This is a genomic window from Patescibacteria group bacterium (assembly GCA_004297735.1).
In the GTDB taxonomy this organism is placed as follows: Bacteria; Patescibacteriota; Saccharimonadia; order UBA4664; family SCTI01; genus SCTI01.
The window spans coordinates 168,526-223,009 of sequence record SCTI01000001.1; the positions used below are offsets into that span (position 1 = coordinate 168,526).

Annotated in this window: 69 protein-coding genes, 2 tRNA genes and 1 pseudogene (2 of these 72 running past the window's edge); 51 read left to right on the top strand and 21 right to left on the bottom strand. The window is 50.6% G+C overall.

What is annotated here, in order from left to right:
- From EPO04_01040 to EPO04_01130, 19 genes and pseudogenes are all read left to right on the top strand, one after another.
- Positions 1-353: the 3' portion of a hypothetical protein gene (locus tag EPO04_01040; protein ID TAK89676.1), read on the top strand. It extends 961 nt beyond the left edge of the window; only the last 353 of its 1,314 coding nucleotides appear in the window; its start codon lies off the left edge, out of view; it ends in the stop codon at positions 351-353.
- 105 nt (positions 354-458) lie between these two features.
- Positions 459-647, top strand: coding sequence for a preprotein translocase subunit SecE (gene secE, locus EPO04_01045; GenBank protein ID TAK89677.1), 189 nt, complete (start codon positions 459-461; stop codon positions 645-647).
- 3 nt (positions 648-650) lie between these two features.
- Entirely contained in the window at positions 651-1,190 is a 540-nt protein-coding gene (gene nusG / locus EPO04_01050; protein ID TAK89678.1) for a transcription termination/antitermination protein NusG, read from the top strand.
- 49 nt (positions 1,191-1,239) lie between these two features.
- Positions 1,240-1,671: a 50S ribosomal protein L11 gene (gene rplK / locus EPO04_01055; GenBank protein TAK89679.1), complete on the top strand. Its 432-nt coding sequence runs from the start codon at positions 1,240-1,242 to the stop codon at positions 1,669-1,671.
- A gap of 48 nt (positions 1,672-1,719) precedes the next feature.
- Positions 1,720-2,724: a 50S ribosomal protein L1 gene (locus EPO04_01060; protein ID TAK89789.1), complete on the top strand. Its 1,005-nt coding sequence runs from the start codon at positions 1,720-1,722 to the stop codon at positions 2,722-2,724.
- Positions 2,725-2,985: 261 nt separating this feature from the next.
- Positions 2,986-3,033: pseudogene (locus EPO04_01065) on the top strand (hypothetical protein).
- Positions 3,009-4,199, top strand: a complete 1,191-nt coding sequence (locus EPO04_01070) for a hypothetical protein (protein TAK89680.1) — start codon at positions 3,009-3,011, stop codon at positions 4,197-4,199. The pseudogene EPO04_01065 and the gene EPO04_01070 overlap by 25 nt, the downstream one beginning before the upstream one ends.
- A 163-nt stretch (positions 4,200-4,362) precedes the next feature.
- Positions 4,363-4,566 carry a hypothetical protein gene (locus tag EPO04_01075; protein ID TAK89681.1) on the top strand — a complete coding sequence of 68 codons (204 nt, stop codon included), beginning with the start codon at positions 4,363-4,365 and terminating at the stop codon, positions 4,564-4,566.
- Positions 4,567-4,569: 3 nt separating this feature from the next.
- Entirely contained in the window at positions 4,570-4,896 is a 327-nt protein-coding gene (locus EPO04_01080; protein ID TAK89682.1) for a hypothetical protein, read from the top strand.
- A 162-nt stretch (positions 4,897-5,058) separates the two neighbouring features.
- The gene (locus EPO04_01085; GenBank protein ID TAK89683.1) at positions 5,059-5,589 is read left to right on the top strand and encodes a 50S ribosomal protein L10; all 531 of its coding nucleotides are present in this window, start codon (positions 5,059-5,061) and stop codon (positions 5,587-5,589) included.
- 10 nt (positions 5,590-5,599) lie between these two features.
- Positions 5,600-6,040, top strand: a complete 441-nt coding sequence (locus EPO04_01090) for a 50S ribosomal protein L7/L12 (GenBank protein ID TAK89684.1) — start codon at positions 5,600-5,602, stop codon at positions 6,038-6,040.
- Positions 6,041-6,165: 125 nt separating this feature from the next.
- Entirely contained in the window at positions 6,166-6,678 is a 513-nt protein-coding gene (locus EPO04_01095; protein ID TAK89685.1) for a hypothetical protein, read from the top strand.
- Between the two features lie 88 nt (positions 6,679-6,766).
- Complete coding sequence (dnaX, locus tag EPO04_01100; protein TAK89686.1) at positions 6,767-8,275, top strand: DNA polymerase III subunit gamma/tau; 1,509 nt, start codon at positions 6,767-6,769, stop codon at positions 8,273-8,275.
- Positions 8,276-8,322: 47 nt separating this feature from the next.
- Entirely contained in the window at positions 8,323-9,672 is a 1,350-nt protein-coding gene (dnaB, locus tag EPO04_01105; GenBank protein ID TAK89790.1) for a replicative DNA helicase, read from the top strand.
- Between the two features lie 24 nt (positions 9,673-9,696).
- On the top strand, positions 9,697-10,227 hold the full coding sequence (locus tag EPO04_01110; GenBank protein TAK89687.1) for a GtrA family protein: 531 nt from the start codon (positions 9,697-9,699) through the stop codon (positions 10,225-10,227).
- Between the two features lie 10 nt (positions 10,228-10,237).
- Complete coding sequence (locus EPO04_01115; protein TAK89688.1) at positions 10,238-11,782, top strand: glycosyltransferase family 39 protein; 1,545 nt, start codon at positions 10,238-10,240, stop codon at positions 11,780-11,782.
- Entirely contained in the window at positions 11,779-12,543 is a 765-nt protein-coding gene (locus EPO04_01120; GenBank protein ID TAK89689.1) for a glycosyltransferase, read from the top strand. The genes EPO04_01115 and EPO04_01120 overlap by 4 nt, the downstream gene beginning before the upstream one ends.
- Positions 12,540-14,018, top strand: coding sequence for a phospholipid carrier-dependent glycosyltransferase (locus tag EPO04_01125; GenBank protein ID TAK89690.1), 1,479 nt, complete (start codon positions 12,540-12,542; stop codon positions 14,016-14,018). The genes EPO04_01120 and EPO04_01125 overlap by 4 nt, the downstream gene beginning before the upstream one ends.
- Positions 14,019-14,021: 3 nt before the next feature.
- Positions 14,022-14,582 carry a hypothetical protein gene (locus tag EPO04_01130; protein TAK89691.1) on the top strand — a complete coding sequence of 187 codons (561 nt, stop codon included), beginning with the start codon at positions 14,022-14,024 and terminating at the stop codon, positions 14,580-14,582.
- 3 nt (positions 14,583-14,585) lie between these two features.
- Here the strand turns inward: EPO04_01130 and EPO04_01135 are convergent, their stop codons facing one another.
- From EPO04_01135 to EPO04_01180, 10 genes are all read right to left on the bottom strand, one after another.
- A complete protein-coding gene (locus EPO04_01135; protein TAK89692.1) occupies positions 14,586-15,479 on the bottom strand; it encodes a hypothetical protein in 894 nt (297 codons plus the stop codon).
- A 7-nt stretch (positions 15,480-15,486) separates the two neighbouring features.
- Entirely contained in the window at positions 15,487-16,104 is a 618-nt protein-coding gene (locus EPO04_01140) for a hypothetical protein (protein TAK89693.1), read from the bottom strand.
- Positions 16,105-16,113: 9 nt separating this feature from the next.
- Positions 16,114-16,839, bottom strand: a complete 726-nt coding sequence (locus EPO04_01145) for a hypothetical protein (protein TAK89694.1) — start codon at positions 16,837-16,839, stop codon at positions 16,114-16,116.
- Between the two features lie 35 nt (positions 16,840-16,874).
- Positions 16,875-18,506, bottom strand: a complete 1,632-nt coding sequence (locus EPO04_01150; GenBank protein ID TAK89695.1) for a hypothetical protein — start codon at positions 18,504-18,506, stop codon at positions 16,875-16,877.
- A gap of 4 nt (positions 18,507-18,510) precedes the next feature.
- On the bottom strand, positions 18,511-19,245 hold the full coding sequence (locus EPO04_01155; protein ID TAK89696.1) for a hypothetical protein: 735 nt from the start codon (positions 19,243-19,245) through the stop codon (positions 18,511-18,513).
- Positions 19,246-19,248: 3 nt separating this feature from the next.
- Complete coding sequence (locus EPO04_01160; GenBank protein TAK89697.1) at positions 19,249-19,455, bottom strand: hypothetical protein; 207 nt, start codon at positions 19,453-19,455, stop codon at positions 19,249-19,251.
- Positions 19,456-19,518: 63 nt separating this feature from the next.
- On the bottom strand, positions 19,519-20,589 hold the full coding sequence (locus EPO04_01165; protein TAK89698.1) for a hypothetical protein: 1,071 nt from the start codon (positions 20,587-20,589) through the stop codon (positions 19,519-19,521).
- 11 nt (positions 20,590-20,600) lie between these two features.
- Complete coding sequence (locus EPO04_01170) at positions 20,601-21,578, bottom strand: hypothetical protein (GenBank protein ID TAK89699.1); 978 nt, start codon at positions 21,576-21,578, stop codon at positions 20,601-20,603.
- A gap of 163 nt (positions 21,579-21,741) precedes the next feature.
- Complete coding sequence (locus EPO04_01175) at positions 21,742-22,320, bottom strand: hypothetical protein (GenBank protein ID TAK89700.1); 579 nt, start codon at positions 22,318-22,320, stop codon at positions 21,742-21,744.
- Positions 22,317-23,438 carry a hypothetical protein gene (locus tag EPO04_01180; GenBank protein ID TAK89701.1) on the bottom strand — a complete coding sequence of 374 codons (1,122 nt, stop codon included), beginning with the start codon at positions 23,436-23,438 and terminating at the stop codon, positions 22,317-22,319. Before EPO04_01180 ends, EPO04_01175 begins: the two co-directional genes overlap by 4 nt.
- A gap of 118 nt (positions 23,439-23,556) precedes the next feature.
- Here EPO04_01180 and EPO04_01185 point away from each other — a divergent pair, with 118 nt between their 5' ends.
- The 6 genes from EPO04_01185 to EPO04_01210 all read left to right on the top strand — a co-directional run bounded on the left by EPO04_01185 (position 23,557) and on the right by EPO04_01210 (position 27,985).
- Positions 23,557-23,844: a nucleoid-associated protein, YbaB/EbfC family gene (locus EPO04_01185; GenBank protein ID TAK89702.1), complete on the top strand. Its 288-nt coding sequence runs from the start codon at positions 23,557-23,559 to the stop codon at positions 23,842-23,844.
- Positions 23,845-23,862: 18 nt separating this feature from the next.
- The gene (gene recR, locus EPO04_01190; GenBank protein ID TAK89703.1) at positions 23,863-24,462 is read left to right on the top strand and encodes a recombination protein RecR; all 600 of its coding nucleotides are present in this window, start codon (positions 23,863-23,865) and stop codon (positions 24,460-24,462) included.
- The gene (locus EPO04_01195) at positions 24,459-25,487 is read left to right on the top strand and encodes a hypothetical protein (GenBank protein ID TAK89704.1); all 1,029 of its coding nucleotides are present in this window, start codon (positions 24,459-24,461) and stop codon (positions 25,485-25,487) included. Before recR ends, EPO04_01195 begins: the two co-directional genes overlap by 4 nt.
- Positions 25,474-26,862 (top strand): cysteine--tRNA ligase, encoded by a 1,389-nt coding sequence (locus EPO04_01200; GenBank protein TAK89705.1) that lies wholly within the window; start codon positions 25,474-25,476, stop codon positions 26,860-26,862. The genes EPO04_01195 and EPO04_01200 overlap by 14 nt, the downstream gene beginning before the upstream one ends.
- The gene (locus tag EPO04_01205; protein ID TAK89706.1) at positions 26,819-27,283 is read left to right on the top strand and encodes an NUDIX hydrolase; all 465 of its coding nucleotides are present in this window, start codon (positions 26,819-26,821) and stop codon (positions 27,281-27,283) included. The genes EPO04_01200 and EPO04_01205 overlap by 44 nt, the downstream gene beginning before the upstream one ends.
- Positions 27,284-27,388: 105 nt before the next feature.
- A complete protein-coding gene (locus EPO04_01210) occupies positions 27,389-27,985 on the top strand; it encodes a hypothetical protein (GenBank protein TAK89707.1) in 597 nt (198 codons plus the stop codon).
- 62 nt (positions 27,986-28,047) lie between these two features.
- On the opposite strand, the gene EPO04_01215 is transcribed toward EPO04_01210, so the two are convergent.
- Positions 28,048-29,130 (bottom strand): AI-2E family transporter, encoded by a 1,083-nt coding sequence (locus tag EPO04_01215; GenBank protein ID TAK89708.1) that lies wholly within the window; start codon positions 29,128-29,130, stop codon positions 28,048-28,050.
- Positions 29,131-29,219: 89 nt separating this feature from the next.
- Here EPO04_01215 and EPO04_01220 point away from each other — a divergent pair.
- The 5 genes from EPO04_01220 to EPO04_01240 all read left to right on the top strand — a co-directional run bounded on the left by EPO04_01220 (position 29,220) and on the right by EPO04_01240 (position 32,736).
- A tRNA-Gln gene (locus EPO04_01220) sits at positions 29,220-29,294 on the top strand.
- 19 nt (positions 29,295-29,313) lie between these two features.
- Entirely contained in the window at positions 29,314-29,856 is a 543-nt protein-coding gene (locus tag EPO04_01225) for a DUF3800 domain-containing protein (GenBank protein TAK89709.1), read from the top strand.
- 458 nt (positions 29,857-30,314) lie between these two features.
- Complete coding sequence (locus EPO04_01230) at positions 30,315-31,091, top strand: class I SAM-dependent methyltransferase (protein TAK89710.1); 777 nt, start codon at positions 30,315-30,317, stop codon at positions 31,089-31,091.
- Positions 31,092-31,266: 175 nt separating this feature from the next.
- Complete coding sequence (locus EPO04_01235) at positions 31,267-31,635, top strand: prepilin-type N-terminal cleavage/methylation domain-containing protein (protein TAK89711.1); 369 nt, start codon at positions 31,267-31,269, stop codon at positions 31,633-31,635.
- Positions 31,636-31,830: 195 nt separating this feature from the next.
- Entirely contained in the window at positions 31,831-32,736 is a 906-nt protein-coding gene (locus tag EPO04_01240; GenBank protein ID TAK89712.1) for a VOC family protein, read from the top strand.
- Positions 32,737-32,739: 3 nt separating this feature from the next.
- On the opposite strand, the gene EPO04_01245 is transcribed toward EPO04_01240, so the two are convergent.
- On the bottom strand, positions 32,740-33,099 hold the full coding sequence (locus EPO04_01245) for a DUF2200 domain-containing protein (protein TAK89713.1): 360 nt from the start codon (positions 33,097-33,099) through the stop codon (positions 32,740-32,742).
- Positions 33,100-33,220: 121 nt separating this feature from the next.
- Here EPO04_01245 and EPO04_01250 point away from each other — a divergent pair, with 121 nt between their 5' ends.
- The 7 genes from EPO04_01250 (at position 33,221) to EPO04_01280 (ending at position 39,269) form a co-directional block, all read left to right on the top strand.
- Positions 33,221-33,958, top strand: coding sequence for a hypothetical protein (locus tag EPO04_01250; GenBank protein TAK89714.1), 738 nt, complete (start codon positions 33,221-33,223; stop codon positions 33,956-33,958).
- 108 nt (positions 33,959-34,066) lie between these two features.
- Entirely contained in the window at positions 34,067-35,206 is a 1,140-nt protein-coding gene (locus EPO04_01255) for a hypothetical protein (GenBank protein TAK89715.1), read from the top strand.
- A 70-nt stretch (positions 35,207-35,276) separates the two neighbouring features.
- Complete coding sequence (locus EPO04_01260; protein ID TAK89716.1) at positions 35,277-36,113, top strand: hypothetical protein; 837 nt, start codon at positions 35,277-35,279, stop codon at positions 36,111-36,113.
- Positions 36,114-36,148: 35 nt separating this feature from the next.
- Positions 36,149-37,744, top strand: coding sequence for an MFS transporter (locus tag EPO04_01265; protein ID TAK89717.1), 1,596 nt, complete (start codon positions 36,149-36,151; stop codon positions 37,742-37,744).
- A gap of 55 nt (positions 37,745-37,799) precedes the next feature.
- Entirely contained in the window at positions 37,800-38,213 is a 414-nt protein-coding gene (locus EPO04_01270) for a hypothetical protein (protein TAK89718.1), read from the top strand.
- A 2-nt stretch (positions 38,214-38,215) separates the two neighbouring features.
- A complete protein-coding gene (locus tag EPO04_01275; protein ID TAK89719.1) occupies positions 38,216-38,467 on the top strand; it encodes an SHOCT domain-containing protein in 252 nt (83 codons plus the stop codon).
- A 40-nt stretch (positions 38,468-38,507) separates the two neighbouring features.
- A complete protein-coding gene (locus EPO04_01280; protein ID TAK89720.1) occupies positions 38,508-39,269 on the top strand; it encodes a hypothetical protein in 762 nt (253 codons plus the stop codon).
- A gap of 7 nt (positions 39,270-39,276) precedes the next feature.
- On the opposite strand, the gene EPO04_01285 is transcribed toward EPO04_01280, so the two are convergent.
- Complete coding sequence (locus tag EPO04_01285; protein TAK89721.1) at positions 39,277-39,579, bottom strand: two pore domain potassium channel family protein; 303 nt, start codon at positions 39,577-39,579, stop codon at positions 39,277-39,279.
- 67 nt (positions 39,580-39,646) lie between these two features.
- On the opposite strand from EPO04_01285, the gene EPO04_01290 reads away from it, so the two are divergent.
- A complete protein-coding gene (locus tag EPO04_01290) occupies positions 39,647-40,081 on the top strand; it encodes a VOC family protein (protein ID TAK89722.1) in 435 nt (144 codons plus the stop codon).
- Here the strand turns inward: EPO04_01290 and EPO04_01295 are convergent.
- The gene (locus tag EPO04_01295) at positions 40,074-40,721 is read right to left on the bottom strand and encodes a hypothetical protein (GenBank protein ID TAK89723.1); all 648 of its coding nucleotides are present in this window, start codon (positions 40,719-40,721) and stop codon (positions 40,074-40,076) included. The two genes, EPO04_01290 and EPO04_01295, sit on opposite strands and share 8 nt — an antisense overlap.
- Before the next feature lie 94 nt (positions 40,722-40,815).
- On the opposite strand from EPO04_01295, the gene EPO04_01300 reads away from it, so the two are divergent.
- Positions 40,816-41,280, top strand: a complete 465-nt coding sequence (locus tag EPO04_01300) for a hypothetical protein (protein ID TAK89724.1) — start codon at positions 40,816-40,818, stop codon at positions 41,278-41,280.
- A gap of 84 nt (positions 41,281-41,364) precedes the next feature.
- Positions 41,365-41,910, top strand: a complete 546-nt coding sequence (locus EPO04_01305; GenBank protein TAK89725.1) for a DUF1697 domain-containing protein — start codon at positions 41,365-41,367, stop codon at positions 41,908-41,910.
- Here EPO04_01305 and msrA read toward each other — a convergent pair.
- Complete coding sequence (gene msrA / locus EPO04_01310) at positions 41,888-42,424, bottom strand: peptide-methionine (S)-S-oxide reductase (protein ID TAK89726.1); 537 nt, start codon at positions 42,422-42,424, stop codon at positions 41,888-41,890. The genes EPO04_01305 and msrA overlap by 23 nt on opposite strands.
- Before the next feature lie 63 nt (positions 42,425-42,487).
- Positions 42,488-42,799, bottom strand: coding sequence for a hypothetical protein (locus EPO04_01315; protein TAK89727.1), 312 nt, complete (start codon positions 42,797-42,799; stop codon positions 42,488-42,490).
- 256 nt (positions 42,800-43,055) lie between these two features.
- Here EPO04_01315 and EPO04_01320 point away from each other — a divergent pair, with 256 nt between their 5' ends.
- Positions 43,056-43,523 carry an N-acetyltransferase gene (locus EPO04_01320; protein ID TAK89728.1) on the top strand — a complete coding sequence of 156 codons (468 nt, stop codon included), beginning with the start codon at positions 43,056-43,058 and terminating at the stop codon, positions 43,521-43,523.
- Positions 43,520-44,833, top strand: a complete 1,314-nt coding sequence (locus EPO04_01325; GenBank protein TAK89729.1) for a hypothetical protein — start codon at positions 43,520-43,522, stop codon at positions 44,831-44,833. Before EPO04_01320 ends, EPO04_01325 begins: the two co-directional genes overlap by 4 nt.
- Here the strand turns inward: EPO04_01325 and typA are convergent.
- On the bottom strand, positions 44,830-46,656 hold the full coding sequence (gene typA, locus EPO04_01330) for a translational GTPase TypA (GenBank protein TAK89730.1): 1,827 nt from the start codon (positions 46,654-46,656) through the stop codon (positions 44,830-44,832). The genes EPO04_01325 and typA overlap by 4 nt on opposite strands.
- Positions 46,657-46,743: 87 nt before the next feature.
- Positions 46,744-47,124, bottom strand: a complete 381-nt coding sequence (locus EPO04_01335) for a hypothetical protein (GenBank protein ID TAK89731.1) — start codon at positions 47,122-47,124, stop codon at positions 46,744-46,746.
- Positions 47,125-47,671: 547 nt separating this feature from the next.
- Here EPO04_01335 and EPO04_01340 point away from each other — a divergent pair.
- From EPO04_01340 to EPO04_01350, 3 genes are read left to right on the top strand one after another with little or no spacing between them, the layout of a single operon-like run.
- On the top strand, positions 47,672-47,941 hold the full coding sequence (locus EPO04_01340) for a hypothetical protein (GenBank protein ID TAK89732.1): 270 nt from the start codon (positions 47,672-47,674) through the stop codon (positions 47,939-47,941).
- Between the two features lie 48 nt (positions 47,942-47,989).
- Positions 47,990-48,574: a DNA-3-methyladenine glycosylase gene (locus tag EPO04_01345; protein ID TAK89733.1), complete on the top strand. Its 585-nt coding sequence runs from the start codon at positions 47,990-47,992 to the stop codon at positions 48,572-48,574.
- A complete protein-coding gene (locus EPO04_01350) occupies positions 48,574-49,140 on the top strand; it encodes a nuclease (protein ID TAK89734.1) in 567 nt (188 codons plus the stop codon). The genes EPO04_01345 and EPO04_01350 overlap by 1 nt, the downstream gene beginning before the upstream one ends.
- Here the strand turns inward: EPO04_01350 and EPO04_01355 are convergent, their stop codons facing one another.
- Positions 49,141-49,554: a hypothetical protein gene (locus EPO04_01355; protein TAK89735.1), complete on the bottom strand. Its 414-nt coding sequence runs from the start codon at positions 49,552-49,554 to the stop codon at positions 49,141-49,143. It abuts the gene before it with no gap.
- Positions 49,555-49,614: 60 nt separating this feature from the next.
- Positions 49,615-50,793 carry a hypothetical protein gene (locus EPO04_01360; protein ID TAK89736.1) on the bottom strand — a complete coding sequence of 393 codons (1,179 nt, stop codon included), beginning with the start codon at positions 50,791-50,793 and terminating at the stop codon, positions 49,615-49,617.
- Positions 50,794-50,881: 88 nt separating this feature from the next.
- Between EPO04_01360 and EPO04_01365 the strand changes: the two genes are divergently transcribed.
- From EPO04_01365 to EPO04_01385, 5 genes are read left to right on the top strand one after another with little or no spacing between them, the layout of a single operon-like run.
- Complete coding sequence (locus tag EPO04_01365) at positions 50,882-51,091, top strand: hypothetical protein (GenBank protein ID TAK89737.1); 210 nt, start codon at positions 50,882-50,884, stop codon at positions 51,089-51,091.
- Positions 51,092-51,144: 53 nt separating this feature from the next.
- Positions 51,145-51,981, top strand: coding sequence for a deoxyribonuclease IV (locus EPO04_01370; GenBank protein ID TAK89738.1), 837 nt, complete (start codon positions 51,145-51,147; stop codon positions 51,979-51,981).
- Positions 51,982-51,986: 5 nt separating this feature from the next.
- A complete protein-coding gene (locus EPO04_01375) occupies positions 51,987-52,847 on the top strand; it encodes a hypothetical protein (protein TAK89739.1) in 861 nt (286 codons plus the stop codon).
- 1 nt (position 52,848) lies between these two features.
- Positions 52,849-53,475, top strand: coding sequence for a class I SAM-dependent methyltransferase (locus tag EPO04_01380; GenBank protein TAK89740.1), 627 nt, complete (start codon positions 52,849-52,851; stop codon positions 53,473-53,475).
- A gap of 57 nt (positions 53,476-53,532) precedes the next feature.
- Positions 53,533-53,865, top strand: a complete 333-nt coding sequence (locus tag EPO04_01385) for a hypothetical protein (GenBank protein ID TAK89741.1) — start codon at positions 53,533-53,535, stop codon at positions 53,863-53,865.
- A gap of 36 nt (positions 53,866-53,901) precedes the next feature.
- Here EPO04_01385 and EPO04_01390 read toward each other — a convergent pair.
- Positions 53,902-53,988, bottom strand: a tRNA-Leu gene (locus EPO04_01390).
- A 77-nt stretch (positions 53,989-54,065) separates the two neighbouring features.
- Here EPO04_01390 and EPO04_01395 point away from each other — a divergent pair.
- Positions 54,066-54,484, top strand: the 5' portion of a protein-coding gene (locus EPO04_01395; GenBank protein ID TAK89742.1) for a class D sortase. The gene runs 619 nt beyond the window's last position; 419 of the gene's 1,038 nt are visible here — the first part of the coding sequence; its start codon is at positions 54,066-54,068; the stop codon falls past the right edge of the window.

Sequence of the window (54,484 nt, forward strand, 5' to 3'; positions counted from 1 at the left end):
GCGGAATGAGCTCCACTCAAACCTATAAGTTGGGCTGGCGAACCTTTGCCAAGGCTGGAGGCAGTCTATCGCTGGCTCTGATCAGGGCTTGGATAACCGGCATTTTGGTGGTGGTTGGGGCGGCAATTGCGGTGATTTACCTCAATCAGCATTTTTCGGAGTACAATCATCTGACCGTAACCCTGCTGGTAGCAGCAGCTACTTGGCTGTTCATCACCCTGCTGTTTGTGACTTCGTTGCAACTCGAGTCGCGGATGTGGCTGCGGCAGTATCGCTACTGGGTGGCACGGTGCTTCCCGAGCCGTCAACTTCGCCTGCTGGCCGGCCGGGTCCAGACGCTGCGGCACCGTTGACTTTTTCGATGGCTCATCTTATAATTGAGCAAAAGCCGCCGGGCTTTTTAAAATTGCCAAAAATATGAGCAAGAGCGCAACGCTGGCTTTGTCAAAAGGAGATCGATGAATCGTTTGGTCACATATGTACAGCAGTCGTGGACCGAGCTACGCAAGGTGGTTTGGCCGTCGCGGCCATCAGCGGTTCGATTAACCATTATCGTAGTGGTGTTCGCTCTAACCTTAGCCGTCTTTATTGGGGTGGTTGACTACATTTTTGGTCAGATTTTAAAGCAAATAATTCTTAAGGGATAAGTTATGACCGAGTCGACCGCAAACAAGCACTGGTACGTGATTCATACCTACTCAGGATATGAAGATCGAGTCGCCGAAAACATCAAGCAGCGTATTGTCACCATGAACATGCACGACAAGATTTTTGATGTGATTGTGCCAAAAGAAAATCAGATTGAGATTAAGAACGGTCGTCGTCGCATTGTTGAGCGCCGCATCTTCCCAGGTTACGTACTGGTGCAGATGGATGTTACCGAAGACTCGTGGTTTGTAGTTCGCAACACCCCAAACGTCACCGGCTTTGTTGGCAGCGGAGTTACTCCAACCCCAATCGATCCGGATGAGGTGCGCCACATTCAGAAGCGCATGGGTGTTGAGGAGCCTAAGTACAAGATCGACTTCCACATTAATGAGACGGTTAATATCGTTGATGGTCCATTTAAGGGCTTTGACGGCTCGGTCAATGAGATCGACGAGAGCAAGGGCAAGATTAAGGTACTAGTAAGTATGTTTGGCCGCGAGACACCGGTTGAACTCGATAGCTTGCAGGTTAAAAAGATTTAAGTTTAAGGTGGGAGGCTGATTAAGCCGTTTGCACCACGAAAGGATTAATATGGCAGAGCAAAAGAAAGTTAAGGCAAACGTAAAGTTCCGTTTAGGAGCCGGTAAGGCTAGCCCAGCGCCTCCTGTGGGCTCAATTCTGGGTGCCCAGGGCGTAAACATGATGGAGTTTGTTAACGCCTTTAACGACCAAACCAAGGAGCTAGGGGATGTTCAGCTGGCGGTTAAGGTCACCATTTATGAAGATCGCAGCTTCACTTTTACCACCAAGGGTGAGCCAACCGCCGACATCATTCGTCGCACCGCTGGCATCCAAAAGGGCGCTGGCAACTCATTAAAAGAAGAAGCCGGCACTTTAACTAAGTCGCAGGTGATGGAAATCGCCGAAAAGAAGATGCCCGATTTAAGCGCTAACGATCCGGAGGCTGCCTTTAAGGTGATCGCTGGTACCGCTCGCAGCATGGGCGTAAAAGTACAAGATTAATCAACAACGGTGGGAGGCCGAAAGCCGCTTGAACCACAGGAGAATATGATGGCAAAGAAGAAAGAAGAGATCCAGAACGAAGAAATCGTTACTGACGAGCAGGTTGAAGCTCAGGCCGAGGCTGTAACTGACGAAGCTCCAGCCGATAACGCTGCCAAAGAAAACACCGACGAAACCCCAGATGACACGGTTGATGAGGATAGCAAGCCTCGCACCACCAAGGCTGGTAAGCGCAGCGCTAAGGCTCAGCGAGAGGCCGACGAAGAAGAAGCCCGCAAAGAGGCCGCCAAAGAGGATAAAGAGGCTCCAGTAAAGCCTAAAATCGTTCACACGCCTAACCCAAAGAACCGTCACGGCAAAAACTACTTGAGCTCCCGTGAGCTGATTGAAGAGGGTAAGTTTTACGAGCTACCTGAGGCAATTGAGCTGGCAAAGAAGACCAGCAAGGTCAAGTTTGATGCTTCGGTTGAGCTGCATATGAACCTAGGAGTTGATCCTAAGCAGGCCGACCAGATGGTGCGTTCAACCGTGGTGCTTCCAGCTGGTACCGGTAAGACCATTCGCGTGGCCGTAATTGCTCCAACCGATAAGCATGCCGATGCCAAGAAGGCAGGTGCCGATATCGTCAGCGACGAAGCCCTGGTTGAGACCATTAGCAAGGGCAAGATTGAGTTTGATACCCTAATTGCCACCCCAGACATGATGGCCAAGCTCAGCAAGGCTGCTAAGGTGCTTGGGCCGCGTGGCTTAATGCCAAACCCTAAGAGTGGTACTGTGACTGCCAACGTAGCGCAGGCGGTTGAGCAGGCTAAGGCCGGTAAGGTTGAGTTCCGCATCGACAAGCAGGCCATTGTTCACCTGCCGGTCGGCAAGGTTAGCTTTGCGGATGACAAGCTGCTCGAAAACCTGACTACCGCTATTCAGGCGATCATGAAGGCCAAGCCGGCCGCCGCTAAGGGTACTTACGTCGAGGCGATCTCGTTGACCACCTCCATGGGCCCTGGCATCAAGATTGATGTCACCAAGGCAATTGCCGCCAGCAACAAACGCTAAAACTACTTTTTAGATCATCAAGCCGCCCGGTTGGGCGGTTTTTGATCGGGTAACTGTATTTGACTCGGATCTTTTTGAGTAAAACTATTTAGACTTTTTGACTCAAATTGGCTGTGTAAAACTACGTGTGCGCCCAGAGCGCACCCACACGTCGCAGCTGCTTCAAAGGTAATTAGCCCTGCTTCGTGCAGTCGGGGGCTGTAGTACCGGAATGTTCCGCCGACGTTCGGTGTAAAACGTCGGCCTGTAGGTTGAAGGTTTAACCCTGCTACCGATCCTTGCCGATGGCGAGGCGTTGTGTGCCAGTAGTGGCCTCAACACCCATGTGCTTAGACTCTTGTTCTCTTCTGACGAGCGGTCGCAGCACCCAGTATTCTTACTCCTCCGGTAGCCCCCGGCTGATTACTGGCTTCTACGATCTAGGAGCAAACATGCCCCTTCACAACACCGGCCAGCTTGAGCTTGAGCTGGAAGCGTTGATGGAGGAGCCGCTGTTTCACTCCTTCATCCATAAAGATGTAAATCGACTCTCTGGAAACGTTAAGTTTCGGCGGGTTTCAGCGCCCAATAAAGCGATGCGCAAGATTCACTTGCAGATTCGAGCGGCGTTGAGCCGGCTTGATGTTGAAATGCCATACGTCACCGCTGGGCTTCGCAAATCCAAAGTGGTCAACCACGTCAAGGCACATCGTGGCAATCAGTACCTGTGTTGCTATGATCTGAAGGCCGCGTATGATCACGTCCGGCCAGAAGCGATGGCTGACATCTTGCGCCAACATGGGTTGCCGGAGTCAGACATTGAACTTGTAGCTCGATACTGCTTCGGTAATGAAAGCGGTGGATTGGTGACGGGTGGGCTGGTTTCAGTTCAGCTGTTCAACCTGTACGCCAATGAGGTAATCGACCAGCCGCTCGCAACGTTGTTTGCCGAGCGAGGCGGCATCACCTATACCCGTTACATTGATGACCTGATTATCTCCTCGGGTGCTCCGATCGGGAGACGGTTCCGTAGGTCGATCCTGCAAATCATTCGGGCGGCTGGGTTCGAGATCAAGCCGGCTAAAACACAGCTAATTGATCTGGCGGCCGAGCATAGTCAGATGGCGGTACTCAACGGGATTGGGCTCGACCTGAACGGCGAGCTGCACGTAAGGCCGCATTATCGCGAACTGCTCTACAGGCTTATCAAGAGAGCTCAGGCAGGAGAGATTGACCCGAGTGTCGTCCACGGGTGCATGGGGGCGTTTTACGTCATCAAGCCGCGTGGGCAGCAAATGACTCCAGGCGAGCGCAAGCTGGATCGAGCCTATCGCTGGTATGTTAATCAGCAGCGGCGAGCAGATCCTGGCCGACCCGAGCGCCGGAGGCGCAAGCAGCAGCAGTATCGCGCCCGGCGACGACTCAAGCCAAGCTATAAGCGGCATGGTCGCCGTAGCGGACCGGTTGGCACGTACCGACCAAGACCGACTTTTTAACCCCGCGCGTGGTAGCCACTACGCGCGGGAGTTTCGTTTAATGAATAAATTATGTGTCTGCTACTTGGCTTTAATAACTGGTATTATTCCGCCCTCAAACCTGGTTTAATCAATATTTAATTATGTTTTGGCAGACTGTATTGTATTAAATAAGGACGCAGAAATGGGGGCAGAAAAAGTATCGTTTGAGGGGGTTCTAGAGCGGTTGCGAGATGTTGAGGTTAAGTTTGAAAACCTTAGGGCTAACACTGAGGGCATTACAAAAGACATCCTGGCAGATACCAATAATATGCCAACGTACGAAAGAAGACTCAAGAAGCTGGAGTCAGCAGTTGCGGTGCTGCAGCGGCTTAAACAAAGGAGGTAATATATGAGCCAGAAAGTTTTCACCTACAAAGGGATTACTATTGATATTGATAGCCCGAGAGATAGTTCCATTTTTCGTTTGATACCAGTAGAAAAAGTTGATAGTGAGTGGCGCAGTCTGCATTGGGGGTACCAGTGGTACCGCAGTCGCTTGGCGATTGCGTTGAGATTGTGGGGGATGAATGACGAAGCTAAGGAGACTTTCGAGAAGCTTATTGAGATTGAAAATAACGTTAAAGATGGCTATGTCCCTCCATATGACCGTGCAGCTGAAGAAAGGAAGGAGCACGAAGAGTACATAAAAGCCGTCTTTGGTTCGGTCCAGAGTTGACAAACATCGGTTCAACAGATACAATCATTGAGATTACTGAAGACCGGAGCGGCCGCAAAGCTTAATCAGCTCCCGAGGTACATTAGATTTCATGCTGCGTTCATGAATATTTAATGAGACGTCTTCGGCTAATCGCCGAATTTTTTGTTTTTGGAGACCAAGATGGCAATTACTCGACAGCGAAAAGAAGAGACCGTAGCTCAGCTCCAGGATACCCTGGGACAGCTAAAGTTAATGGTAATGACCGACTACCGTGGTTTAACGGTGCCGGAAATTACTGAGTTGCGTGGTAAGCTTCGCGATTCGGGTGTGAACTACTCGGTTACCAAAAACACCCTGTTACGGATTGCGGCGAAGAACACGCCCAACCTAGCAGACATCGACCCAGCAACCTTTACCGGCCCGATGGCTTTGGCCATTTCGACCGAGGACGAGGTTGAGCCAGCTCGCGTGGTATTCCAGTACGCCAAAGAGCACAAGGCGCTCGAAATCGTTGGTGCTATCACCGGCGACGGACAGCTACTGAGCCCAGCCGAGGTTAAGGCGCTGGCAACTCTACCGACTCGCGAGCAGCTTATTGCTCAGGTGGTTGGCACGATTGCCGCACCTTTGAGTGGTTTGGTTGGTGTAATGGGTGCCAATGTTCGCGGTATTGTTACCGTACTCAACGCAATTAAAGAAGCAAAAGAATAAGGAGGCCATCATGGCAGAGGAAGTAAAAGAGACCCCAGCAGTAGAAGCTGCAGAAGAGAAAAAAGAAGTTCCAGCTAAGTTTAAGGACTTGGTTGAGCAGATCGACAAGCTGAGCGTACTTGAGCTGAGCGAGTTGGTTAAGGTACTTGAGGATCACTACGGCGTGTCCGCAGCTGCACCAGCAGTTGCTGTAGCCGCAGCTCCAGGTGCAGGTGGCGACGAAGCCGCCGCCGAGGAGAAGAGCGCTTACACCGTGGTTCTGGCTGCTGCAGGCGACCAGAAGATTAACGTCATCAAGGCGGTTCGCGAGATTACCGGCCAGGGCCTGGCTGAAAGCAAGGCATTGGTTGATGGTGCTCCTAAGCCAATTAAGGAAAACGTTCCTAAGGCTGAGGCCGAAGAAGCTAAGGCTGCCCTTGAGGCCGCTGGTGCAACTGTAGAGCTTCAGTAAACAAGCTCCTGCTAGCGTCAAAGTAAAGCTTCTTACCAGAAGCTCAGGCGGCAAACTTTGACGTTAGCCTGTCTTCATGATTCAATAAGTATAATTTGGTATACCAAAACAAAAGGGTACAACCTGTGACCGACATTGCCGATAAACAACTCAAAACTCTCAAAAAGCTAATAGAACAGGCTGAGACCAACCTGGCCGGGGCCAAAGAGCTGCTTGCCAGCTTGGTCGGCGACGACGAGACGGTGGCGCCAAGCCGTACCGTAGCCGAGGTTACCGGAAAGGTAATGGAGGGTCGTTTTGACGGCGAGCGAATGATTGGTCCAGATGGCAAGCCATATTCGGTGCCGGCCAACTACGCCTCAAAATCAAAGCTAGTTCAAGGCGATGGCCTTAAGCTGACCATTGGTGATGATGGTTCTTTCTTGTATAAGCAGATTTCTCCAATTGCCCGTCGCAAGGTGATTGGTACGCTCAACCTTAAAGATGGCCAGTATTATGTTGAATATCAGGGTCACGACTATCGAGTTTTGTTTGCCAGCGTTACCTACTATAAGGCGCAACCTGGTGATCAGGTAACCATTGTGATCCCCGAAGAGGGTGAGGCCGACTGGGCCGCAATCGAGGCCGTCCTCGTCTAGTAGTTATCCCCAGATTGTGTACAACTGCCATCTGGAAAATATAGGTTAGCGGCGCTATACTGGTGTTAGTAGTAAGTAGGGGTTTAACGTGTCTCAGGTGGCCTGGTATCGCAAATACCGCAGCCAAAATTTTGATACCGTGTTGGGGCAGCAGCAGGTGGTAGAAACCTTACGCTCGGCAATCGCTAGCGATCATCTTAGCCATGCCTACCTGTTTACTGGCCCCAGAGGGGTTGGTAAGACGAGCGTGGCAAGGTTGCTAGCCCGGGCGGCTAACTGTACCGCCACAGATCCGGCTCAGCGCCCCTGTGGCACTTGCGACAACTGCAAGGTTGAGATTGGTAGCCACCTGGACTTGATCGAGATAGATGCCGCCAGCAATCGCGGTATTGATGATGCCAGGGCGCTACGCGAAAAAATTACCAGTGCGCCTTCGATGGGTCGCTATAAGGTGTATATTATCGACGAGGTGCACATGTTGACCACCGAAGCTTTTAATGCCCTGCTCAAGACGCTAGAGGAGCCACCAGCACATGCTATTTTTATTCTGGCCACAACCGAGGCTCACAAGCTACCCGAAACCATCGTATCGCGAACTCAAAACTTTCGTTTTAGGGCGATCGGCACCAAAGATATGCTGGCCCACCTGCGCTACATCGCCGATCAGGAAAAGGTGGCGATAGATGATGGCGCTTTAGAGCTAATTGCAACCACCAGCCAGGGCAGCTTTCGTGATGCAATCGGCATGTTGGATCAAGCAGCAAACAGCGGTTTAGCGCAGCTCGATGCGGTGGCTTTGCGGCAGCTACTAGGCCATTCTGACCCTGAGCTGGTGCAGTCAATTGTTGGGGCTATAGACGAAAGTAATGCTAAAGGCTTGCTAGCAGCCATAGATGAGGCTCAAGCTGAAGCCGCTCAACCAGCCCAGTTGGCCCAACAGCTGGTTGGAGTGTACCGGGCGCGAGTTCGTAGCGCCGCGGCGGCTAACCAAGATGACGCCGGTTTAGGCGAAGCAATTTGGGCGATTGAGCTACTGCTCCCGGTTTTAAAGTCACCTTGGCCTCAGCTGGCGCTCGAAGCGGCTTTGCTGCGGTTGATTAAAGGTCAGCCCGAGCTAGCTAGTAAGCCACGATTAACGTCGACTCGCAGTTCAAAAGCGCAGTCAATCAGCCCGACTCAAACTGAATCTAATGCTTCACCGGCGAGCTCAGAGGCCAAAAAAGATGACGCTCAACCGGCGCCATCAACCGGTTCGGCTCAATATAGCGATGAGCTATGGATGAAGGCGTTAACCCACATTAAGCAGCGCAACAACTCGCTATACGCCTTACTGCGCTCATCTTGCGCGGTGGAGTTCAGGGAAAACAACGAAGTGGTGTTGGCCTGTCGTTTTGGGTTTCACCGCGATCGGTTGAAAGAAACCAAGAATAAGCAGGTTATTGAGCAGGCTTTAGCCAAGGTGTATGGGACAAAGTTTACGGTTCTGCCTCAGCTTGAGACCCGACAGGCATCAGCGGCTCCAGCGCCAACACCGGCACCGGAAGCTGAACTGGTGGCCTCGGCTCTTGAAATTCTTGGTGGCGAGGTGGTTTCATGAGCCGCGCTACCGACACTAAAAAAGCAATTAAGGGGAATATTGGCAGAATGGTTGCCCCCGGTACGGTTCCGCCCCATAACCTGGAGGCCGAGGCAGGTCTGTTGGGAGGTATTTTAGTTGATAAAGAGGCCTTGATTAAGGTCGCCGATGTCGTAAAGGCTGAAGACTTTTATGTCGATCGCAATGGCATTATCTTTACGGCCATGATTGAGCTGTATGAGGCTCGTCAGCCAATTGATCTACTGACCCTGTCGAACCGTCTTGGCGAGCTAGAGGAGTTAGAGCGTATTGGTGGCGCAGTTTACCTTACCGAGCTAGCTGAGGGCGTCCCAACCGCTTCGCACGTCGTCCATTATGCGAACATTGTGTCGCACAAAGCCACCCTTCGCCGCTTAATCAGCGCAGCTGGCACCATTGCCGGTTTGGGTCACGACGAAACCACACCGCTGGACGACCTGCTGGATGAGGCCGAACAAACCCTGTTTACGGTTTCACAGAAGCACCTTAAGCAGAACTTTATCCCAATTAGCTCGGTATTGGCCGACTCTTTTGATCGTCTAGACGAGCTGCACAAGGATAAAAACAGCCTTAGAGGTGTGCCGACCGGCTTTAAAGCAATGGATAATCTACTGGCCGGTCTGCAAAAATCAGACTTGGTAATTTTGGCGGCCCGGCCGAGTATGGGTAAGACCACCCTAGCTTTAAACATTGCTCACCATGTAGCGACCAAAGAGGGTATACCGGTTGGTGTGTTTTCGCTGGAAATGGGCAAAGAGCAGCTGATCGATCGTTTGCTGGCGGCCGAGTCGGGGATTGATTCCTGGAAGCTGCGTAACGGGCGGCTAGAAGATAGCGATTTTCCTAAAATTAACGACGCGATGGCGGTTTTGAGTGAGGCGCCAATCTATATTGATGACTCCGCTACCACCAATATTTTGGAGATGCGTACCAAGGCGCGCCGGCTTCAGACCGAGCACGATTTAGGCCTGATTGTGATTGACTACTTGCAGCTGATTAGCGGCCGCAAGATTGGTTCGGGCGACAACCGTACGCAAGAGGTATCGGAAATTTCGCGTGGTCTCAAGGCCCTGGCACGCGAGCTCAACGTTCCGGTACTAGCATTGAGCCAGCTATCGCGTAGCGTGGAATCGCGAACTCCGCCGGTACCACAGCTGTCAGACCTACGCGAATCCGGTTCGATTGAGCAGGATGCGGACGTGGTGATGTTTATTTACCGTGAGGAATACTACAAGCGCGAAGAGTCGGAGCAGCCCGGCATGGCTCAAATCTTGATCCAGAAGCATCGTAACGGACCAACCGGCGTGGCCGATCTGTACTTCCATCCCGAACGGACCCTGTTCCGCGATCTCGATCAAGCTCACCAGTATACACCTTAGTTTACAATCTAGCCGATTACGGCTATGCTTATATTAGAAACGATCAGGATACAAACAACAGTGGCAAAAGCACGTCGGGGTTCAACCACCGGTCAGGTAGCAAGGTTCGGCATGGTGGGGATAATGAATACCATTATCGATTACGTTATTTACATTGGCTTAACCAAGATGTTTTCGATCCCGTTGGATCGAGTATGGACGGCTAAGCTGGTGTCCGGTAGTGTAGCCATCGCCAATAGCTTTTACTTTAATCGAACTTGGGTGTTCCAAAGAGGCTCCTCCAAGCACGCCAAGCAGGAGTTTGTGCGCTTTATGATTGCTACTTTTGTGGCGGTATATGTGATTCAGCTTAGCTTGGTGCAGTTCTTTAGCAGCGAGTTCCAGTGGTTTGGCACAACCGTCTATGATATTTTGCAAACTCTTGGTTTGGTTGAGCTGCTTCCACACATCTTAACCGAAAGTTTTGTGATTAAAACGGTGGCTTTTGCGCTGGCAACCTTAGCTAGCATGAGCTGGAACTTCGTACTGTACAAGGTTTGGGCGTTTAAGGACTAGGAGACTTTAAATGAAGCTATGGATTCGACAACATAGAGTAGCGCTGGCGCTAACCACCATAATGCTGATAGCAGCATTTATGCGACTGTGGCAATTGGATAACACTCCTCCAGGTCTTCATCCTGACGAAGCCGCCAACGGGCTGGACGTTTTTGATATCTTACAGGGTCATCTGCAGGTCTTTTTTGAGCGTAATGGTGGCCGTGAGGGACTCTTCTTTTACTTGCAGGCGGTAGGGGTCTCGATATTCGGTAATACCATTTTAGGCTTGCGTATAGCTCCAGCTTTGTTAGGAACTGCGGCGGTAGCGGCGGTTTACCTGTGGGCGGCCAGCTGGTTTAACCGTCGAACTGCACTGATAGCGGCTCTATTTATGGCGGTAACGCCTTGGGCGGTAATTATTTCGCGTGATGGCTTTAGAGCCAGCATGCTCATGCTGATGATACCGCTCACCCTGTGGCTGATCACTAAAGCCATACGCAGTAATCGCTGGTACTGGTTCGCGGGTGCAGGTGTTAGCTTTGGGCTAGGCTTCTACACCTATATTGCCTACCGAATGTTTCCGCTGGCACTGGTGGCAGCAGCAGCGTTTGTGCTGATCTGGCGTAGAAACTGGATTCAGCAATACTGGCGCGGGCTGGCAGTTTTTGGCTTGGCAGCGGCAATTGTTTTGATACCGCTAGGTCTTTACGCTATTGGCAACCCGAGCGCTATCGCTGGGCGCCCGGGAGGCGTCAGCTTTGCCAACCCAGACCTAAATCATGGCAACCCGATTGGGACCTTAGCCGACAGCACCATTAAGACGGTTCTGATGTTTAACGTTCATGGTGATGAAAACTATCGTCATGGTATGGGTGGTGAGTCGATGCTCAACCTGTTTGTTGGCATTATGTTCGTACTGGGAATAATAATCGCCATCAGCCGAATTAAGCGACTGAGCTACTTTGCGCTATTGATGGTGTTTGGTTCAATGCTGCTACCGGCGGCTCTGACGGCAGAGGGTCTGCCCCATGGTTTGCGCTCGGTTGGGGCGTTAGCTCCAGCAGTGGTGCTGGCGGCACTAGGTACGAACTTTTTGCTCTACCAATGGCAGCGAACTTTCCCGCTGAACCCGGTCGCACGTAACAGCGGTACCGCCGCCATTGTGATACTTTTGGCGCTAACGGTGTACCATGGCTACGCCTCGTACTTTATTGCTTGGGCCAACTCTCCCGAGGTGTATAAGTCATATTCAGAAGAAAACGTGGCGTTAAGCGAATATTACAACGCCAACCCGGTTAGCGGTAAGCGTTACGTAGTAGCTGGCGACTACACCCTTCAGACCGTGCAGTACTTAACTCACAATAAGAGCCAGTGGCAGTCGGTCGACCCACAAAAAGTAGATGGTATACCGCTTGAGCCCGGCGTTGCAAAAGAGTTTGCGATCTTTAGCTACGACAAAGACAAAGCCCTTGAGCGGCTAAGATTGAAGTTCCCCAAAGGCACAGTTAGCCCCTATTACTCCCCGGTCAGTAACGATGAGCTGTATGTGCTCTACCGAGTGCCGGCGCAATGATCTCGCAGCGGCCGCAGCGATCAATAATCGTGCCGGCCTACCAAGAGGCCGCTCGAATTGAATCAACTCTCGACCAGCTAGCCGGCTATTTAAAGCAGCACAATCAGGTTCAAACCGAGGTGGTGGTTGTGGTGGCGGACAGCCCCGATGGCACCGCCACCTTAGCGCGGGCCAAAGCTAGTTTATTTGCCAGCTTACGGGTGGTTGAGCCAGGTACCAAGGTTGGCAAGGGTCGGGATGTGCGTGTAGGCATATATGAGGCCGTTGGTGAACATAAGTTGTTTATGGACGCCGACTTGGCGACGCCTTTGCATCACTTAGAGCCGGCTTGGCGGGCCTTGGAGCAAGGTGCTGACGTTGTAATCGCGGTGCGGAACCTAACTAGCAGCCACACCGGCCTACGGCGGTTGGTGTCAGGGCTTGGTAACGCGCTGGTTCGACTTTTTTTGCTGCCGGGCTACAAAGACACCCAGTGCGGCTTTAAGGGGTTTACCGCTGCTGCCGGCGAGCAATTATTCAGCCGTCAAACCATATTGGGCTGGGGTTTTGATATGGAAATACTGACCATCGCACGCCAACTTAAGCTAAAGGTTGTGCAGCTGCCAATATCGGATTGGAGCGACAAGCCAAACGGCACCTTCGAAGATCAAGTTAGCTCGGCGGCGATTGAAACTCTGGGTGAGATGTTTACCATTTGGTGGCAGCGGCTTAGAGGTCGCTACCGCCAACCAAGCTTTACTTATAAGGCGGGGGCACGATGATACGTCGTCTGCGTGAAGCACTAATTCATTTGCCAACCTGGGTATACCTGGTAACGGCGGTAGCGGCAATTCCGCGCTTCTACAACATCACCAAGGCCAGTATTTGGCATGATGAAGGCTACACCATGATGTTGGCGCCAATGGGGGTGGTTGAGATCTTGGAGCGCACCGCCCGAGACGTTCATCCGCCGCTATACTATGTTACGCTGCACTACTGGATGTTTTTGTTTGGGACCAGCGAGCTAGCGGCACGTAGCCTGTCGGCAGTTTGCTTGCTACTGGCAATACCTCTGACCTACTTATTGATGCGCCGCTTATTCCATAGCCGGGCCGCAGCGATCGCAACGCTACTTGTGGCTTTTTCACCATTCTTAATCCGCTACAGCCAGGAGGCGAGGATGTATGGCATGGTGGCACTCCTTTTGCTATTTGCGACCTACAGCTTGGTTCGAGCGCTGCAAGATAAGCAGAAACTGTGGTGGGTACTGTATGCACTGGCGATAGCCGCCGGTTTGTACACTCATTACTACGCCGTGTTCTTGATTGCCGCTCACTGGGTTTATGTGACTAGCTTAACCAATTCCAAGCCCAACAGCGGCCTCAAGAACCGTTGGTGGTGGGGTAGTAATGTTCTTGCGGCCGGGTTGTTCGCCTTGTGGCTACCAGTGGCCTATGCGCAGTTCAGCCGGGTCCAGGGCGGATTTTGGATCCAAGAGCCGACTTTGAGCACGCTGCCTAACACGATTCTGCAGTTTTTGGTGTTTAGCCCGGTTGATTGGCTGCCGGTATGGATCAAGGTAGCGGTTGGGTTAACGCTGGTTGCGGCTACGATAGCCCTTTGGGTGACAGCAAAAAAGCATCGCTCAGCAACCGTTTTGGTGGCTGCCTATGCTCTAGTAGCACCGCTAACGGTGTTCGCACTATCATTTGGTCGCCCAATCTACATTGATAGGTACTTTGTGTTTGCCTCAATTGGTTTCTGCTGTCTGGTGGCGGCGATTGTGGTTCACGGATGGCTGTTAAGTAACCGGCCACGGGTGCAAAACGCCCTGGTTGGCGGTCTGCTAATACTCTCCGTAATTGGCATTGGCAGCGTCTACTCGCAGGCAACGCACCAAATGAGGGAGGTTGGTAAGCTGGTTAGCACCAATTATGTTCCTGGTGATGAGATTGTCTCCGGTGAGCTGTACACCTTTTTTGACTTTAGCTATTACAACACCACCACCATCCCAACCAAGCTGTATGCCCAAAATGGTGTTAACGGCTATGGTGAGAGCAGCTTAATTTACGATCGGGCCGACCAAATTGTGGTTAAGGACCTTTCAACGCTACGCCCTGCATCAGGTTACGTTTGGATGATTGGCAAAAGTGGCGATGGCAAGTCTTACTTTGAGCAAGTTCCGGCCAACTGGCAAACGGTAGGCCCAAGGTATCAGTTCCGCGATAGTGCGGTTCAGAGGTTTAAGGTAAATTAATTGATGCCTAGACTGAGCTTACGGTTGCTACCGGCGCTTGCCTTGATGGTGGTAGGACTCACTCAAATAATCCCAGAGCCAGCCTATGGATCTCCTTTTGGGCAGGGTGTTTTTGGCGCCGATGTACCGTTTGGCTCTTCAACCAGCTTGGCTATCGATTTAGGTAGCGATCCGTCGATCACGCTCGCATCCGATGGTCCCAACACCATGAGCGGTAGCGCATCACATACCGTAACGGTCACCTCAACCGATGTGGTTGGCTACAAACTGTATGCTCGTACAGTAGGAAGCTCGGACATGGTTAATGGGGCGGCCAGTATACCGGCTAGCGGCAACTCATCTCCAGCCGCCCTGTCGCTTAACACTTGGGGCTACAATACTAGCGGTTCAACCACCAACTTTAGTGGCTTAAGTACAAATCAAACCCAAATTAAAGATGCTGATGGCCCTTTTAAGAATGGCGACCCAACCACCATTACTTACGGTGTTCGAGCCGATATTACCAAGCCTGCCGGCACTTACCAGGTTGATGTGGTCTATACCGCAGTAGCCGAAAACCAATAGTTACTAATTAGAGCGGCTTAATCGCCGGCGAATACTTACAATAATTGACTTTAAGCGGTGCCTGATTTGGTATGCGAAGATTAAGATCAGCGCTAAAACTGCCCACGACCACGGCGGGGCGTATATAAAATAACTACTTTTCTGTACCACAGGGAAGGAAGTTGAGGTGTAACCGTAGTCCAAGCGGTAAATTCCGGGTATTTTGGGGCTAGCTACTTGGGTTGATAGTACGCGGTTGGTTTTAGGAAACAGCAAGTGGTTGCCGCTCTGAAAAGCTTGGTTGTACCACAGCCCTCGAACTCGACCGCTTAGTGAGGCAAAAAAGTGAACATTGCCGTCATTGCGCACATCAAGCTGGATTGGCAGCTGCTTAGTGTAGATAAACCACGGTACATGCGATGATTTAATGTAGTTTGAATAAATCAGGTTGCCCTGGACCGTAACATTTATAAGCGAGCCAGCTCGCAGCTTTTTTGAGCCGGTTGGCTCACCGGCTTGTTTGGTCGCAAAAATAGTAAAGTAGTGGCCTCCCGGTGCAGCGTCGGCGGCCGGTTGCACTGAGTAGGATAGCTGGCGAGACTGGTTTGGCTGCAGCAAAATCGTGGTCTGATCCAGCCTAACCCAGTTCTCTTGCGGCGGGGCTAAAAAACGATACTCATAGCTGTAATTGGCGACGCTAAAGCTCTCTACCGACAGTTCAATGGTGGCCGGCTTGTCGGTATAGTTGGCAACGGTTAAGATTTTGCGCTGAGCCGCTCCAGGCTGCACAGTTACCTGCTCGCGCAGGGGAGAGATGTATAGGCCCTTGTTTTTTAATTCGGCTGGGCTAGCAGCGTAGCCGGTGCTCGACAGCAATAGGCAGGAGGCAATTATGATTAAAAATCGCCACCCAGCCATTGTTCGACTAGGCTCGCTTAGTTAATTGAACCTGAATGTCGGACACGGCGTTGATGTAGTTGCGGATTGCAAACGACTGAGCCTCCTGGCTGCGACTTTGCCACTCTTGGCTTAGTACATAGCCAAAACTAAAGTCAAAATCGCATTTTACTGGGTAATGATCAAGTCTGTTATCTTCGCGCCATTTCTTATTTACGTATAAAAAGCTGGCCTCAGAAATTGCACGATGGTGAGTCGGATCTTGCCAGGCACGAATGCTTGAGTAGTAGGGGCAGGTAATGCGCATAAAGCCCCTGGTCGCCACGTTAGGGTTGTTTGGATCAAATTCAGCCGGTTTAAGAATGCGGTAAATTTCATCAAAAAACTCAAAGAAGGGATCATGGTACCCATCACCATGAGGTATGTGTTCAACAAAATGAGAACATTCAATTTCGTCAACGGAGTTATCTTTAAATTTGTTCCAGGGAAACTTTAATAAATTTTGAACCACATCAACTGAGTCGGTTTTGGCAATATCTACACCTAAAAAGCCTTCTGGCTTGTTATTGCCGCAGGCTAATGACAGCTTTAAGGGCTTGTCTTCAGTAGTTTTGGCCGATTTTTTAACTGGTTTACTCTTTGCCATGATTTCTCCTTACCACATTATCTGATTTTGAGCGTCGTAGTGGCCCACTTTAACCCGAGCGTCACAAGCAAACTTGTAGCCTAGCTCACCGGCTTTTTCAAAAAACCAGAGATCTTGCGTCTGAACATACGCGCCCTTGCCGGGGACAAACTCCTGCCTGGTTTTAAACCACTTGCCGTACTCAAACCGTTCGTCTTTAAGCATCTCCATCCGGTAAAGGGTGAAGCCCATACCCAGGCCGTTGCAAGCGGTTACGCTATCTGGCTGGGGGATTTGGGGCACAAAGTTACGTGGCATCTCGGCTGGGTTGCCGTAGCACATTGGCTGGCCGCCCTCGCCCTTGGTCCAATAAAGACCACCAACCGCATCATAATCGTCAATTGACTCATATAGTTTAAGTAGCCCATCGGGAGGCGGGGCGTTATCTTCTTCGATGGTAAGAAAAAACTTAAACTTACTTAGCTCATCGCTTCCCAGAATCATTTTAATGACCTCATTGTAGGCCTCACCAACCTCCATGTTCTCCATAAAAATTGGACCTACAACCTTTTGGTTCATCGGGCGGATTATGCTCTGCCAGCTCTGAACCACACGCGCTGGAATAGTGCCACGGGTTGGGCAGACCATAATGGTCGATAAATCGCGGTAGGTTTTTTCCTTTTCGAGGCGGCTAACATAGTCGGTGGCGTTATGCATTCCGGTGTTGTCGGGGACGAGAATCTGTGGACGGCTCATGTAACTCCTAATCGCTCCAATTATACTGCAGCTACCTAGAAGGTGCCAGAGTAGCGGTTATTTAATATAACATGTGGCATAAATATAGCGGTGGCGTTGTTGCGATTAACCTGACTAGCCGAGATAGCGGCTGGCAAAGCCGAGGTAGTAGCGGTGTACATGGCGTTCCAATAGTTACCCTGAGCCATTGACGCGTTAGTGGCCGCACTAACTCCCATACTGCCGCTGCGCTGATTAGAGTGCATATAGTTTTGGCCCATATATGATAGCGGTGGAGCGTAGTTACTGCTGCGGAAGATAACACCAAATACATAGTCACTATCCTGGACAAAGTTAGGTGCAGATGACCACTGTGATGATACGAAGCTTAGCCAACGTGGTCCATTGTACAGCGCGGTATTTGAGGTTGCGGCGCCTACCGCCCAGGTAGTAGAGGCTGAGTTAATTAGGCTGATGTGAGTGCTAAAGTTAGAGTAGATACCAATTGAAGCACTAACCGTATGCGAACTCGACAGCGAAGTGGCGGTCATGTTGGCGGTCATGTTGAGTAAAATCGTGTTAGCTGTAAGATTGGCTGCGAACAGGTCATTTTCCTGGTTAAGACGTTGCAACATAAGAGTTCCAGCCGCCGTGGCTAAGCTGGCGCTGGTACCACGATCCATATTTTGGTAATAGTTCATGGTTTGAGTACTACCGCCTCCGGCACCCGCCGAGATGGAGATGGTGTTGCCTCCCGCTCCGGTAGATTGGCTCAAGGTGACATTGTTACCACCGGCTAAGATGAGCTGATTACTGACGGTACCACTAGTACCGCTAGTGTTTCCTATATTGCTAATCCCAGCTGAAAAGGCGACGCCTCCTCCGGCCGCCCCAGAGACAGTCACTGCATTACCGTTTTGGCTGAGAGTAATGTTGTTGCCCCCTGCCAGAGTTAATGTGCCGGAGCTAACATTAGCCATCACGCCAGCGGTATTGCCGCTTAAAGTAACATTCTGTAGATTCTGCGTTTGGACTGTTTGGTTGGCAGCGCTAACCGATATGGTATTACCACCAGCGCCGGTAGACTGACTCAGTGTCACGTTATTGCCCCCGGCCAATACCATTTGGTTGCTAACTGTTCCGCTGGTTCCACTGGTATTACCGAGGTTGCTCATTCCGCCTGCAAACATATTCGGCCCAGATACACCAAGTAGGTTGCCGGTAGCGTTGGTTACCTGTGAAAGGGTTATATTATTGTTGCCAAGTAAAACAAGCTTATTGGTGGCCAGCCCAGTATCGCCACTGGTATTACCTAGGTTACTCATCCCAGCTGAAAAGGCGGCACCTCCTCCGGCCGCCCCAGAAATTGTTACGGCATTGCCGTTTTGGCTTAAAGTGATGTTGTTACCACCGGCCAGCGTCAGCGACCCAGAGCTTACCTGAGCCATCGCACCCGCCGTATTGCCGCTAAGTGTTAGGTTGAAGCGATTCTGCGTTTGGACCGTCTGGTTAGCGGCACTGATGGTAATACTATGGTAGGAGTAGTATCCCTCGACATTGGTGCGACTACCACTTAGGGTGACGTTGTTGCCACCGTAAAGGCTTAGACCAGCGTTGGCGAAGTCCATTGTCCCGGTGGTGTTGCCCCCGAACCCTATTTCTGGCAGGTTTTGGCCTAAATATGTCATGGCTTTATATTATATACCAAGAGGAGCCGTTAGATATGAGGGTTAGGCTCCACCCGATTAGGAGTGACGATATCTGGCCGGTTGCCGAAGCGCCTTCAAAGTTATCGGTACCGGTTACCGAGATGATACAGGTGTTGCCGGCAGTACCATCAATCCGCTTAATGTAAAAACGATAGCCAGAAGCGGCCGAAGAGCCGGGGAGGGTAATATTGGTGTTACCGCCGGAAGCATCAGCCAGTACCACCACGTCGGTACCTGGGACTACGGTATAGTTGCCGCTCCTAGTATTGGTGGCCATCGTTTGTCCGGCTGGATCGGCATCGGTCCAAGCTGGGTTGCCGCTGACCACGCGCAGAGTCTTGTTGTTAGACCCAACCGGCAGGCGAACCAAACTGCCCGAGCTGTTGCGATAGTACATGTCTCCGGTAGCACCAGAGGAGTCATCATACAGCGCAATTTTTTTGCGCAATGTGCCGGTGGTGATCGTAAAGTAGAGCGAGTCGCTATTAAATTCAACCGCACCGGCTTCAGGTGAGCTTAAAAGGGTGCCGGAACTAAACTTAAGCGGGGCGGTACCGGCGGTGGCGGTGCCTGGTCTAATGGTTACGGTCTTATGGCTGCCGTTTATACTGTTGTCGGTGTCGTCGTTGTAGTGCTCTTTAGCAATGTACTGGCGAATAATATCGCCCCAAACACCGTCATCACTGTTAACAATTGGTAAACGTTGTGGCGTAGGCATGGATTAGGCCCCGAACTTACTGCTACCAAAACCGCGGCGGCTGGGATTATTTGGGTCAAGATCGTGCGGACTGCTAACCGGGGTCTCACTTTTTAAATAGTGAATGAAGTTGGTGATTCCAAGCACAGTAATAATGCCCACCAGCAAGTGCTGTAGGAACTGTTTGCGCGTAACCGATTGTGTAAGCAAGCGATTGACCGGTTTGGACACAATTTCCACCAATTACTACACCTATTGTAGCATAAGCGGTATCTGAATTAAATCGAGACAGACCTATTCTTTTGTACTGGCTTTCTTGGCCTGAGACTCTTCAATTAGACGCCTGGCCTGTTTGAGGGTGCGCTGATAAACAAATGCTCGCCAAATAATTAAGCCAAGTATAACTGACAGCGCAATCAGGATCTTCCAGGGGATCACCCAAAAGCTGACTTCGGACACGATTGGTACGTCACGCAAGCCATCGTTGTAGACACCAACCAGCTTGGCGGTGTAGCGACCCAGCCGAATATCGGCTATTTTAGCGCCGCTCCAGTCCCAGTTGAGCGACTGGCTGGCACTACCATCTTCTTTAGTGGTGGTTTCGTTAACCGGAAAACCGTCTTTCCACTGAACCTTCAAGATTCGAGTCGTACCAGGAAGAATATAGGACTTATTTTCGTTAACCGACAGAGTGCTAATTGGCACCTTATCGCTGCTGTTGCGCTGGACAAAAACGTTACCATATGGCTGGACAATGGTGTTGCCGGTATTTTTTAAAGCAATTTCAAACGTAGCCGGCAAGTACTCATACACTCGCTTGGTGCTGGTAAAGTTGCCGACGTCAAGCTTGCGCACCGCGCCCGGCCGATCAACGTTGAGTAGGGTGAATACAGCTACCGAACCTTTAAGTAGCCTGCCGCCTTCGGTAGCTTTGGGTGCATCTTTACGACTAACAATCAGGGCGAAAGAGTAGCTAAAGCCGGCCTCTTTAGGTAAAGATACCTTAATTTTTTGGGTATACCACTGACCCGGTTGAACGGTAAAGGTTGGGTTTGCAAAGCTTACCCACTGGGCGATATCCGGTGAAGTGGTGTCGTCTAGAGTTAGCTGCTGGGTTTTACTATCAAAACGAAAGCTACGTGGCTCAATTTTGAGTGTCTCGGGCTGGCTACCGGCGTTGCGTATCTTTAGCTCCAGCTCGCTGGTTTGGCCAGGTTTAATACTCGAAACTAAGGGCGAGGGAGTAATTTGTAAAGAAAAATCACCTGGCGGATCGGCTGCTAGCGCCGGGGTGGATGCAACTATGGTCGCAGCTACCAGTAGAACCGCGGTAAAGATGCAGCGCTGTAGAAGGGATGACATCATGCTCTTGCGGCTTAAAACAGGCCGGCTCCAATAATGGTAATAGTGTCGGTGTAGTCGCTAGCGGCCGGGGTGGTGGCGTTAATGCTGGCATTGTTCTTAATGGTTAAAACGGCGGTGTCGGCCGTACCGGTTGAACTTACCAGCGCGCGCAAGGTGGTGTCCAGACCGCCACCTTGGCCGGCGCTGCTACCAACAAAAGGCGCTGCTACGCTAATACTGCCGCTACCGCCAACCTGGCTGGTAGTGATGCCGGTGTTGTAGCCCGAGGTGCCAGAGCTCAAAGTACTGTTGGTGCCAGGAGTGGTTGAGGCAATAGTGGAGGAAGCCGAAGCCGAAGTAAGCCCGGTGTTGGCATCTTTAGCCCAAACCATCCAGCCATTTTTAGCGTTGGTGTTAACGGTGGCGGTACGCGGGGTTGGGCTAGTGGTAACCGAGCTGCTCGAAAGCGTGCCGAGGGCATCGGTGTTAGCGCTGAGGGCAAAGGAGAAAACCGATGGCACGGTGGCCGACACAACAATTTGGTCGTCAGCAATGCTGGCGGTTGAGTATTGCTCGGTATCAATGTTGCTGGAACCAGTGGCGCGAGTGGTCACGCTACCGCTGTTTGAACTGGTGGCTGACGACTTAACCGCTACCGCAGCCGAGTTGGTCCAGTTAAAGCAGTGCAAAGTACCAACGGTTAGGTCGGTGCTAGGGAAGGTGACTACCTGCCCGGTAACGTTGGTAGCGGTACCGATGCCCGGCCAGGCGGTTCCTCCGGTAGGCCAAGCTAGGTTGGTGGTGTTAACGGTAAAGTTGGCGGCCGACCCCAGGGTGTAGCCGGTCGGGAAGGTTACCTGCACGTCGACTTCGGTAGCGGTGGTGGCTGGTTTGGCGCAAACGGTGCCGGTGGTGGCAGTGCTGATCTTCATTCGATCGAACCGAACCGATAACTGGGTTAGGGCAGCGGCGTTAGCGTTGGTGTGCAAAGCCACCAAAATGGCTGCCACGGGTAGCAGTAGCGCTAAAGTAGTCCGAGTTAGTTTTGATGCAAATGAAACGGAACGTTTTTGTGACATGAGAATTTCTGATTACGTTTTAATGTATGTCTTGAGACAATATGTCATAAGTATAAAGCATAACCGTTAATCAGAACAACCGTTTCGACCATTTTTACTGCCACTGCCAGGTCTGCAGCGTCTCATCAAGCCGTTTTTGCAGCAACGCCGGTTGATTCTGTGGACCAGAAACGGTGACCGAGGCGTAACGTGATCCATTAACCAGGTAAGCGCTCAGCTCCGATTGGTCATGGAGGGTAAAGAGGGCCCTAACATACTTATTGCCACCAGGCACCGCTATAACCTTGTACTCGGCCGGCTTGGTTTTGCGCAGATTATAGTCGGCGACGCCGCTCAGCCCCTCGGGCGGCAATAGATCGCTAACCACTCCAACCTGAACACCTCCGCTATGTGGTTCGTAACTAAAAAGCTGTATTAATGGGGTGCGCCCAGGTAGGCTATTGGTTTGAGTTTTATAGTTGGCCGGCAGCTGTATGGTAAAGAACTTGGTTGAGATTGGCTGAAGTGTGGTGTCCGCCTGATTTGCCTGAGCCGTGTCTTGGTTATCAACTTTGATTGCCTGCGAAGACGGGCTGTTGGCCCAGCCATAAAATAAAACCCCAACCATGATACCTGGCAAAATAAACAGTAATCGGGCCACTAAATAGGCACGTTTTTTACTGACCAGGCTCATGGCTTGCGCACCGAATCTTGTATTAAACTTCGTGGATACCTGCCGCCAAGTCGTCCAAGATGGGTAGCGCGAAACGCAAACACACGGGCATCAACCCAACTAACGGCGTACACCGATATGGCTGCCATATAGCCACCACCGAGCATAAACACGCCAATTCCTTTTAATGGCCCGAGCGGAACAACCGGTGCCGTAACTTGAGGCAGCTTGGCGCAGTCCTGGCCAGATTCAGCATGAGCCCAATCTGGTTGGCTTTGAGCTGACGGTAAATCACAAAACTGCTGTGGCTGGTAGGGCGTGATGGCTAAAAAGGTGCTAATCACAGCTTGCCCGCTAGTATCGGTAGCGCTCACCTTAACCGCATAGGTTTTCATTGATGAATAGGTATGTTCCAGACTAACCTCCTCGTCACCAATATTCCGGGTGCTAGTGGTGCCATCATTCCAGTCGACCACCACATGATAAGGTCTTGATCCGCCGGATATCGAACCGACCCAAATTGCTGGTTGGTTAGGTCCGAATTTCATAAAAGGATCGCGCGATTGGACGGCCAGTGGCGTCACTGGCGGCTGCTCGGCAGCAGAATCTTCCGTCTGAGCTTCGGTAGCGACATTGGCAGCTGGCGTCGAAGTCTCAGCCTCGCGCGGGGCGGTATAAGTGACGGTAACGGGGGCGCTATCCGGACCATAATCGTTGGTTATATTAACGGTTTTGGCAATCAATAGGTTTACGCCTGGCTTTAACACTACCTGTAAATTAAAGACTCCACCCGGCAAGCAGCTAGTTGAGCCAAGCAGCGCAGCTCCTGAATAAATCGCTACAATTGAGGTTGGGTTTAGCGGCTGACAGGTCCCCTTAACGACGAAATTGTCTTTTGTAACCGTAGCGCCATTGGCTGGCTCTTGAATAACAGCCGGCTGAGTTGGCGAAACCGCACTGACCTTAGCACTTACATCAAGTGTGGCGGCTAAACTGCTCCGATCAAGAGTTATGATTGAACCAATCGCAATTGTAGCCAGCGCAATCACCAAAAAAAGCGAGCGATATGAGGTATGGCGGTGAGACAAAAAGCGCCCACTGTGCTTATGATGCTGCAAATGTAGTGTTGAGTGAATCATAAATATCAGGAGTATCTATACCTATTTGTAACATAAAGCTTGTGTTAAAACGAATAACATATCAGGTCTCGATCCAAAACCTCAGATAAGCTACAATAGTAGAGATAGAGGAGATACCATGTTAAACCAAGCTAAAACCTTGTATGAACTTAAAAAGATCCAGTCGGCTCTCAGCAAAGAGGTGATTGAGGTTGAAACCGGCGATGGCGCGGTTAAGGTTCAAATTAATGGTGAACAAAAGATTAAAAAGATTTCACTAGACCCAGATAAGATCGACGTAAATGATCTAGGCAAGGTCGAAAAGTGGCTGGAATCTGCCATCACCCAGGCTATTACTCGTAGCCAACAGGTAGCCGCCGAAAAGATGAAGAGCGTTGCTGGCGGACTCGGCATCCCCGGCCTGTAAATAAGGAGTCGCCCGGTAGTGCAGATCATCCCCCAGTCGGTGGCTCAGCTTATAGAGGAGTTTGGCAAGCTTCCCGGTGTCGGTCCGCGTACAGCGGAGCGGCTGGCCTTTTATTTGTTGCGCGCCGATAGTGGGCACGAACAGCGACTGGGCGAAGCGCTAATCAACCTGCGCCAACAGCTAACCGTTTGTCAGCGCTGCCACAACTTTAGCGAGCAGGAGCTGTGCGTTATCTGCGCTCATCCTAATCGTAACGAACAGCTGCTAACCGTGGTTGAGGAGCCGCTCGACGTGGTAGCGGTTGAAAAAACCGGTCTATACCAAGGCCTGTACCACGTACTGGGCGGAGTGATTTCGCCCATTGATGGCGTCGGTCCGGCTCAACTTAAGATTGCCGATCTGGTAGAGCGAGTTAAAAACGAGAACATCGAAGAGGTGCTGATCGCCACCAACCCTACTACCGAGGGCGAGGCAACCGCGCTCTATATCCGTAAACAGCTGGAGCCGCTCGAGGTGCAGGTTAGCCGACTGGCGCGCGGTCTGCCGGTAGGTGGTGACCTAGAGTACGCCGATCAGATTACCCTCGGACGCGCCCTGCAGGAAAGGCGGGCCTTTTGAGCCAGTTAGCATCCGCCATTAAGCAGCTCGGGGAGCTAATTGATGAAGCTAAAACCATCCTCGTATTGCAGCCAGAAAAGCCGGACACCGACAGCTTAACTACCAGCCTGGCGCTAGAGCAAATTTTGGGCGATAGGGGTAAGCAGGTTTTAATGTATTGCCAAGACGAGGTGCCGGCCTATATTCGTCACTTTGCCGGAGCCGACCGCGTACTAGAAGAGTTTCCGACAAAGTTTGATCTTACCATCCTAGTTGATACCGGCGGGCCAAGCATGCTTGCGCGTACGCTCGAAAAGCATCAAGCACAGTTAACCAAAAAGCCATTTGCGGTGGTCGACCATCACCCTACCCGCGAGGCAATGCCGTTTGAGGTTGTTGAGGTGATTGACGCCAAGGCCACCAGTACCTGCGAGCTGGTTTTTGAGCTGTCTAAGCAGCTGGGTTACAAGGTTAACGCCGAGGCAGCTAGCCTGATGGTGCCGGGCATTTTAGCTGATACCCGCAATCTGAGTATTCAAACCGTTGGGGCCAAGGAGTTCCGCTTGGTAGCCGAGCTGATTGACCTCGGTGCGAACGTGTTTGAAACGCACGAAGCTTACCGAAAGATTAATGCGATTAGTATGGAGTTAATGCAGCTAAAGGGTCGCTTACTCTCGCGGGTAGAAAGCTTTGCCGGCGGCAAGATAGCTTTTATTGCAATTACACCGCAAGAGCTTAAAAAGTATGCCGATATTCATGACCCGGCCGACCTAGTTATGTACGAAATGCAGCGCGCCGAGGGGGTTGAGGTAGCGGTAGCCATGCGTGAGTACCATGGCCAGGCCATCCCGGTTAAAATTAAGGTATCAACTCGCGCCAACATGCCGGTTGCGGCTAAAACCTGCCAACAGTTTGGCGGCGGTGGCCACGATCGGGCGGCCGGCTGTCAGTTTAATGATGTTAGTATAGAAGAAGCCAAAAAGCAGTTTATTGAGGCATTAACTGCCAATATTAACGAGTACAAATCAACCCATGAAGCTGTATAACACGCTAGGTCGCACAATCCAGGAGGTTAAACCGCTCAAGCGGGGCGAGATCAAGCTGTATACCTGTGGCCCGACGGTTTACCACTACTACCACATTGGCAATCTGCGCAAAAGCCTTTTTGATGACACCCTTAAGCGTACCCTCATGCTAAACAACTTTGCGGTTCAGCATGTCATGAACATTACCGACGTCGGCCACCTAACCAATGATGCCGACGAGGGCGATGATAAGCTCCAGTCTCGCGCCGACGAAGAGGGCAAAACGGTTTGGGAGGTAGCCAAGTTCTACACCAAAGCTTTTACACAAGATATGGCCGCCTTAAACGTTCTGGCTCCCAGCAAGCTGGTTCCGGCCACTCAAGCAATTAAGCAGCAGGTTGCGATGGTTCAAGCTTTGCTCGACAAAGGCTTTGCCTACCAGGTTGAGCAGGCCATTTACTTTGATGTATCTAAGCTAAAAGATTACGGCAAGTTAACCGGTCAAAAGCTTGATCAAAAGGAGGTTGCGGCCCGCCAGGATGTGGTCACCGACCCAGATAAAAAGAACCCCCAGGACTTTGCACTCTGGTTCTTTACGGTCGGCCGATTCAAGGACCACCAAATGCACTGGCCATCACCTTGGGGCGAAGGCTTCCCCGGTTGGCACCTGGAGTGCTCGGCCATAATCGAACAAGAGCTCGGCGACACCATTGATATTCATACCGGCGGCGTTGACCACATTGGCACACATCACACCAATGAGATAGCTCAAAGCGAGGCGGCACATGACGGCAAGCCGCTGGCCAACCTTTGGCTGCACAGTGAGTTTCTGCTGGTTAATGACAAGAAAATGAGCAAGTCATTAAAAAATACCTACACTCTTGAGGACGTGGTTAAAAAGGGCTTTCACCCGCTGGATTTACGGCTGTTCTACCTGCAAGCCCACTACCGCACCCAGCAAAACTTTACCTGGGAGGTGCTTGAGGCGGCTCAGAACCGCCGTCAGTCCATTAACGCCTGGGCGGACTTGCGCCATCAGGCTGAGGCCGATGAACGTGGCCAGCAGCTTTTAATTGCTGCCACCAACGAGATGCAAAAGGCCTTAGCGAATGACCTTGATACCCCACGGGTACTAGCGGTTCTTAGCGATGTGATTAACGCCGGCGTTGCCCCAACCAAAGACTTTTTAGAGTATTTAGACGCTGCCCTTGGCTTGCAGCTATTAGATAGAGCGGACATCACCAAAAGGCAGAAAGAACTCATCACTAAGCGCGAGAAGGCTCGTGCCAGCAAAGACTTTAAAGAGAGCGATAAGTTGCGTGATGAACTACTCAAAGATGGTATTGAGTTGAATGATACACCCAGAGGCACTCGCTGGAGCCGCAATGCTGGGTAAATTTCTCTTCCAGCTAAAACGCATATATTGGTTTATCTTCCGGCCGAAAACTCAGGGCGTAAAATGCATAATCGAAAATAATGGCAAGATCCTCATGATCCAGCGTACGTTTGGGAGTGTTCATTTTGTTTTCCCTGGGGGTAAGATCAATTCAAGTGAAACTCCTGAGCAAGCAGTAAGGCGAGAAGTTTTTGAAGACTTAGGTATTGAGCTAGATAAAATCCGATCGCTTGGATCATTTACTCAAGAAGTAAGACACCGGCAAGAGACTCTTTTCTGCTTTGCGGCTAAAGTGAGTAATCCAAACTTTACATTAGCCTCACATATAAAAACTTTTAAATGGTTTGATCTGGCGGACCTCCCCGAACTAACTCCTGTATCAAATTCGGTTTTCAGACTATATAAGTCTAGCGCTAAATAGGGTACTCAAATTATACTCAGATTTAAGTATCTGACTGCCGATAGCTATGATACACTCGTAGCCAGGTGAGTACCTCGTCAACCTCTACTAAAAGTTTGGTGCATCATGGGTGAATTGACGGTAGAAGCAGTTAGCAGGGAAGAGTGGGACAAGAACGTTCCGGTCGACTACCAGCTGGTTTACTTCATTGACTCGGATAGGGGCCTCGGAGTTGGCCTACACGACCCAGTACAAGACGTGGTCCTGCAACCGACGCCCGCCTCGGTGCTTCGCTTCAGGGCCGATGAACTACAGCTTCTCGAACCGCTCCTCCGAGAGCCGGGAAGTGTTAGCTACGGCTACGGCTGGGAAGCCCTGCTGGAGTACCTCTTCCAGCTCAAGGTCATGCAGCCCGAGCAAGATCCGGAAGGAGTTCTGAGGGCAAGCTTTCTACTGGCAGTCGAAGGAGCCAACCGCCACAGCGGGTGCTGGGACGCCTTGTTCCTGGAGCTTCGCTGGTTGCTCGATCGCCCGCGGGTGGACTTTGTTCGGCTACGCATCGATGGCTTGCTCGACTTGGTGCTTACCCAAGCTGAGCTCGGGTACCGCCACTACCTGGATCGACGCGAAAACCAAGGCCTACCCCTTGTCGAGCGAGGGTGGAAAACGCCTAAGTGGCTGGAGCAGTGGCTAGATCATCACGACCAGCAGGCTGTTCGGTAGACAAGAAACGGGTCGGGTGCACATGCACTCGGCCCGTCGTAGAGCAATTATGTAATAAAGACCTAAGCTTTCTTACTAGCGACCTTCACCGGTTCTTCGACTCGATGGTGCTTAAACCAGTGCACCGCCAACACCTTAAGACTGGCTGCAACCGGAATTGCGATTAAAGCGCCAAACAATCCGGCGGCCGAAGCACCAAGCAAGATTGCGATTGTTACAATCAGCGGGGATAGAGAAGTGGTGCGCCCTTGGATAATCGGCTGCAAAATATTGTTTTCAACCTGCTGATATATAAAGAAGTAAATCGCCAAAATGATGGCCGCGCTGGTGCTGGTAAAGAAGGCGACGATTACCACTATCACGGCCGCGATGGTGGCCCCTACGTACGGAATCAGCCCCAGAATACCAACCAGAATGCCAAGCGGCACCGCATACGGCAGACCAACCAGGGTCATGGCAATAATAGAACAAGCCGCGGCAATTGCGGCAATCGTCAGTACACCGGTAAAGTAGCTCGAAACCACCTGGTACATCTCGCTAGCTAGCTGCAAGTTACGCTGGCGAGTCTTGTCTGGATGATACCGCCAGATCCGCTCATTCCACCTCGGGCCTTCAAGTAACATAAAGATAGCTGTTACAAAAATGGTGGCAGCGGCCGCAAATCCGTTGAACACACCCTGAGCAATTGACACCGCCGAGCCGGCTGAGTTAACCAGCCACTTAGCGATATCATCGGCGGCATTTTGAACCACGCCCTCTAAGTTGTACTTATCAACCAACCGACCAACCGCCGAGTTGTTATCTTGCACGCTTTGTACCGTACCGGGCAAGGTCTCAATTAAAATAGCGCTCTGCTCAATCAGTACCGGAATAAAGGTTACCGCCAGGAACACAACGACCGCCAACAAGCCGCTCATAACGGCGGCTAAACTTAATCCACGACTGTGCCGCGGCATGTATTTTTGCAGCAACTCTACCGCCGGGTTGAGCGCCAGGGTCAAAAAGAAGGCCGCCACAATCCAGGTGAGCTGAGCCCGCAGCAGCACCGCTAGGTTTAACAGCGCCACAAAGGCGGTGATCCCGACCAGAACCTTAAAGATGGTTCGGTTTTCAATTCGGATGGTTGTAATATCCTTGGGATTCATATTGCAATTATGACTGCCCCTACCTAAAAAGGCAATCTATAACCTGTTGAGCTTGAGCTTTACTTCAGGTAAAATAGTGAAGTTCACGATGGGGTGTAGCCAAGTGGTAAGGCAACGGGTTTTGGTCCCGTGATTCGCAGGTTCGAACCCTGCCACCCCAGCCAGGAATTATATAGGGAGTAAATGAAGTATATATACATTGACGAGAGCGGTGACATCGGCCGCAAGAGCAAATATATTGTTTTTGCGGCGGTAATTACCGAAAACGACAGGCAGCTTGAAAAAGCAGTCAAGAAGGTGTGGCGGGCGAAACCTCAATACCACAAAAAGGGCCGGTTACACTCGGTAGAGGTTGATGACGCAACCAGGATCCGTATTCTTAGTGTAATATCTGACCTGGACATCACTATTAAGTTTCATGTATTTAAGAAGGCCGCGAGCCTACCGGACCAGCATAAACAGTATTATGCAGAACTGAGCAAGTTCGTTGCAAATTATGTTAAAGATCACATAATTATTGTTGAACGCAAAGACACCCTTAAGAAAAGAAATGAGATCATTCACAGGTGTAGCCTCGAGTCTATCTTTAAGAAAGTTATATTTGCCGACCCTCATAACTACAAGCAGTTGCAAGCTGTAGATTTTATAGCTTGGTCATACGGTCGAGTCATTGAGCAAAAAGACGACTCATTTTATAAAATAATTGAAGAAAAGTGCTTTAATTAGCCAAACAAAAGAAAGCCTCCCGCTTTGACGGATCACTCAAGGTGAACCAACACGGGAGGTCTTACTTCTCTGCAAATTGTAGCACAATGTAACACGTTCGTCAAAATACTGCGGTTGCCAACCATAATTTGCCTTATTTGTTAGTTATTGCCAAAATGAGGTTATGGATTCTGGAAGCGAGTAAGCGCTCTTGCTCCAGCAGCTTTAGCGAGGCAGCTATATTCTGAATCTCAAGTTAAAGCTTTGCGACTCGCAATTAAAAGATACGGGTATATATTTTCAACTAGACGAAGTTAGTGAAGCTCTGCTGCAGGTTATTTCTACGCCAATACAAATGGACAGACCTCGCCTCAAAAAGTAAATCAGCTTAATTTGATAATTTAGTACACTTATGGCATAATTTGGTGGATCTTGAGGGAGATCGTTAACCCTATACCTCGACAGCAAGGGATGGAACCATGCAGGAAGTTCAGACGCTGGATCCGCAGAAGATCGACTTCGACCCCTATCGCCTGCAGGCCCAGGTGTACGACGCGCTTCATACGGCGCTGAGGGACTACAACGCTGAAGCCCATGAGGTGATGCAGCTCATTGCCAAGTACGGCAATGGGGGCAAAACGCTGCTAGACGTGGCTTGCGGTACCGGCCTCCACCTGCAGCATTTTCGCCCCTCGTATAGAGTCGTGGGGCTGGACCGCAGCTCTGCGATGCTGGACCGGGCTGCGATGAGACTTCAACACGTCGAGCTAGCACAGCGCGATATGCGCAACTTCGACCTGGACGGCCGTCGGTTTAGCGCGGTAACCTGTCTGTGCAGCTCAATCGGGCACATGCAGAGCCTCGAAGACCTGAGTGACGCGATCGAGTGCATGGCAAAGCACCTGGAGCCGGGCGGCGTTTTGGTGCTGGAACCGTGGTACACGCCATACACTTGGCTTGACCGCCAGCAGCCGGCTGTGGTCTGGTCGGGGGACGGCTCGGTCGTTCGGGTGACGCTTGCCAGCTACGTGAAGAAGGATGAGCGTACCGAAGTTGAACACGCTCTACTGCAGATGCACCACCACATGGGGCACCCGCTGGAGACCGGCTACTTCATCTCGCAGTTCTTGACGTCGCTGTTCACCGACGAGCAGTACGAGGAGGCGATTGAGCGTGCTGGCCTGAAGCTTGTGTATGAGTCCGCCGGCATCAACGCCAGCAGTCACCCTGTCTACATCGGCATCAACCCGCGGTAAAAGCTGATGTAGTACCCCGATCGGTTGGTTTTTACAGCCGGTCGGGGGCAACGGAATTATCTTTACGACCTTAAGCTTTAGCTCGCAAATTGCATTATCGTAAAAAGACTGTATTATATGTGGCGAGGCGAGCGTGGGCTCGTTTTAATTTTGTTCTTCGACAGACGGAGTTGCTATGCGACGGCATTTTCGTAGCGAAGCCGGCTTCACACTGATCGAGCTGCTGGTGGTCGTGCTGATCATTGGCATTCTCGCGGCAATTGCTCTCCCGACCTACCAGAACCAGAGCAACAACCGCAAAAAGGCCGAGGCTGCATCAGCCGAGAAGAAAAAGGCCGCTCAACGCGAGCAAATGAAGCTCAACGGTGTCAAGTCGATCACCCGCTACAAGCAAGTGGTGATGATTCGGCTCGACGGGTCGAATACTGTGCCTTCGGCGCGATACCTCCACAACGTCTGCGGTCGCTCGGGGGTGGATGACATCACGCCGATCGTGACAGGCACCGACCCGGCTACAACCCGCATTGTGGTGTTGTGCCGCTAAGACTGAGGACAACGGCTCAGCGCCAACGGGCGCGGCGTCTACATCGGCATCAAGAACTCCTAGCGGTTTTCGGATACCTCGGCCGGTTGCTCGTTTTGGGCAGCCGGTCGGGGACAACGGAATTATAATTTTGCACACACGTTATTTGAGTTTAAAGAGCGTATACTATAAGCATCGCCAAATAAAGGACTTATTATGCAAAAAATTGTTCCACATCTGTGGTTTGACACGCAGGCCAAAGAAGCGGCTGAGTTTTATGTAAAGGTGTTTCCTGACTCAAAGATTATTAGCAGTAGTGTAATCAAAAATACTCCTAGCGGGGACTGCGATATCATGTCGTACTCACTAGGGGGCTATAGGTTTATGGCGATTAGTGCCGGGCCTGCCTTTAAAATTAATTCGTCGATTTCATTTATGGTTAACTTTGACCCCAGTCGCGACGATAAGGCCAGGGAGCATTTAGACGAGTTATGGGAGGCCTTGAGCCAAGGTGGCGAGGTAATGATGCCGCTGGACAAATACCCATACAGCGAACGTTATGGCTGGGTGCAAGATCGTTTTGGTGTGAGCTGGCAGCTGATTTTAACCGATCCGGAAGGCGAGCCGAGACCGTTTATTGTGCCAACTCTGCTGTTTAATGGCGAAGCTACCAATAAAGCGGCCGAAGCAATTAAGTTTTACTTATCGGTATTTAAGGATTCAAAAATGGGAACCGAAGCTCCCTACCCAGAGGATAACGGCCCAGCCAAGAAAGGCTCCCTTATGTTTGCCGACTTTATGCTAGAAAATCAGTGGTTTGCAGCGATGGATGCCGGCGTTGAGATGTCATCACCTTTTAACGAGGCGGTGTCGTTGCTGGTTAATGCCGAGGATCAGGCGGAGATTGATTATTACTGGGACAAGCTTAGTGCCGTGCCGCAAGCCGAGCAGTGCGGCTGGCTGAAGGATCAGTTTGGCGTATCTTGGCAGGTGGTACCAACCGCCATGAGCAAGATGATGTCAGAGGCTACGCCAGAACAAGCTCAGCGCGTAACTCAAGCCTTTTTGAAGATGAAGAAGTTCGATATTGCGAAGTTGGAGTCGGCTTACGAGGGGAAGTAGCTTCTATTGCGTTCTTAAAATCTTATCCATCGCCTTGCCGCGGGCTAGCTCATCGATTAGCTTATCCAGATAGCGAATTTCTTGTGTTGTTGAATCTTTAATGTCTTCCACCCGTATGCCGCAAATTACTCCCGTAATTAACTTTCGGGCCGGGTTTAACTTGGGGGCGGAGTTAAAGAAAGCTTCAAAGTCGACCTGCTGTTCAAGCTGAACTTTTAGCTCAGCTTGGCTGTATCCGGTTAACCAGACAATAATCTCATCGACTTCAGCTTTAGTGCGACCTTTTTTCTCAACCTTGGCAAGATAGAGCGGGTAAACCTTGGCTACGCTCATGGTGTAAATGCGTGGCTTTTTGTCTTCCATTTAGGCACCTTTCTGTATGTGGTTATATTATCATCACTGAGTGCCGGTCCGGACAACGTAATTATAGGTTGAACTATATAACGCTCATGCTTTACTATTAAAGCAATAATGAGGTCATCGAATGCCAAGGCTGCCGCAACCCGGTCAGGATAATGGAACATGGGGAGAGCTTTTAAACGAATATTTAAGTGTTGAGCTGGATTCAGCCGGCAATCTTAAGCTTCGTACCGATGGCACGCTTGACTCTAAAGCCAACGACAGCGAGGTGGTCCACCTGTCAGGCTCAGAGACCATTGCTGGGCTAAAGATATTTTCAACCGTGCCGACCATTCCGGCTCCTTCAACCGGAACCGATGCCGCCAACAAAACCTACGTCGATAATACTGTTGCTTCAGGTACGCCGGATGCGACCGGAAGTGTAAAGGGCAAGATTCAGCTAGCTGGCGACCTAACCGGTACAGCTGCTAGCCCAACCATTGCCAACGGTGCCGTTACCGCAGCTAAGGTTGCGGCCGATGTGGCCACGCAAGCCGAGCTGGACTCGGTTGCTCAAACTTTAACCGCCAACACCCAAACCACTAGTTATGTTTTGGTGGCAGGAGATGCCGGTAAGGTGATCGAGATGAACTCATCTTCGGCTACCACTGTAACGATCCCACTAAATTCTAGTGTGGCCTTTGCTACGGGTACCGTAATCGAGGTACTGCGTTTTGGCACTGGCACCGTTACGATTACCCCAACCGGCGGAGTTACCATTCGCTCACGGGCTAGCTTAACCGCAATTGCTAACCAGTACGGCTCGGTATCATTACGTAAACGCGCTACCGATGAGTGGGTACTGGTTGGGGATCTTACCTAAGTGGCGACCATAACGGCGAGCCGTTCGGCGACATCGCAGTACCAGTCTTGGTTCACCCCAAATGCTGGAGGGCGCTGGGGCGGTTGGCAGATAGCTTCTAACTTAGCCATGGGTCAAAATACCGCCGTGGGTGGATTGTCGTCACCATCAGCTCAATATGCTGGTTCGACTGGGGCCAGCCGCACCACGCGGAGGCGCTGTCGAGCAGCTTTTTCGTTTAGTCAGCTAAAGCTCGAGTTCACCAACAGCCCTTGCGACGTTGAGCCAACGACAGCGAGCGAACACGGCGACATCACCATAGCGGCTAGCGTCGAAACTGCTGGCGGCGCACTAACCCAAGTTACCTTTGACGGTGGGTCGACCACCAAGGTTTTAACCAAAAATACCACCGTTTTAAGCGATGCGGCGTCTTTTACAGCGGCCGAAGGCGATATTTTTTGGGTGAGAACCTACGTTAGCGCCGGAACCGGTCTGCGTTACCCGCTAAACATGTTAACCGATCAAACCAACGGAGAGGGGACGGTCAACAGTGTTAATCAGACCATGTCCGGAACGATTTCTAGCTCAAACGCCAAGAGCTTTACCGCTACAGCCGTGGTTGCGCCTCGGCCAGCCCCAGTAACCAACTTATTAATTGTGGGCGACAGTATTACGGCTGGACGAACCGAAGCTACCGATCAAACTTTATCGGATCATCAACGAGGTTGGGCAGCCCGAGCCTTTGGTGGTATTTATCCATTTTATCGTCTAGCGATGGGTGGAGATCGAGCCAATTTAATTCCGACCAACTGGCCATCCCGCCAGACACTACCGGCAACGGGCGGGTTTAGCCATGCCATTGTTTTACTGGGGGTTAACGACATTCAAGATGCCGCTCAGACCGGAGCCAATGTGATATCTTCGCTTGATACTATTTACCAATGGCTACAGGATGCTGGCATCCCGCGTATTTATGCTGTGACCATACCGCCATTTAGCGTTACCGGCACTTACACTAGCGCTGGAGGGCAAACGGTTAACTCTACCTTTGATGGCTACCGCCAAACCGTTAACACCTCGATTCGGGCGTTATCTAACAGTCGACTGTATGGCTATATCGATGCCGCGGCGGCGGTTGAGGATGGCAGCAACGCAGGTAAGTGGCGTTCGGACGGCGGAGTAGCGTATTCCGATGATGGGACCCACCCCAATACGCTGGGTCATCAAACTATAGCAAACGCTATTACCACCAAAACCTTCGCGGTTTAATAGTTTTATATTTTAGATTGGCGCTGTATAGTATGGCTATATAGTACTTATGGTTAAATGCGGTGAGGTTTTGGGCAAAGTAGGAGCTGTTTTTGGTTTTGGCGTAGTCATGGTCGTTGGTTCGGCGGTTTTGATTTATGGGCCAGGTGGCATACTGTCGCAAAAAACTGTTGTTAAAACCGGTCCCGTTCCGGTCACAGTCAATCAGCAGAGCGACCCTACAGACTCAACCACGGAAAGCCCGAACCCAAGCACCGAACCCAGCCCGGACCAGGCCTATGAATGGGTCAACTCACAGGTAAATCCCTACTCAACCTATTACGCTAGTTACCGCCGAAGCAGCAATGCTACTACTGCCACCGTCGTGACGACCACCTCGACGTCAGTAACCAACACCGATACAGAATCCGAGCCAACTCCGCCGCCGGCACCGGTCTATTACGATGTTACCCGCACCGGTGCCTACAAGTACACTCCGGCCGAGGTTGAGGCTGGTGTGACAGCGACGAACCCGTCTTACTTTACCCGTACCGGCAACAATTTTTACACCACCTTAAAGAGCGGCACTTACGGTGGTGGGTTTCCGGCGGCGCCAGGAGACTACTTCTACTTAAATGAGCTGTACTACCAAATTAATATTAATAGTTCGTTAACCTATTTAAATATTGGAACTCATCTTAAATACAAGGATCAAGACATTAACTTTTATGTTGATGGTAGTTTAGCCATTAAACTGGTGCTGGTTGAAGATTTAAGCAATCCAGGTGTTGATTTTTATGTAACCAAACAGTACAACTTGCCTCCTGAGTATTTATGGAACACCGGAACTTACGGCCAGGTTCAAGGCGGCCCGTACATTTTTGATCCGGTTGATATTGCACTACCGGTTAGCTGTTCTGGTTGCTAACACGATGTCATTAATAAAGGGTGTACAATAGCAGTATGAAGAAGTGGTCGGTCATCGCCATATTAGCAGTTGCCCAGTTTGTAATGATACTGGACGGCACGGTGATGAATGTTTCGATCTCGACGGTCGCCAAGGATCTTGGCACCAGCATTACCGGGATGCAAACCGCTATTACCCTGTTTGCACTGACCATGGCCGCGTTTATGCTAACCGGCGGTAAGCTCGGGGAGATTTGGGGTCACAAGCGAGCCTTCACCATTGGCTCAATGATCTACGGCAGCGGCTCGCTAATTACCGCGGCAGCTCCATCATTGGGCGTCTTGCTGTTTGGCTGGTCACTGGTTGAAGGTCTTGGCGCGGTTTTGGTAATACCGGCAATTGCTTCGCTGGCGGCCGCCAACTACTCAGGTAAAGACCGAGTGGCAGCGTTTTCGCTGATTGGGGCGGCTACCGGCTTAGCGGCGGCGGTTGGCCCGATTATTGGCGGCTTTGTAACAACTTATCTGTCATGGCGTTACGTTTTTGCCGCCGAAACGCTGATAATGATAGTGGTACTTTTGGTGAGTGGTCGAATTGCCGACGCCAAGGTGAGCAAGGGAGTAAAACTAGACATACCAAGCGTAGTGCTATCGGCAACCGGCATGATCCTGGTGGTGTTTGGAGCTTTGCAGAGCCGGTCCTGGGGCTGGATCCAACCGCTAGGCGCGCCAGAAGTCAATGGTCAGGCCATCACCCCTCTGGGTATATCGGTAGTAGCTTATTTGATATTGCTGGGCGTTCTGGTGCTCAAGCTGTTTTACGATCGACAGGTTCGGCTTGAAAGCGAAAACAAGCAACCTCTACTTAAAGTCTCAATGCTCAAGATTGGCGTACTGCGTAGCGGTTTAACCGTCTTGACCGTTCAGTACTTTACCGTTGCCTCAGTCTTCTTTATTGTTCCGGTTTATTTGCAGACCATTCTAGGCTATGACGCGCTGCAAACCGGCCTCAAACTAATACCACTATCAATTGGCTTACTGATATTTACGCTGGTGGGTTCGCGCCGCAGCACGGTAATGCCACCACGTCGAATTGTGCGAGCCGGACAGCTAGCGATGGCTTTTGGGGCGCTTTTAATCCTTGGCTCAATTAACACCGAGTTAAAGGGAACCATGTTCTGGCTCGGTATGTTTGGCTTGGGGGCCGGCTTTGGGCTGCTGGCCTCGCAGCTAGGCAATGTGACCATGTCGGCGGTCGACAAATCGGATACCGGCCAGGTCGGTGGCTTGCAGGGGACCTTCCAGAACCTAGGCCAGTCGTTTGGTACTGCGGTTGCCGGTTCGATCTTTATTCTCACTCTAACCTCGGGCTTCACCGCGGCGGTGCAGAACAGCCAAAGCTTAACCGAGCAAGCCAAGACCACCATTACCCAGCAAGCACAGAGTGGTGTCGGCATTGTATCGCAGCAGCAAGCCGAGCAGTACGTGCTAGACCAGGGCGGCACGCAAGCAACCGCTCAAGAGATATCCGACCTTTATGTTAGTTCTCAGCTTGAGTCACTCCGGACTACTCTAGCAATTATCTTTTTTGGCTTAATTTTGTCGCTAATCTTGTCGGCTAAATTGCCATCAAAGATGCCTAAAATAGTTTAAAGATAGGGGATATCCGGCTTTCCAGCTATAATAACTATATAAGCGGAGGCGCAGCATGAAGGGACCAATCGACTATATTATTGTTGGTTTTGAGGGCAACAAATTTGATGGCAGTGTCTTAAAGGCACTTAGCCAGGCCATTGATGACGGCGTGATCGCCTTAATTAACCTGCTAGTGATTACCCGCGACGATAAAGACAACGTAACCGTCGTTGATGTGGCTGATTTTGACGGAGAAACGGCCGCCTTCATTAAGCAGTACCAGCCTCAGCAAACCACCGTTGACCAAGACGACATTGATGAGGTCGCCGACTTGATTGAAAAAAATTGTTCGGCCGGCATGCTGGTTATTGAGCAGCTTTGGGCAAAACCGCTTAAAAAGGCTCTTTTGGACGCAAACGGCGTGTTACTGGCCGAGGGACGGATTCACCCCGAAGCCGCAATTGAATTAGAGGGTAAAGGAGAATAACTATGCCAGGATTACTACGAGGAGTTGCCCGTACCGCGGTCATTTCGGGCACCGCCACAGCTGTATCTAACCGCGTAAGTCGGAGGCAAGCCCAAAAGTGGAGCGGCGAGCAGAGTCAGCAGCCAACCCAGGCGGTTGAGCCGGCTCAAGATGACTTAACCGCTCAGCTAGAGCAGCTAGCAGCGTTAAAAGATAAAGGCATTTTGACCCAAGAAGAGTTTGACGCTAAAAAGAAGCAAATCTTAGGACTGTAGCAAGCAAGCTAGCGTATAATGCTTATGCTACAATCGAAATATGAGTAACCAAAAAATAGCCTCCCTGATAAAACTAAATTGGACTGCAGCAGCACTGCATTTAGCGCAGGGCATAGCGATTGTGGCTTTAAGCCGCGACTTTACTTTGCCAATCTCGGTTAGCTTTTTACAGTTTAACCCCGCCACGCAAAACCTTGAGCCAACCTCGACTCCATTGTTCGACTTATCGCTACCGTGGCTGGTGGCATTATTCTTGTTCCTGTCTTTCCTGGCACACTTAACCATTGTTACCGTTTATCGTCATCGATACGTGGCTGATTTGCAAAAGGGCATCAACAAAGCTCGCTGGATAGAGTACAGTCTGTCGGCTTCGGTAATGATTGTAGCTATCGGATTACTCGTCGGTATCTATGATATAGCCAGCTTAATCGCCCTGTTTGGGTTGATAGCAATCATGAATCTATGCGGCCTGATTATGGAAGTCCACAATCAGACAACCAAGAACACTAACTGGCTAAGCTACTGGGTAGGCTGCCTGGCGGGGATAATTCCCTGGGTGATGATTGCGATTTACCTCTGGGCCGGAGCCGACAACGGCAGCCAGGCGCCAACCTTTGTTTACTGGATATTTGTTTCCATTTTTGTATTCTTTAACTGTTTTGCAATTAATATGTTTCTGCAGTACAAAAAGATTGGGCCATGGGCTAACTATCTTTACGGCGAAAAAGTATACGTCATTTTAAGTCTTGTCGCCAAATCAGCTTTAGCTTGGCAGGTATTTGCCGGAACATTGCGACCCTAGCCAGCTGCTATTCATTAGATTTAGATCTGCGATTGCTAAACCGTTGCTGACGACGCTTAACAGTAACCGTAATAAAGGTGGTTACAATCCCTACGCCAACCAGTATATAAAAAGTAGTGAACAGCTTACCGATATCGGTTTTTGTTACTAAGTCGCCGTAGCCAACCGTGGTCAGCGTTATCACGCTAAAGTAGTAGGCGTTCAACCAGCTAAATCTCTCTATATAGTGATAAAAAACGGTGCCAATCGCAATTGTGCTAACGGCGCCCAGTAAAATTAAGCGATAGGCATATTTGCTAATGTCATGCATGGTTTAATTATGACATACTAGTAGGCAAATCAAGTTTAATTTATTAATTAGATAGGGAGAAATTATTATGAGCAATATTAGAACCAATCCATACCTGTTTTTTAAAGGAAACGCCCTTGAGGCAATGAAGTTTTATCAGAGCGTGTTTGGCGGTGAGCTTGATACCAAAACTTACGCCGATTTTCACGTTCCGGCCGAAGGCGACTTAAAAGATGACAGTATTATGCATGCCTCATTAAATGGTGGCGATGTGGTGTTGATGGCTAGCGACACCAACCTGGCTAGCCCCAAGGCCGCCAAGATAACGATATCGCTTAACGGTGATGCCGACAGTGAGGCGCGATTAACCGAGGTTTTTAAACTGCTTAGCGATGGCGCCGAGGTACAAACCCCACTCAAAAAAGAGATGTGGGGCGATCTTTACGGTAGCCTAACCGATAAGTACGGCATTGACTGGATGATTAATATTGAGTCCGGAGCAAAAGAGGGCGCGGCTAGCTAACCGGCTTGCCCATCGATTTAATTTTTAGTTGATCGGCTTTGGGTTGGCGACGGACAATTACGTAATAGCCTAGCAGGGTTAAGGACGGAAGCGCCATCAGCAGCATCTGCGATAGCTGCGGGAGCGCTATAAATCGCTGAAGCCAGTCTGGAACCGAAACTCCAGCCAGACGGCTGACGTGCAAAGTGTATTCACTCACCAGTTTTGGTATGGCCATAGTAACTAAAATTGCGGCGGCCACTGCCGGTGAGGTGATTAGTGTGCTCTGGCGCGACCATCGGGTGTAGAGGGCGTAGAAAAGATAAAAGTCGAGGAACAGATTAGGAAAGAAAAACAGCACATACTCTAAGCCTGTACCAATAAAGATGATCACTCCAATTAAACGCCAGCCAATCAGGGCGTAAGCAATTTTCTTGGCGCGTGCATCGGCCCACTTACGAACGGTCAGTCCCATTATTAGCAAAAAGTAAGTGTCAAGCAGCTTATCGACCACCTGGTAGTTATGGTACCCAATAAAAGAGCTGCCGATTATCTGGTAGTCGTAGGCGTCCAATGCCATGCTAGCTGCCACGCCGGTTAAGGGCCAGCGCAGAATCAACAGCGGTGCCAGAAGTCGGAGTATAACTATCAGCGCAAGCATGTTTTTAATCCTTTATACCTGGGCTTATCATACACCTTTATGTAATATTCCAACGATTATTGACAAATAAGCGTAAAAATTGTAATTTTTATGCATGGAGCGCGCATCGCCGGGCCTCATCTCCCGCTTCGGAGTCATGCGAAGCATCGTGGCGTTCATCGCCATCGTCGCCGCCCTGGTCGGTCTGATCGTCTTCGCGATCACGGGCGTCGAGCCGAATGCCATCGGGACCGCGTTCATGGTCCTCGGCGCCGTCGGCATCACCATCGGTCTGCTCGTCGCCTTCGGCGGCAGCGAGGCTGGGGTGGTCCTCATGAGCACCGTCATCGCCGTCCTGGTCACCATGGCCGCGAAGACGACCCTCGGGTACACCTCCGTGATCATGGAGGTCGGGCTGATGGCCCTGATCGGGGCCACTTCCGCTGCCGTCTTCTCCTGGCACCGTCGCCGGCGCCTGAACGCGGCGAGCTGGTTCGACATCGGTGGCGTCACCCAGATCACGCCGATGAACCTCAAGAAGCCGAACCTCCCGCCCGTTCCGCTTCACCAGCAGGTCTAGTCGGCCCACGGCCCCGCCGGAGCACTCACCAGGTGTTTCGGCGGGGCCTCCCGCTTTTTAGGACTTATTAGTTATACTAGAGACATGGTTTACGTAGCATTACTTCGCGGCATCAATGTCGGCGGCAACAACAAAGTAGAGATGGCCAAGCTAAAGCTGACCTTTGAGCAGCTAGGCTTTACCAAAGTTAAAACCTACATTAATTCCGGAAATATTATATTTGAAGGGCCTGATCAAAATCACCTGCAGCTAGCCTCACAAATTGAGGCTGCGATTACAAAAGATTTTGGCCTCAATATACCGGTGGTTTTACGTAACCTTAAGCAGATACAAGCAATCTGCAAAGCCATGCCTGAGACTTGGGTTAACAACTCGGTCATGAAGTGTGATGTACTGTTTTTGTGGGAAGAGGTTGATAACAAGTCGGCACTTGAGGCAATGTCGGTTAAACGCGATATTGTTGACTTAAAGTACGTCCCAGGAGCAGTTATCTGGAGAATTGACAAGGAAAATGTCACTCGTGGTGGTATCGATAAATTTATTGCGGCACCAATTTACAAGAAAATCACGATCAGAAACTGCAATACCGTCCGTAAGCTAAAGACTCTTATGGAAGAAGCCGCTCACTAAACTTTTGGCGTAGCTTTTCTAGCTTAGGATTAATAATTACCTGACAGTAAGCAGCCTGGGGATTTCTTGCAAAATAGTTCTGATGTTCCGGCTCAGCTGGGTAAAACTGCTCAAGCGGCTCCAGTTTTGTAACCACTGGATCGCTCCACAGTTTAGCCACCTTTTTAATTGAAGCTTCGGCAATTTTTTTCTGTGCTTGATCTAAGTAGAAAATAGCTGATCGGTACTGCGGACCAATATCGGCGCCCTGGCGATTAAGCGTCGTTGGGTTGTGTAGCGCCCAAAATATATCTAAAACGTCTTCGAGACTGATAATTGATGGGTTGAACTCAACCCTAACCGCCTCGGCATGGCCGGTCTCACCACTGACAACCTGATAGTAGGTTGGATTTAGGGTCTGGCCTCCGGTATAACCAGAGGTAACGCTGGTGATGCCGTTAATCATTCGAAAAGCCGCATCAATGCACCAAAAGCAGCCGCCCGCCAAAACAATTGATTGTGATGATGATGTCATATTTATAGTTTAGCAGCTTAAACTCATTGCGCCCCCTTGCGGGGACGCAAGAGGGCGAGGGGGCTAGGCCGCAATCTCGAGACGGCCGGGCAGCCCAACCGAGCTGTTGCGAGGGAATAGCTCGGTGTTGTAAGCCACCCGCTGAAGCTGCTCGAGCAGACGATGCCACTCGCCGGCTTCGTCGATGTTCAGCTCGCGATAGCTGCCGTCTGCTGTCTGGGCCATCAGCTTGAGATCACCGGTCACGGATCCGGTTTCCACGAGCTGGCGCGCGACTGAGGTCAGTAGACCGTAGAGGGTGGGGCTAGATGCGGCAGGGAAAACCACCTTGTCGGGGTCTCCTGCCAGCAGCACATATGTCGACGAATCTGCCAAAACGCCTCCTTGGTGCAATGGGGGGTACGAAACTGCTTTTACTTAATCACAACCAGGCTCATAACTCAACCAATAAAAGCGAAAGTCCCCACGAGGGGGACTTTCTGGTGCTCACCGAGCACGTACTTGAACAAAATAGCACTTGGTGAACACCCTTACGGTATCACGGTTGAGCTTTTAGGCGCAATAGAATTTTTATAAACAAACTTTGATATGGCGGTTTTTGGCTCGCCAAAGCTTATGATACGATTGAGCTATGGCTGCAATTGTTCGTCCGTTAAAACTAAATGAAGTACCGTCTTTGCACCGACGTTTTGGCGAGGCAATTGACACCAGCTTTGCCTATATAAAGCCGCAATACAGAGTCAAAATTAGACGAGACAACAATCTGATTCGGCTGGGCTACGCCTGCGTCCATCCTCAGCGTATTTTGCTAGCAGCCGTTGATGAGGGTGATTTACTTGGTTACGCAATTGGGGCCGTAGGTAAAACTCAGGCCGATCTATATTGGCTGTATGTGTCGCCAAAAAGCCGTGGTCAACAGTTAGGCTTAAAGCTGCTGCAGACCTTTGAGCAATCAAGTCGACAACAAGGAGTCAACCGAGTCGGACTATCTACCTACGATCACCACACCTACTACGCCGCGATTGGCTACAACACCATTAAGCAAGAGACGCTGCATGGTGTACCAATGAAGATTATGGTTAAGGATATTAGTTTATGAAATTTAAGGGCGGTTTAATTAATAAAAAGAATGGCCGGAGGCGGCTTTTAGGTCTGCTACTGGTGCTGTTGGTCTCGCTTGGGGTGTACCAGTACTTAACTACGCCGAAAGAGTTAATTTCGTTGCCAGCAAGCTCGCAGCAACTGCTAAAAAAGACCCCTCCTAAGGGTGGGCAGGTGGTCTCGGTTGAGGCGGTTCAAACTGTGCCCGCCGATCAAGTTTTGGCTTTATCGCGGCAAAACTATGGCGCTAGCGCCCCTCAACCCTCGACCGCAGTTACTAAAGCTTTAATTAAATACACATCGTATTTACCAAACAACACTAAGATTGAGGTTTACGCTCGAGCCTACATACCGTCTAGCGGTTCTAATCTGCCAACTTTGGCTTTTGCGCCTGGCACTACCGGTATCGGCGACCAATGTGCTGCCAGTCTTGAGCAACCGGCAGTTAGCAACTGGGCTAACTACGAGTCGCACATGATGACTTACGCTGGCCAGGGTTACGCCTCAATCATTACCGATTACGAGGGGATGCGAGACGTCGACCGGATCCATCACTATATGATTGGCGAGGTTGAGGGTCGAGCGGTGCTGGATAGTTTGCGAGCGCTCCATAACTGGGATGTGACGGCTGGCCGGCTAAACGATAACGGCTTGTTTGTGGGTGGTTTTTCTCAAGGCGGTCATAGCGCGATGTGGGCCGACAAGATTGCGGCGGATTATGCACCAGAATATAAACTGCGAGGAGTGGTTGGTTTTGGACCGGTTAGCGACGTTAAGCGCACATTGGTTGATGTAACTCGCGGTGCCAATATTAACTGGTTTGGGCCCTTTATTCTTACCAGCTACCAAGACTATTACAGCCGTACCTACGATGTCGCCGCCATGTTGCAGCCTAAATGGGTGCCGGGTCTTAAAAGCGAGGTCACCTCACACTGCATCGACACCGTAATAAACCACTGGGGTCGTGACCCGGCAGCGGTTTACACTCCCGCATTACGAACCGCTATGGCAACCGACAACTGGGCTGGGTTTGAGCAACTAAGCAAAGACCTAGACGCTAACGCCGTCGGGGATCAAAAGACCACTACCGCTAAATTAATTAATCAGGGGGCGCATGATAACGTAATTTTGGTTGGCCAACAACAAGCGGTGATGCCAAAACTGTGCGCCAATAGCAAGGGGCCGGTCAATCTCCGGGTCTATCCTGGTGCCACTCACTACAATGTAATGGTGCAAAGTTTTCGCGATACAACCATTTGGATGCAATCAATAATCGGAAATCGATTACCGATTACGAACTGTAGTTAGCTGTTGCGGAAGCGCTTGCGCTCAACGGCGGTTAAGCCGCGCTTGCGCATTCGAATTGATTCCGGTGTGACTTCGAGCAGCTCATCGTTTTCAATAAAATCGAGAGCCTCTTCGAGCGAAAGCTTCTTATAAGGGATGAGCTGGGTGGTCATATCGGTAGAAGAAGCGCGAACGTTGGTTAGCTTCTTTTCTTTACAGGCGTTAATTTCCATGTCATCACTGCGACGATTCAAGCCGATAATCATGCCCTCATACAATTTTTCGCCTGGGCCAACAAAAGCGGTACCGCGGTCTTCGACCACCCGCAGGCTGTAGGTTACAGCTGGCCCGGTTTCGGCTGAAATTAGCACGCCATTGCGCAGTTTCTGCAACGGAGCACCCAGCGGCCGGTATTCTAACAGGCTGCTATTCATCACTACGGTGCCCTTAGTGGCGGTTAAAAGAACGTTGCGCAGACCGAGCAAGGCACGGGTTGGCAAATGGAAGATAATACTAGTTACGCCCTTGCTGGTTGGCTCCATTTCTTTAAGGTCAGCCTTGCGACGGCCAAGCTCACTGGTGACAGCGCCAACATACTCTTCGGGCACCTCAACGATCAACTCCTCAACCGGCTCAAGCTTTTTACCATCCTCTTCCTTAAGCACTACTTGCGGGCGGCCAACCTCAAACTCAAAGCCTTCACGGCGAAGTGTTTCAATTAAGACCGATAGGTGGAGTTCGCCACGACCCGAGACCAAGAAGTTGGTGTCACGCTCTTCAACCCGCAAGCTAACGTTGGTTTCAAGCTCTTTTTGCAACCTGGCACCAATTTGGCGAGAGGTGGTAAACTTACCCTCTTTACCGGCAAATGGCGAGGTGTTTGGACCCAGCGCAATCTGTAGGGTAGGGGCTTCAATCTCCATAACCGGAAGCGCTTCTTGAGCCGAAGCGTCGGCCAAGGTTTCACCAATTTGGGCCTTATCGATACCGGTAATCTGGGCGATCTCGCCAGCTCCGGCCTGATCGACCTCGACTCGCTGGAGACCGGCCGATACAAAGATACGATCGATCTTGGTACCAACAACACCACCTGCAGCGGTCATCAGAGCGATGGCCTGGCCGCGCTTAGCCACGCCGCGCTGAATCCGCCCGATAGCGTACTTACCCTGGTAGCTATCCCAAGCCAGTGAGGTCACCAGCATCTGGAAGGGCTGATCTAGTTCAACCTGCGGCGACGGGACATGATCAATAATGGCCTTAAAGATAGGGGAGAGATCGGCAGCGTCGCCTTCGGGATCGGGCGGAACCGACTCCCAAGCCTTACCGGCCCGGCCGATGGCATAGTAAACCGGATAATCCAGCTGATCATCGCTAATTGCCAAATCCAGGAACAGATTGCCGACCTCATCCTCAACCTCGGCAATGCGAGCATCGCGCTTATCGATTTTATTAATAACCACAATTGGCTTGAGGCCTAAGGCCAGCGACTTCTTAAGCACAAACTTGGTTTGAGGCATCGGCCCCTCTTGGGCGTCGACAATTAAGATAATGCCGTCGGCCATACCGAGAGTACGTTCAACCTCACCGCTAAAGTCGGCGTGACCTGGGGTGTCGATGATGTTGATCTTGTAGCCGTCGTACTCTACCGCCGTGGTTTTAGCGGAAATTGTAATACCACGCTCGCGCTCCAGATCGCCAGAGTCGAGAATGGTGGTTTGCTGCATTTCGGCTTGATTATCACGGAAGGTTCGCGACTGCTTAAGCAAGCCGTCGACAAGCGTGGTCTTACCATGGTCGACGTGAGCCACAATGGCAATGTTTCGAATTGTTTTGGGATCGCGCATGTCGGCTCCAGTTAGCTTTATAATCAAAATAAAAGCGCCCGCTTCAGTTCGCTGGGCGCGCTGTATCTGAAAAACTATACCATATTTCTACTGTTTTAGTCTAGATCGATAATGAGTTGGGGCTACAGGGATCATAGTTAAGAGAACAGCAAGAATCAGCCCGAGGTAGCCCGATAATAGTGACAGGAAGAAAATGCCGACCGGAATAGCAAAAAACCTAAGATCTTGTAACCGGTTTTTAGCGGAAAGTATCATAAGAGCTAAAAAGAAATCGTATAGCGCATAAAGGCCAATAGAGTCGTTGAAAGACGCATAATTCAAATTGACATATATGCCATCATCTAGGTTGGCATAAAGAGCCATTATGAACAAAATCCAAACAATCAAGGAGCTTAAAACAAAGTGGAACAGACCAAACTTTACAAGGTCGGCTCCATCGCGTACTTTCTTAAGTTTAAAAAAATCCATGGGCCTATTTATATCACTGATTATAGTAATTACAAGCACCAGGCCTCTGTAACAATGCTTATGCTAATATTTAGGCATGCATCCATCGTTATTGTCAGGTGAGCAAACGCTGGCGCAGTTTGATTCGACTACCAGCGGCCTATCTAGGGCTGAAGCCGCTGAGAAGACCAGATTAGACTGCTTCATTTCCCACCTATAAACTCTTGTTTTTCTTTCTTTAGCTAGCTACTCTTTTTGTATGAAGCTTATTAAAAACCCTCAAAAGGCACGACAAATCATCCCAATAATTGTGGTTGTTACTATCCTTATACAGCCAATAAATTTTCTTAGTTATTTTGTAAACTCTTCTGGTAGCCAAAGCACACTTATAAACGACCTCATAATGTATGGAGGTATGGCTGTGATACTGGCCTGTCTCATAGTTGCCATAGCAATTCGGCGCGCCGATGTCTCACCAAGCCCCAACGAAACACAGGATGTACAGACACCTTCAGAAAAATAGCCACTATTTTGTTATGATAGAGGCTGAGTTAAACGAGGAGCCACTATGAAATGCCCAGTTGATAGCACCGAGCTAACCATGTCTGAGCGACAGGGGATTGAGATTGATTATTGCCCGCAGTGTCGTGGTGTCTGGCTGGATCGTGGCGAACTCGACAAGATTATTGAGCGTGGTGGGGCTGTGGCTGCACCGACTCCGCAGCCACAGCAGCGCCCAGAGCAACGGTACGAGGATAATGGCCATCATGATGGGCATGGTGGCTACCACAAGCCGCACAAGCGCAAAGACAACTGGCTCGGCGAGCTGTTTGACTAGCCGTTTGCACATAAGAATTCCTTAATCAGCAAACGGTATAATAAGGAAATGCTAACCGAATCCTTCTACCAGCAAGATGCCGTTACCTTAGCTCAAGCCCTAATTGGCTGTGAGCTGGTTCATACCACCGAGCAGGGAACGACCGCTGGGATTATTGTGGAGACTGAGGCCTACAGCCAAGATGACGAGGCCAGCCACAGCTTTCGCGGCCAAACTAAGCGCAACGCGGTGATGTTTGGTCCGGCCGGTCACGCCTATATTTACTTCACCTATGGCATGCACTACTGCATGAACGTGGTAGCTGGTCCGGAGGGTAGGGCGGAGGCAGTATTGATTCGAGCCCTGCAGCCATCGCAGGGGATTGAGTTAATGAAAGCACGCCGCGGGACAGACGAGCTGCACAACCTATGCAGCGGACCAGCCAAGTTGGTCCAGGCAATGGGTATACTGCATGAGCAAAACGGAATGAGTTTAATGGAGGAGAAACTTTTTATTACGCCAGCTGTGAAATTGCTCGAGATTAAGGCCACACCACGAATTGGCATTCGCCAGGCGGCTGATAAGCCGTGGCGATTTATTGCCCGCAACAGCTTATTTATTACTAATCACAAATTTAATCGCTTAAACGCTTAGTGCCTCGCCGGTATATTAAAAAGTTATTAATTGCCGTGGCTTTGGTGGGTCTATCCGCCCTGGGGGCAGGCGTGACTCAAACCGGTGATTTAAGATTACCGGATCCCGAACGCACCCCTCCGGGATACCACCGGGTGGTTGAGGTTAGCGATGGCGACACCTTTAAGGTTAAAATTGCCGGCGTAACCGAAACGGTTCGCCTAATCGGTATCGACACTCCAGAGACGAAGGATCCGCGCAAGCCGGTGCAGTGCTTTGGTCGGGCGGCGAGCGACGAAGCCAAGCACTTACTCAAGGGCAAGCTGGTTAGGCTAGAGGGAGATCCGGAGAGTGGTGATCGCGACAAGTACCAACGCCTACTTAGGTTCGCTTATTTAGAGGATGGCACATTCTACAACCAGCACATGGTTGAGCAGGGATTTGCTTTTGCTTATACGATTTTTCCAAACAGCAAGCTAGAGCTATTTCGCAGCTGGGAACGCCAAGCGCGCGAGGCTAAGCGCGGGCTGTGGGCTGGCTGCCCGGTGAGCGAATCTAACGACAAGCGCCAAACCGGTAACGAGTAGTTACTCGCTGGGGATGAACAGTTCTGGCTTGCCGACTTTGGCGCTCAAGATAATCGGGCGCACCTCACCATCGGTATCTTTAATTTGAGTCTCTTGAGTTTGGTTGTAGTGCGTAACCAAGTGGTGGCTCATGATCTCTTGAAGATCCTTCAATTTAAACTTTAGCTCTTCTAGCTCCGAGTTAATTGTTTGATAATCACGGTCGGCTTCAAGCAGTTTCTTGGCTTGCTGACGCTTAACGGTTAGCTCCTTAATCTCTTCTTGTAGCTCCTGGTATTCTTGATTCTGCAACAAAACATCTTTGAGGTTGTCGCGCATTACCTTAGCCTTGCTGCGAGTTTCTTCCATCTCAAGCATTAAGCGTTGAATTGCGTCTAAAGTACTTTCTTCGATCGGCTGCTGTGTCTCTGCCATGTATGTCTGCCTTCTTTATCGTAACCAGTATAGCCGAGTTGCTGACGCCGGCAAAGTCAATTAGTTGCCAATAATGTATAACTGGCGCTCGGCTCGGGTAACAGCCGTATACAACCAGCGCCGCCAGTCCTCATCGCTCATGTGACGATTGCGCTCTTCGAACAGCAACACCGTATCGGCCTGTGAGCCCTGGGCCTTATGCACAGTCAAGGCGTAACCAAAATCAAACAAGTCGCCTCGATTCTTTTTGCCGGTTGGCGGATCGGGTACCGGCGAGACGGTAGCGCTAGCCCCAAACTGCTGGCGCAATAAAAAGCCATCGTAGGCCCGATCATCGATCTTAAGCTCGGCCTGCCACCACAATGAGTCCGGGTCATTTTCGGCTGGACGCAGATGCTCAATTACCCCCGTCATGCCGTTATACAGCTTGGCGGTAGAGTGGTTACGCAAACAAATCACGTGCTCTCCCGCTACCGGCTCGTCGCCCTCAAACCCCAACTTGGCGCGCAGTGTGTGGTTGAGCTTAACGCGAGTGTGATTGTAGCCACAAAGAACCAGCCAGTCCGGCCGCCATTGCTCTAACAGCTCCTCCATCTGATGGCCAATCATATCGCTAGCCCGGTCAAGTTTGAGTACCGCTTCGCCGTACTTCCCGGCCGGTATCTCACCGGTGGTGCGAGCCATGGTCGCGACCTCAATAATTGGGCTATCAATGGCCTGGCGGTAAACCCGCTCAAGCCTAATCATTGGTTCGGCCATTAAATTAAAGTTGCTGCCCACCGGAGGAAGCTGGCCGTGATCACCCACCGCCAAGATGGGTATCTTAAAGGCCAGTAGATCGTTCCAGATGTCTGCGGTCACCATGCTGGCCTCATCAACCACAATTAGCTCTACGTCCAAGTTAGACTTGCGTCGCCAGCCAACCACATGTCCGCTAGCATCGGTCTCAGTGTTGTAGATTAAGCTGTGAATTGTACCAATGGTGTCGCTGCGACGGACTATTTTTTGGCGACGCAAGGTCTGTTCTAGCACTCGAACCGCCTTGCCGGTAAAGGCACAAAAAGCGACTTTGGTGTCAGGATAGTTCTCCTTGAGCGCCTGGCGCACATATCCGATCAAGGTTGTTTTACCGGTGCCGGCGTAACCGCCCAGAGTTAAATATGGCGACGGCTTGGTCCTAAACCAGGCGCCAATGGTTCGCATGGCCTGGGCCTGATCTGAAGACAATGTGTAACTCATCCACCCTAGTGTAGCAAAGTTGGCAAGATGACCAATGCTTAACTTCAGCCTCTAACTTAGGATGAGCTTAAAGGTGGAGGGCAAGTTTATGGCAACGCTAAAACAACATCGCAACCGCAAGTGGGCGCATGCGGTATTGGATGCAAATCTCGATCCAATTAATAAGGTTCAAAAGTTGGTAGCCCTAGGCTACGAGCAAGAAGATGCCGAATTGATGGTCTGGCAGCACCAAGAAGCGTCGCACCAAATGGTTTACTACGAGCAGTTACCGCAACCGGAGTACGGAAGAAAGAAGTAGCCAAATTAACCAATTGTTAGGCTTTAACCTTAAATTACCGGTATACTAAGGCCATGAAATATGGCGTACACATCTCAACCGCCGGCAATCTGCCGGGCACACCGGCAAGAGCCAAAGCGATGGGGGCAGAGGTGCTCCAGTTTTTTGCTGGCAGCCCTCGCACCTTTAAGCAGCCCGTCTACGATGACGAGATTGCTACAAAGTTTAAGCAAGCTGCTGCCGAAATTGATATGCCCACCTATATCCACATGATGTATCTGACCGCCTATGGCACGCCAGATGATGGCTTGCGCGCCAAATCGGTGGCCGCTGCCAAACAGACCATGGAGAACGCTGAAAAGCTGGGAGTAAAGGGTGTTGTGACGCATATGGGATCACACAAGGGGCTGGGGGTTGAAGCGGTCATGGATAAGCTGGTTGAAAGCTTGCAGACCGTCCTTGAACCGGTTAAAGACAGCCGGCTGCTACTTGAAATTTCGGCCGGCTCAGGCGGTAATGTCGGCAACTGTATTGAGGAGCTAGCGGCCATATACGAAGCTATGGGCCGAGATGAACGGCTGGGTTTCTGCCTTGATACCTGCCACATGTTTGCCGGTGGCTACGAAGTCAACACCGTGGATGGCTGGGAGGCGGCGCTGGCTAAATTTGATGAGCTGATTGGGCTCGACAAAATGCCGGTTTTCCACTTAAACGACTCTAAAACCGAACTAGGTAGTAAACGCGACCGACACGAAAACATTGGCAAAGGATTTATTGGAGAGGATGGTTTTCGAGCAATTCTTAATAACCCGCGGGTCAAAGACAAGGTCGGAATCTTAGAAGTTCCAGGTTTAGATGGTAAGGGCCCAGACAAGCCTAACCTCGATAAGCTGCGAGAGCTGACCGCTTAACGCCAATGCCGGTCAGTTTCACCAACCAAACCGATCAGCCGCTCTTTCCGGAAATTTTATGGAGCCGACCGACCTTAAAGAGTCGGGGAGGCAGACTGCTGATTGTCGGCGGACACAAACATGAGTTTAGCCAGGTGCAGGCGATTTATCAGGTTGCCGAAGCAGCCGGAGCGGGCTATGTTCAAGCTGCCTTACCGGACACGCTAAAGCCTTTAATTGGCGGGGGAGAGTTTGGTCATTTTTTGCCAGCTACCGCATCTGGCTCGCTGGGGAGGGCAGCACTTGGTGAGCTTGAGCATTTAGCCAAGGATTATGACGCGGTAATTATTGGCGCCAACTTAACCAATAATTCAGAAACCGGCATTTTAATTGAGTCGCTAATTAAAAAAACCGAACAGCCGGTAGTTATTACCGAGGAGACCATCGGAACGCTTAAATTTTATCCTGATTTAATTACCGGCAACCCGAAAGCACTAGTTACCGCGACCATGAACGGCTTGTTTGCACTCGCCAATAACCATCACATGCCTCTGGCCATCAAGCCCAACAGCGGCATGATTGGTAAGCTAGAGATTCTGCAACAGCTTATTGATATTAGTCGCTGCAGCTATGTCATCTTTGACCAAGAGATGATCGTAGCTAGCGAAGGAGAGATCAGTGTCACGCCGCTCAAAACCAGCCTATCTGGGCGGCAGGGTATAGTAACCGCCCTATCCTCGATCTTCTGGCTCCAGCATCGCGACAAGCCATTTACGGCCCTAACTACAGCAGCTTATGTCGCCGGTCAACTAACAGAGGCCGACCTAGCCACAGTCAGCGCTACGTCCCAGGCAATTCGCCGAGTTTTTAACAAGTTTGAGGATTAACGTGGATTTTACCGATACTAACAAAAAAACCATCCAGGTATATGAAGAAAACATCGATAAGTTTGTCGATAAAACAGCTAGCACCTGCAACAATATGCCGCGTGAGTGGATTGATCTTGCGCTTAAGATGATGCCCGTCAATCAAAAGATATTGGAGTTAGGGAGTGCCACCGGTCGTGATGCCGTCTATATCAAGGATCTTGGTTATGATATTCGTTGCACGGACATCGTTGATGGTTTTTTGAAGATATTAAAAGAGCGAGGGCTTAGCCCCGACAAGCTTAATGCTATTACCGACGACATCGGTGGATCATATGGCATGGTCCTGGCAAACTGCGTTTTTCTGCACTTTAATAATGAGGAGCTCCACTCAGTACTCAAAAAGACCCACGAAACACTTACCTCGCGTGGTGTTTTGGCCTGCTCATTCATGCTCGGTCAGGGTGAGATGTGGAGGAATCACAAGGTGGCTGGCCGGTATTTTCACCTATGGCAGCCAGAAGAAATTATGGCCGTCCTTCGCCAACACGGCTTTAAAACCGAGTACATGAGGGCAGGCGACCTACCTAGCTACGCCGATAAGTTTTACATTATTGCAACTAAAATCCCCACCGAGAAGTCCGTTTAATAATTATTTAATATTTGTGTGAGATATTAGGGCTAATATAAACAAGTGAGGTAGTTTATGAACAAAGCCGCATCAAATCAATCAGCCACAATCGAAGCCGTGCTTCATGCCGTCAACCAGTTGCGCGAAAGTTTTAGCGCATTTGGAGGCAGATTGGACTCACTAGAAAATAGGTTTGATTCGCTGGAGGGTCGGTTCGATAAGCTTGAGTCAAAGGTTGAGCGCGGGTTTGCAAGGCAGGACTTACGCATGGATGGATTAGAAAATCGTGTTAAGCATATTGAAAAAACTATGGAAATGGTTCATCGGAAAATTGACGTAACTACCGACAGACTAGACGATCACACCTTGCGAATAGTTCGACTGGAGCAAAGACCAATCGAATCTTAAGTTTGCAAAACTACAAATAAACAAGTCTATAAGTCCTGGTACCGCTGGTCGGGCTCGAACCGACATGAGGTTGCCCTCACGGGATTTTGAGTCCCGCGTGTCTACCAATTCCACCACAGCGGCGCACGTATTGCTGTAAAATTCAGCTACTCCTTGGAGAACGAACGTAAAAAGATTACCATATAAGTATAGTGAATTAAATGGTTTTAATGAGTCACGCCCACATCGCCCGATTTCCAACTCAACCGGCCCGCCGCAAAGCCAACGATCCCGACGCAGCCACCCAGGCCCGAAAACGGATTGCCGAGCTACCGGACCTCTACCAGCAGCACGCTGCTCCAGACAAGGAGCAGCTAGTTGGGTTGGTGCAACCTACTAGCATCGCGGCTGAACAGACCGCGCCGACCGGCCTATTGCGCAAGCCACTCCAAACCGCGCCGATTCTGCCAACAGCTGATGTTGCCATACCGGTTGACCTACCGGGTGAGCACTTTGAGGAGCCAAGTCATTCAATACCCACATGGCGAAAATTATTCGACAAGGTGCGACCATTTGGCATCGGTATTGCCACCTTCGCCTTACTTTTCTTGGTTTACAAGGCGCCAATCTTTTTAAGCCA

What these genes read in the sequence shown, in the direction of transcription:
- EPO04_01130 (TAK89691.1), top strand. Translation starts at nt 14,022, where the DNA reads ATGCCTAGACTGAGCTTACGGTTGCTACCGGCGCTTGCCTTGATGGTG.
- EPO04_01255 (TAK89715.1), top strand. Translation starts at nt 34,067, where the DNA reads ATGGGTCAAAATACCGCCGTGGGTGGATTGTCGTCACCATCAGCTCAA.
- EPO04_01235 (TAK89711.1), top strand. Translation starts at nt 31,267, where the DNA reads ATGCGACGGCATTTTCGTAGCGAAGCCGGCTTCACACTGATCGAGCTG.
- EPO04_01275 (TAK89719.1), top strand. Translation starts at nt 38,216, where the DNA reads ATGCCAGGATTACTACGAGGAGTTGCCCGTACCGCGGTCATTTCGGGC.
- EPO04_01125 (TAK89690.1), top strand. Translation starts at nt 12,540, where the DNA reads ATGATACGTCGTCTGCGTGAAGCACTAATTCATTTGCCAACCTGGGTA.
- EPO04_01135 (TAK89692.1), bottom strand. Translation starts at nt 15,479, where the DNA reads ATGGCTGGGTGGCGATTTTTAATCATAATTGCCTCCTGCCTATTGCTG.
- EPO04_01230 (TAK89710.1), top strand. Translation starts at nt 30,315, where the DNA reads ATGCAGGAAGTTCAGACGCTGGATCCGCAGAAGATCGACTTCGACCCC.
- EPO04_01335 (TAK89731.1), bottom strand. Translation starts at nt 47,124, where the DNA reads ATGGATTTTTTTAAACTTAAGAAAGTACGCGATGGAGCCGACCTTGTA.
- EPO04_01080 (TAK89682.1), top strand. Translation starts at nt 4,570, where the DNA reads ATGAGCCAGAAAGTTTTCACCTACAAAGGGATTACTATTGATATTGAT.
- EPO04_01290 (TAK89722.1), top strand. Translation starts at nt 39,647, where the DNA reads ATGAGCAATATTAGAACCAATCCATACCTGTTTTTTAAAGGAAACGCC.
- EPO04_01250 (TAK89714.1), top strand. Translation starts at nt 33,221, where the DNA reads ATGCCAAGGCTGCCGCAACCCGGTCAGGATAATGGAACATGGGGAGAG.
- EPO04_01285 (TAK89721.1), bottom strand. Translation starts at nt 39,579, where the DNA reads ATGCATGACATTAGCAAATATGCCTATCGCTTAATTTTACTGGGCGCC.
- EPO04_01365 (TAK89737.1), top strand. Translation starts at nt 50,882, where the DNA reads ATGGCAACGCTAAAACAACATCGCAACCGCAAGTGGGCGCATGCGGTA.
- EPO04_01280 (TAK89720.1), top strand. Translation starts at nt 38,508, where the DNA reads ATGAGTAACCAAAAAATAGCCTCCCTGATAAAACTAAATTGGACTGCA.
- EPO04_01085 (TAK89683.1), top strand. Translation starts at nt 5,059, where the DNA reads ATGGCAATTACTCGACAGCGAAAAGAAGAGACCGTAGCTCAGCTCCAG.
- EPO04_01205 (TAK89706.1), top strand. Translation starts at nt 26,819, where the DNA reads ATGATACACCCAGAGGCACTCGCTGGAGCCGCAATGCTGGGTAAATTT.
- EPO04_01305 (TAK89725.1), top strand. Translation starts at nt 41,365, where the DNA reads ATGGTTTACGTAGCATTACTTCGCGGCATCAATGTCGGCGGCAACAAC.
- EPO04_01225 (TAK89709.1), top strand. Translation starts at nt 29,314, where the DNA reads ATGAAGTATATATACATTGACGAGAGCGGTGACATCGGCCGCAAGAGC.
- EPO04_01325 (TAK89729.1), top strand. Translation starts at nt 43,520, where the DNA reads ATGAAATTTAAGGGCGGTTTAATTAATAAAAAGAATGGCCGGAGGCGG.
- EPO04_01110 (TAK89687.1), top strand. Translation starts at nt 9,697, where the DNA reads ATGCTTATATTAGAAACGATCAGGATACAAACAACAGTGGCAAAAGCA.
- rplK (TAK89679.1), top strand. Translation starts at nt 1,240, where the DNA reads ATGGCAGAGCAAAAGAAAGTTAAGGCAAACGTAAAGTTCCGTTTAGGA.
- EPO04_01090 (TAK89684.1), top strand. Translation starts at nt 5,600, where the DNA reads ATGGCAGAGGAAGTAAAAGAGACCCCAGCAGTAGAAGCTGCAGAAGAG.
- EPO04_01060 (TAK89789.1), top strand. Translation starts at nt 1,720, where the DNA reads ATGGCAAAGAAGAAAGAAGAGATCCAGAACGAAGAAATCGTTACTGAC.
- EPO04_01075 (TAK89681.1), top strand. Translation starts at nt 4,363, where the DNA reads ATGGGGGCAGAAAAAGTATCGTTTGAGGGGGTTCTAGAGCGGTTGCGA.
- EPO04_01155 (TAK89696.1), bottom strand. Translation starts at nt 19,245, where the DNA reads ATGCCTACGCCACAACGTTTACCAATTGTTAACAGTGATGACGGTGTT.
- EPO04_01185 (TAK89702.1), top strand. Translation starts at nt 23,557, where the DNA reads ATGTTAAACCAAGCTAAAACCTTGTATGAACTTAAAAAGATCCAGTCG.
- secE (TAK89677.1), top strand. Translation starts at nt 459, where the DNA reads ATGAATCGTTTGGTCACATATGTACAGCAGTCGTGGACCGAGCTACGC.
- dnaB (TAK89790.1), top strand. Translation starts at nt 8,323, where the DNA reads ATGGTTGCCCCCGGTACGGTTCCGCCCCATAACCTGGAGGCCGAGGCA.
- EPO04_01145 (TAK89694.1), bottom strand. Translation starts at nt 16,839, where the DNA reads ATGAGCCGTCCACAGATTCTCGTCCCCGACAACACCGGAATGCATAAC.
- EPO04_01215 (TAK89708.1), bottom strand. Translation starts at nt 29,130, where the DNA reads ATGAATCCCAAGGATATTACAACCATCCGAATTGAAAACCGAACCATC.
- EPO04_01340 (TAK89732.1), top strand. Translation starts at nt 47,672, where the DNA reads ATGAAATGCCCAGTTGATAGCACCGAGCTAACCATGTCTGAGCGACAG.
- EPO04_01210 (TAK89707.1), top strand. Translation starts at nt 27,389, where the DNA reads ATGGGTGAATTGACGGTAGAAGCAGTTAGCAGGGAAGAGTGGGACAAG.
- EPO04_01165 (TAK89698.1), bottom strand. Translation starts at nt 20,589, where the DNA reads ATGATGTCATCCCTTCTACAGCGCTGCATCTTTACCGCGGTTCTACTG.
- EPO04_01120 (TAK89689.1), top strand. Translation starts at nt 11,779, where the DNA reads ATGATCTCGCAGCGGCCGCAGCGATCAATAATCGTGCCGGCCTACCAA.
- EPO04_01175 (TAK89700.1), bottom strand. Translation starts at nt 22,320, where the DNA reads ATGAGCCTGGTCAGTAAAAAACGTGCCTATTTAGTGGCCCGATTACTG.
- EPO04_01320 (TAK89728.1), top strand. Translation starts at nt 43,056, where the DNA reads ATGGCTGCAATTGTTCGTCCGTTAAAACTAAATGAAGTACCGTCTTTG.
- EPO04_01200 (TAK89705.1), top strand. Translation starts at nt 25,474, where the DNA reads ATGAAGCTGTATAACACGCTAGGTCGCACAATCCAGGAGGTTAAACCG.
- EPO04_01150 (TAK89695.1), bottom strand. Translation starts at nt 18,506, where the DNA reads ATGACATATTTAGGCCAAAACCTGCCAGAAATAGGGTTCGGGGGCAAC.
- EPO04_01270 (TAK89718.1), top strand. Translation starts at nt 37,800, where the DNA reads ATGAAGGGACCAATCGACTATATTATTGTTGGTTTTGAGGGCAACAAA.
- EPO04_01295 (TAK89723.1), bottom strand. Translation starts at nt 40,721, where the DNA reads ATGCTTGCGCTGATAGTTATACTCCGACTTCTGGCACCGCTGTTGATT.
- EPO04_01180 (TAK89701.1), bottom strand. Translation starts at nt 23,438, where the DNA reads ATGATTCACTCAACACTACATTTGCAGCATCATAAGCACAGTGGGCGC.
- EPO04_01360 (TAK89736.1), bottom strand. Translation starts at nt 50,793, where the DNA reads ATGAGTTACACATTGTCTTCAGATCAGGCCCAGGCCATGCGAACCATT.
- EPO04_01265 (TAK89717.1), top strand. Translation starts at nt 36,149, where the DNA reads ATGAAGAAGTGGTCGGTCATCGCCATATTAGCAGTTGCCCAGTTTGTA.
- EPO04_01385 (TAK89741.1), top strand. Translation starts at nt 53,533, where the DNA reads ATGAACAAAGCCGCATCAAATCAATCAGCCACAATCGAAGCCGTGCTT.
- EPO04_01370 (TAK89738.1), top strand. Translation starts at nt 51,145, where the DNA reads ATGAAATATGGCGTACACATCTCAACCGCCGGCAATCTGCCGGGCACA.
- EPO04_01070 (TAK89680.1), top strand. Translation starts at nt 3,009, where the DNA reads ATGGCGAGGCGTTGTGTGCCAGTAGTGGCCTCAACACCCATGTGCTTA.
- EPO04_01140 (TAK89693.1), bottom strand. Translation starts at nt 16,104, where the DNA reads ATGGCAAAGAGTAAACCAGTTAAAAAATCGGCCAAAACTACTGAAGAC.
- EPO04_01245 (TAK89713.1), bottom strand. Translation starts at nt 33,099, where the DNA reads ATGGAAGACAAAAAGCCACGCATTTACACCATGAGCGTAGCCAAGGTT.
- msrA (TAK89726.1), bottom strand. Translation starts at nt 42,424, where the DNA reads ATGACATCATCATCACAATCAATTGTTTTGGCGGGCGGCTGCTTTTGG.
- EPO04_01300 (TAK89724.1), top strand. Translation starts at nt 40,816, where the DNA reads ATGGAGCGCGCATCGCCGGGCCTCATCTCCCGCTTCGGAGTCATGCGA.
- EPO04_01115 (TAK89688.1), top strand. Translation starts at nt 10,238, where the DNA reads ATGAAGCTATGGATTCGACAACATAGAGTAGCGCTGGCGCTAACCACC.
- EPO04_01345 (TAK89733.1), top strand. Translation starts at nt 47,990, where the DNA reads ATGCTAACCGAATCCTTCTACCAGCAAGATGCCGTTACCTTAGCTCAA.
- typA (TAK89730.1), bottom strand. Translation starts at nt 46,656, where the DNA reads ATGCGCGATCCCAAAACAATTCGAAACATTGCCATTGTGGCTCACGTC.
- EPO04_01355 (TAK89735.1), bottom strand. Translation starts at nt 49,554, where the DNA reads ATGGCAGAGACACAGCAGCCGATCGAAGAAAGTACTTTAGACGCAATT.
- EPO04_01240 (TAK89712.1), top strand. Translation starts at nt 31,831, where the DNA reads ATGCAAAAAATTGTTCCACATCTGTGGTTTGACACGCAGGCCAAAGAA.
- nusG (TAK89678.1), top strand. Translation starts at nt 651, where the DNA reads ATGACCGAGTCGACCGCAAACAAGCACTGGTACGTGATTCATACCTAC.
- EPO04_01375 (TAK89739.1), top strand. Translation starts at nt 51,987, where the DNA reads ATGCCGGTCAGTTTCACCAACCAAACCGATCAGCCGCTCTTTCCGGAA.